Here is a 55,103-nt window from a genome sequence, read left to right as displayed (position 1 = left end):
GGTACTGCAGGGGGGACCCTGTGGGAGAGTAGGACGCCGCCGAACAAATATTGAGAAAACCCCCGTGCCCTTCGGCACGGGGGTTTTCTGCGTTTAGGGTCAGGAGTATGCGCTATGACCTGGTCCTCTTCGACAACGACGGCGTTCTCGTCGACAGTGAGCCGATCTCCAACCGGCTCCTGGCCGCCTATCTCACCGACCTCGGCCACCCGACCTCGTACGAGGACTCCATCCGTGACTACATGGGTTCCGCCATGCACCGCGTGCACGATCTCGTCGAGGAACGGACCGGTCAGCGGTTGCCGGCGGACTTCGACGACGTGTTCCACGCCCGGGTCTTCGCCGCGTTCGAGCGGGAGTTGAAGCCGGTGGTCGGCGCCATGGACGTACTCGAGAAGCTGACCGCCGACGGGGTGCCGTACTGCGTGGCCTCGTCCGGGAGCCATGAGCGGATCCGGGTGGGGCACCGCACGACGGGGCTCGACCGGTGGTTCGACGACGAGCGGATCTTCAGCTCGCAGGATGTCGGGCGGGGAAAGCCGGCACCGGATCTGTTCCTGTACGCGGCCGAGCGGATGGGCGTGGCGCCCGAGCGGTGTGTGGTCGTCGAGGACAGCCCGCTGGGCGTCCAGGCGGCGGTCGCGGCCGGGATGGACGTGTACGGGTTCACCGCGATGACGCCCGCCGGGAAGCTCTCCGGGGCCACAGGACTCTTCGAGGACATGCGGGAGTTGACCGCACTGCTCGACGGGGATCCGAGCCGAAACTGAGCACAACTCATCTTTGACCGGATCTACCCACCGGTACCCCCGAGCCCTACGCTCGCCGCCATGACTGATGTGCTGCGGCGCGGCAGGGCCTCGCTGGCGTTCGGCTTCCTCGTCCAGGGCGTCGCCTTCGCTCTGCTCGTGACGCGGATCCTGGCCATCCAGGACCGGTACGGGGTCTCCGACGCGCTGCTGCCGGTCTTCCTCGCCGCCGTACCCATCCTGGCCGGCGTCGGGAGTGTCACCACGGAGCGGCTGGTGGAGCGGGTGCCGCCGAGCCGGGTGCTGCGGTGGTCGCAGCCGGTGGTGCTGCTGGCGCTGCTGGGTGTCGGAGCGGGCGGGCACATGGCGGGGCTCGGCGTGGCGCTGGCCGCGTTCGGGCTGGCCGTGGGTGCGCTGGACGCGTCGATGAACATGCTCGGGGTGAGTCTGCAGCGGGCGTACGGGCGCAGCATCATGCTGAGCTTTCATGCCGCGTACAGCGCGGGCGGGATCGTCGGGGCGTCGCTCGCGTGGGCGGGGGCGCACTGGGATCTGGCGTTGTGGGTGTCGTATCTGCCGGTGGTGCTGGTGCTGCTGCCGGCCGCGCTGGTCGGGAGCCGGTGGTACGTCGACGGGGGTGGGGAGCAGGCGGCCCGGAGAACGCGAAGGGCGGGCACACGACCGGCGGCCTCAAGTGGCTGTTGCCGCTGTGCCTGGTGATGACGGTGGCGTACATCGGGGACTCGACGGTCTCCAACTGGAGTGCGAAGTACCTCCAGGACGTGCTGGGGAGTTCGGAGCAGCTCGCGACCGTTCCGTACAACGTCTACATGGTCACCACGCTGCTGGGGCGGGCGATCGGGGACGTCGGGGTGCGGCGGTTCGGGGCCGTGACGGTGGTGCGGGCGGGGGCGCTGGTGGCGGTGGCGGGGTTCGCCGTGGTGGCCGGGGCGCCCGGTGCGTGGGTGGGGATGCTGGGGTTCACGCTGCTGGGGCTCGGGTTGTGCGTGCTGGTGCCGCAGATCTTCGCGGCGGCGGGGCGGCGGGCTGCCGAGCGTGGTGGCCCCGGTGCTTCGGATGCGGCCGTCGCGCGGCTCAATGTCTTCAATTATGTGGGTTTCCTGGTCGGTTCGCCGTTGGTCGGGGCGCTCGGCGACGCCTGGAGCTACCGCGGGGCGATGCTTGTGCCGATGGTGTTGGTGCTGGTGACGCTCGTGTACGCCAGGTCGTTCGCCGCTGAACCGGACCGATACGGTGTCGGGCATGAGCGGGCGCGTACAGCTGATGTGGGACGAGGCAGTAACGGGCTATGACTTCGGCCGGGACCATCCGATGGACCCGGTCCGGCTGGCGCTGACCCGGAGTCTGGTCGGTGCCCTCGGGCTCGACCGTGAGGTGGAGGTGGTCGCCGCGAAGGCGGCCGGGGAGTCGACGCTGAGGCTCGTCCACCGGGAGGACTACATCGAGGCGGTGCGGGCCGCCTCGGCCGATCCTGCGGCGGCGGACCAGTCGTACGGGCTGGGGACGATGGACGATCCCGCGTTCGCCGGGATGCACGAGGTGTCGGCGCTGATCGCGGGGCAGTCGGTGGGCGCGGCGGAGGCGGTGTGGCGCGGGGACGCGCCGCACGCGGTGAACTTCGCGGGCGGGCTGCACCATGCCATGCCGGGCGCGGCCTCCGGTTTCTGCGTGTACAACGACGCCGCGCTGGCGATCGCCCGGCTGCTGGAGCTGGGCGCGGAGCGGGTCGCGTACGTCGACGTCGACGTGCATCACGGGGACGGGGTGCAGGCGGCGTTCTGGGAGGACCCGCGGGTGCTGACGATCTCGCTGCACGAGCATCCGCGGACGCTGTTCCCGCAGACCGGGTGGCCGGAGGAGACGGGGGCGGACAGTGCGGAGGGCAGCGCGGTCAACGTCGCGCTGCCGGCCGGGACCGGGGACGCTGGGTGGCTGCGGGCGTTCCACTCGGTCGTGCCGGAGCTGATCGCGGACTTCCGGCCGCAGGTGCTGGTGACGCAGCACGGGGCCGACACGCACTTCGAGGATCCGCTGGCGCATCTGGCGGTGTCGCTGGACGCGCAGCGGGCCGTGCAGGTGGCGTGCCACGAGCTGGCGCACGAGTATGCCGACGGGCGGTGGGTGGCGCTGGGCGGTGGCGGTTACGCGGTGGTGGAGGTCGTGCCGCGGTCCTGGACCCATCTGGTGGGCATCGCGGCCGAGCGGCCGGTGGAGCCCACGACGGTGATCCCCGAGGGCTGGCGGCAGGAGGTGTACGCCCGGACCCGGCAGCCGGCGCCGCGACGGATGACGGACGGGCGGTGGCCGGTCTCCTGGGCCGCGTGGGACGAGGGGTACGACCCGGCGGACCGTCTGGACCAGGCGATCCTGGCGGCGCGGCGCGCGGTGTTCCCGCTGCGGGGGCTGCTGGCCTGACGCCCGTACGGCCGTACGGGCGTTCCGTTACGCCGACCGTGCGGTGTTCCGCGGTTCCGCACGCACCCCACACGCGCATCCCGCACCATCGCTACCGTGCAGACCACCGCCGAGCTTCGCGCGCATCTCCTCGCTGCCCGGCTCGCCGGGGTCGTGGGCACCACGCGGGAGGAGAGCCTGCGGAGCTACCGGCTGTTCGCGGTCCGGGATCCACGTCTGCTGATCGGGTTGGACCCGGAATGGGTATGGGGTGAGCGGGAATTGCTCGCTCTGATGGCGGACCGGTGCGGGGTTTCGGCCGATCCCGCGCACACCTTCGGCCATGATGTGATCGACCCCGAGCGGACCCTGGACGCCCTGGACGCCTTCGCGGAGCGGCTGGCGGTCGCTGCGGAGCGTGGCGGGCCGGTGCTGCTCGGCACCGGTCATCCGCACCGGTTGCTCGGCTTCTACGCCGCTCTGGCAGACGCGTTGTCGGCGGCGGGATGTGCCGTCCTCACCCCGGCGAAGGGTCGCTGTGTCGACATAACGACCCGGTTCGGTCTACGCACGTGCAACCTCGACTACGTGCGAGGAGTCGGGCTCGTCCGGGGCGCGACCGCGGAACGCCCCGGTTGTGAGCCGGGCGCACACACGCACTCCCCCCTCCCGGTTCGGGCCGCGCTCGCTGCGGCGGCCGACGCCGGCGGGTCGCTTCCGGAGCTGGTGATCGGTGACCACGGATGGGTCTGCGGGGCAGGTCAGCTGGGGTTCGAGGCCGTCGGACCGGCCGATGTGAACGACCCCGCGCCGTTCGTCGGCGAGGCCGAGGGGACCGTGTCCCTCGTCGTTCCACTTGATGACGGCGTGCGGTCCGATCACTACCTGCCGCTGGCCCGCTACGTACTCAATCGAGCGTGTCTGTCACAGTAGGCCGCCGATGGGTGCACCTCTTCCCCACTCGCATCACCCGCCCCTACATTGGGGAGTGAGCACGCAGCGACGAAGAGTCACCGGAAGGGGAAGCCGGTGGCCGTCGAGTGCGGAAGGTGCAGGTGTGTCATGGCTGCAGCTGGCGAGAGGCCTCTGAACGAGGTTCAGTTCCTTACCGTGGCGGAAGTCGCCTCGGTGATGCGAGTGTCGAAGATGACCGTGTACCGACTGGTGCACAGCGGTCATCTGCCCGCGATCCGGGTGGGGCGGTCCTTCCGCGTCCCGGAGCAAGCGGTTCACGAGTACCTCCGCGAGAGCTACGTGGGGGTGGAAACCGCCTGACGGCGATCCGGGGAGGTCCGTACCGGGCACTCACGGGCCTCCCCGGTCACCTCGATTACGGTCTCAGCGCTCGGGCGGGTAGGCTAGCCCCTCGTAGGTCGTGTGGGCCCATGGCGCCCAAACACCGAGTGATGAGAAGTGAGCGAGGGTAGTCGTGGGCTCTGTTATCAAGAAGCGGCGCAAGCGGATGGCCAAGAAGAAGCACCGCAAGCTGCTCAAGCGCACGCGCGTTCAGCGTCGCAACAAGAAGTAAGCGACAGCGCGAGAGCGTGTCCAGTGGCCCCCCACCGCACTCCGGTGGGGGGCCACTGCCATTCGTACGTCCGGGGCTGTCGTCACTTCAGGCATCCGGTCGGCACCACAGAGCGACGGGGACCCGATAGGTTGGCCGTCGGGAGCAGGGCGAGAGGAAGGCGCTGATCTTGGGAAAGGTCGTGCTCGTGACCGGGGTGGCCCGTCAGCTGGGGGGCCGTTTCGTCCGGCGGATCCTGCGCGATCCGGAGGTGGACCGGGTCGTCGGCGTGGACGCGGTCCCGCCCGAGCACCACCTGGGCGGCGCCGACTTCGTCCAGACGGACATCCGCCAGCCCACCGTCGCGCGGGTGCTGGCCGAGTCGGGCGCCGACACGGTCGTCCACCTCGACGTGACCGGCACGCCGCTCGGCAGCGGCGGGCGGACCGCGCTGAAGGAGACCAACGTCATCGGCACCATGCAGTTGCTGGGTGCCTGCCAGAAGTCCCCGAACATCAAGCGGCTGGTCGTGAAGTCCAGTACGAACGTCTACGGTTCCGCGCCCCGCGATCCGGCGGTGTTCACCGAGTCGACCCCGCCCAAGTCGCTGCCCAGCGGCGGCTTCGCGAAGGACGCGGTCGAGGTCGAGGGGTACGTGCGCGGCTTCGCGCGGCGCCGTCCGGACGTCGCCGTGTGCGTGCTGCGGTTCGCCAACATCCTGGGCCCGGCCGCGGACAGCCCGCTCGCCTCGTACTTCTCGCTGCCGGTGCTGCCGACCGTGTTCGGCTACGACCCCCGGCTGCAGTTCGTGCACGAGGACGACGTCATCGAGGTGCTGCGGATCGGCTCGCACGAACCGAGGCGCTCCACGCTCAACAGCGGGACCTTCAACATCGCCGGCGACGGTGTGCTGCTGCTCTCGCAGTGCTCGCGGCGGCTGGGCCGGCCGACCGTGCCGCTGTTGCTCCCCGCGGTCACCTGGGCGGGCTCGCTGGTGCGTACGCTGGGGATGACGGACTTCTCGCCCGAGCAGATCCGGCTGCTCACACACGGTCGGGTGGTGGCGACGGACCAGATGCGGGAGACGCTGGGCTTCATCCCGAAGTACTCGACTGCCGAAACGTTTGCGGACTTCGTGCGCAGTCGCGGTCCCGGGCTGCTTCCGCCGGAGAGGCTCGCGAGGGCCGTCGACCGGATCGCCGCGCTGCCCCTGCCGGGCAGCGGTCACCCCCCGACGCAGAGCGCCAACTGAGGAGCGCAGCAACGATGGCGGACGCCAAGGTCATTCCGTTCGACGACGACCACCGCTCGCGTGGGGGTGCCGCGCAGCGCCCGTCGCGTCGCCGGGGCGCGGGCAGCCGGCGCCAGGGCGGGGCGCGGCCCGCCGCGGTCGGGGAGGTTCAGCCACTGCCGGGTGTGGCGTCCGTGCAGGATGATGATCCGGTGAGCGGTGAGGACGAGCAGCCCCAGGAGCCGGCCGCCGAGGGCGCCGGCGACGGCGACGGCGGCCTGGAGCGGCGGGTCGCGAGCGGGCTGGCGTTTCTGCGCCGTCGGCTCACGGGGGACTACGAGGTCGACGACTTCGGTTACGACGAGGAGCTCACCGACCAGGTCCTGATGTCCCTGCTGCGGCCGATGTACGAGAAGTACTTCCGGGTCGAGGTGAAGGGCATCGAGAACATTCCCCCGGAGGGCGGCGCGCTGATCGTCGCCAACCACTCGGGGACGGTGCCGGTGGACGCTCTGATGATGCAGGTCGCCGTCCACGACCACCATCCGGCCGGGCGTCATCTGCGGCTGCTCGCGGCGGACCTGGTGTTCATGCTGCCCGTGGTCAACGAGCTCGCCCGCAAGCTCGGGCACACCCTGGCGTGTGCGGAGGACGCCGAGCAGCTGCTCGGGCAGGGGGAGCTGGTGGGGGTGATGCCGGAGGGGTTCAAGGGCATCGGGAAGCCGTTCGGCGAGCGGTACAAGTTGCAGCGGTTCGGGCGTGGCGGGTTCGTCTCCACGGCGCTGCGGCAGGGCGCGCCGATCATTCCGTGCTCGATCGTCGGGGCGGAGGAGATCTACCCGATGATCGGCAACGCGAAGACGTTGGCGCGGGTGCTGGGCTTTCCGTACTTTCCGCTGACGCCGACGTTTCCGTGGCTGGGGCCGCTGGGGGCGATTCCGCTGCCGACGAAGTGGACGATTCAGTTCGGTGAGCCGATTCTGACGGACGGGTATCCGTTGGAGGCGGCGGATGATCCGATGCTGATGTTCAATCTGACCGATCAGGTCAGGGAGCAGATTCAGCACACGCTGTACAAGTTGCTGGTGCAGCGCAGGTCGGTGTTCTTCTGAAGGGGCCCCTTCGGGGTCCCGGGGCGCGGGGCGCGAGAGAGCTCGGTGCGGTGGGCTGTGGGGCGGGTGCGGGCCGGTTGTGGTTGTTCGCGCAGTTCCCCGCGCCCCTGGTTTGCGCAGTTCCCCGCGCCCCTGAAGGGGCGCGGGGAACTGCGCGTTCTGTTCTACTCGGCGTCCTCGCTGTCGATGCCCAGGCCAGGGAGGAGGCCGGGGAGGAGGGGTGGGAGGGTGATGTCGGGGGCGGGGGGTGGGGTGATGCTGCCTTCCGCCGGTGGTGAGGTGGAGACGGTGCCGCTTTCCTGGGGCGGGTCGAGCAGGCCACCGGTGTTGCCGCCGAGCAGGCCGTCGCTCTCGCGGCCGGTGTCGGCGGAACCGGAGGGGCCGGCGCTGCCGGTGCCGCTCTCGCCGGAGGTGCCGTCGCCGGTGTCGGGGGACTGTGAGGAGCCCGTGCCGGACGACGGGGTGCCGGGTGTCGACTCGGAGCCGCGCCGCTCCGCGCCGTCCTCGTCGGTCGAGGGCTGGGGGAGCAGTGACCGCAGCGGGGCGACGTCTTTCTCTATGGCGTCGAACACCGACGAGACCTGCTCACTCACGTCCCCCAGCTGTACGGGCAGCCGGTCGCGCAGGGTGCCCCAGCTCTGGCGGTGCGCCTGGGAGAAGGAGGAGAGCGCCTGCATGGGGCCCAGGGAGTCCGGGTCGCGCTGGTAGGCCTCGCGCAGCAGCCGGTGGCCCTCGGCTGCGTCGTGCCGCATGCCGGACAGGGCGCGGCGGACCTCGCCGAGGGACTCGTGGTCGAGGGTGCCGCCGCGGTCGCGCTCCATCAGCCGGCGGGCTTCGCCGAGGCGGGTGGAGGCGTGGTCGAGGTAGACCCGGCCACGCTCGTCGTTGCCGTCGGCGAGGCCGAGCTTGACGTCCTCGATGCCGCGCTTGACTCCGTAGAGGGAGTCACCGGGCAGGGCGTCGGAGCTGGCGACGGCGACTCCGCCCAGGGCGCCGGCGGCGACGCCGACGGTGAGTCCGCCCGCGGTGAGCCCTTTGGCCAGCCGCGAGCGTGGTCGCAGCTTGCCCAGCGGGGTCGCCCGGTGGGTGCCCCTGGCCCGGCGCGAGCGCTGTTCGGGTACGGCCTGACGCGTCGCCTCGCCCGCAGCGGTGCCCTCCTGGAGCATGGCCTCGAACGCGGCCACCAGCTGGGCCCGCTGGACGACCTTGACCTCGGGGTCCAGTTCCGGTTTGGGCAGCGCGCCGAGGCCGGAGGTCAGGGCGAGCAGCTGTGCCTGCTCGGTCTCCGCGGCGGCGGCCGGGGCCGGTGCCGATCCTTCGGACTGCTCGGCCGCCGTGCCCCGGTCGGACTGCTCCTCCAGGGCCTGGGCGAAGGCGTTCGCCCGCCGGTGCGCCGATACGTTCGCGATCACTGGCGGCACCTCCTCTCGTCATCACGGTCGACTCCCCAGGGGGTCCTGAGGGTTCCCGCCCCGACCAGGGCCACACGATCGAGTGATCGAAGTCGGTCAGGGGGTGACCACAGGGAGCCTGTATCCCGCACAACGAGTGGCGCGGCACTTGGGTTACGGACCCGGGGTGACCGAATGAGGAAGCCAACCGGGTTTCACTTACCGTGAGTTGGGTGTCGCGGATCGTGTTCCGGTCGGCGGGTGGACGGACGGGTCCGGGTCAGCGGGCGTCGTCCGGAAGGAGTCGGGCGAGGGTGCGGACGGCCCGGTACTGGAGGGTCTTGATGGCACCCTCGTTCTTGCCCATCACGCGGGCGGTCTCGGCGACGGACAGACCTTGGAGGAATCGGAGCGTGACGCACTCCTGCTGTTGGGGGTTGAGTCGTCGTACGGCATCGAGGAGGGCGGCGTTGGACAGGGACTCGAGAACGGAATCCTCGGGGGAGCGCTCGACCTCGTTGGCGTCGAGCATCTCCCCGGTGGTGACCTCGAGGCGGAAGCGGCTGGACTTGAAGTGGTCGGCGACGAGGTTGCGGGCGATGGTCACCAGCCAGGCGCCGAAGTCGCGGCCCTGCCAGGTGAAGGTGCCGATGCGACGCAGTGCGCGCAGGAAGGTCTCGCTGGTGAGGTCCTCGGCGGTCGCCTTGCCGCCGACGCGGTAGTAGATGTAGCGGTAGACGGTGTCGCTGTACTGGTCGTACAGCCGGCCGAAGGCCTCGGCCTCGCCGGCCTGGGCGCGCTCGACGAGGTCCATCATCCGGGCACTGTCGCTGTCGGCGGCGGGGCGGCGGGCGGCGGGGGTGCCGGTGGTCGTCCTGGCGGCGGCTCCCCTGGCCGCGCCCCTGGCCGCCGCGGCGGGGGGTGTGGAGGGTGCTGTGGAGCGGCACCCCCGTCCGCCGACCGCGGCGCTGCCGTCGGCGAGGGCGTAGCACGGGCCGGCGGCGGGGGCGGTGGCGAATGCGGGGACCGTGTGCGCGGCGGGGACGATGCCGCGCAGCAGGTCTCGGGCTGTCGCGACTGTCGCGCGCAGCTTAGCCAGGCCCGAGGCGTCAACCCCGACGTGTGGGTACACGGGACTCCCAGAGGCAGAGCTTCCATCACGTGCAGTGCGGGACCGTTCACCCGTCGTAGCTAGGTGGGGGTACCGAATTGCGTCTGAGGAGAATAACGCTTCGTGCAGGCTCTGCTACACCGAGTTGCTCAAATCATCGATTACGTCGTTTCCGTAACCGGTTGATGGGTGTTCGGGGGCGATGTGGTGATCGGTTGTTGACCGGAATGGCTCGTGTTTCGGGTGGGTGTGGGGCGGGTTGTGGCCGTGTGCAGCCAAGAGGACTGGGCAAGGGGGTTGTGGGGTAAGGCAGTTGGATTGGCCGGGTTCGGGGGCGGGGTGGCGGAAGCGGTCCCCGGTGGTCGGTCCGGTGGGGGGATGGGGGTTGACCGGGGGCGTGGTGCTGCGGCGGGGTTGACGGGGGTCCGGTGTCGGGGCGGGGGTGCTGGTGCGGCCCGGTGTGTGCCGGGTGCCGTCGCGTCCGCCTGTGCGGCGGGGTCGGCCGGGTGTCCGGTGCTGCGGTCGGGCGGGGGGTTGTCGCGCGGCCCGGTGTGTGCCGGATGCCGTCGCGTCCGCCTGTGCGGCGGGGTCGGCCGGGTGTCCGGTGCTGCGGTCGGGCGGGGGGTTGTCGCGCGGCCCGGCGTTTGCGGGGTGCCGTCGCGCCCACCCGTGCCGCCCCAGCGGCACGACTGCCCGCGGGGACGCGGGGGTGTGGTGTGGGTGTCTGCGGTCTTGTGCGGGTTGTGGGCGGTGGTCAGCGGCGTTTGCGGTGGAGGGCGATGGCGGCTGCCGTGCCGCCGGCCACCGCGCCGACGCCTGCCGCCGCCGGGATGCCGACCTTGGCCGCCTTGCGGCCGGTGCGGTAGTCGCGTAGGCGCCAGTCCATGCGGCGGGCGTGCTTGCGGAGCTTGGAGTCCGGGTTGATCGCGTAGGGGTGGCCGACCAGGGACAGCATCGGGATGTCGTTGTGCGAGTCGCTGTACGCCGCGCAGCGGCCGAGGTCCAGTTCCTCCGCCAGGGCGAGGGCGCGTACCGCCTCCGCCTTCGCGGGTCCGTGCAGCGGTTCACCCACCAGTTTGCCCGTGTACACGCCGTCGACCGACTCCGCCACCGTGCCGAGCGCGCCCGTCAGCCCCAGCCGGCGCGCGATCACCTGGGCGATCTCCACCGGTGCCGCCGTCACCAGCCACACCCGCTGCCCGGCGTCCAGGTGCGCCTGTGCCAGCGCCCGGGTGCCCGGCCAGATCCGCTCGGCCATGTACTCGTCGTAGATCTCCTCGCCGATGGACTGCAGCTCGGAGACGCGGTGGCCCTGGACGATGGAGAGCGCCGAGTCGCGGGCCTCCTGCATGTGCTCGGGGTCCTCGACCCCGGCCAGCCGGAACCACGCCTGCTGCCAGGCGAACCGGGCCAGGTCGCGCGTCTCGAAGAACTTCCGCTTGTACAGTCCCCGCCCGAAGTGGAACAGGGCGGCGCCCTGCATCACCGTGTTGTCCAGGTCGAAGAACGCGGCGGCCCGTTCGTCCCCGACGACCGGGAACTCCGGTTCGCGTTCGGAAATTTCCTGGGTGGACTTGCGTGCTGCCTCCGCCGAGGCCTCGCCTGCCAACACGCTGCGTGCCGTGGCGGAGCGCCTACGGGGAGTGAGCCATCCGAGAGCGGCCATGGCGTGAGCATAGCCAGTCGGCGCGGATGTTCCGGAGCCGAGAGGTTCGAGCGTCGTGAACTCTCCGGGTCCGAGGCGTTAAGGCGGGCGCCACAATGGCCCGTATGAGCCCACTCTTCCGCCGTAACACCCCGGCCGCCCCGCAGGACCGGCTCGTCACCCTCGTGCGCAAGCCCGGCTGCCATCTGTGCGACGACGCGCAGGTGGTGGTGGAGAAGGTGTGCGAGGAGCTCGGCGTCCCGTGGGAGCGCAAGGACATCACCCAGGACCAGGATCTGCACGACCGGTACTGGGAGCAGATCCCCGTCGTCCTCGTCGACGGCCGCCAGCACACCTTCTGGCGCGTGAACGAGGACCGTCTCCGTAGGGCCCTCACCGACTGACCGACCAGTCCAAACCGGCCGGAAAGTCGCTTAGGATCGATGGCGGTTTGGTCTCGGGGGCGGGATTCACAGAGGAGAGTGTGCGGTTTTGCCCCCAGAAGAAAAGGAACGGCGGCGCTCGTGCGCCGGTTCCCCGCGAGTGTGCCGAGGGCGCGTGACCCCGGTCACGTTGGCCGGGCAAATCGGACACAATCTTTGTGCACGCGTTCACAAAGACATAGCCTGCATTCGACGGGGCGGTCCGGGGACGTATGACCTGACGTATGACCGCCTGAAGCCCCGCTCTACCCGCAGGAGCACCGTGGCAACTGGCCGAACTCACCGACCGGCGACCCGTAGCCGAGGGATTCCCGAGGCCACCGTCGCCCGCCTTCCGCTGTACCTCCGCGCCCTCACCGCGCTCTCCGAGCGCTCGGTGCCCACGGTCTCCTCGGAGGAGCTGGCGGCCGCCGCGGGGGTCAACTCCGCGAAGCTGCGCAAGGACTTCTCCTACCTGGGCTCGTACGGGACCAGGGGCGTCGGCTACGACGTCGAGTATCTCGTGTACCAGATCTCCCGCGAACTCGGCCTGACCCAGGACTGGCCGGTCGTGATCGTGGGAATCGGCAACCTCGGGGCCGCCCTCGCCAACTACGGCGGGTTCGCCTCCCGCGGTTTCCGGGTCGCCGCGCTGATCGACGCCGACCCCGCGATGGCCGGGAAGCCCGTCGCCGGCATCCCGGTGCAGCACACCGACGAGCTCGAGACGATCATCACGGACAACGGCGTGTCGATCGGCGTGATCGCCACCCCCGCCGGCGCCGCCCAGCAGGTCTGCGACCGTCTCGTGGCCGCCGGCGTCACCTCCATCCTGAACTTCGCGCCGACCGTGCTGACCGTCCCGGACGGTGTCGACGTGCGCAAGGTGGATCTCTCCATCGAGCTGCAGATCCTCGCCTTCCACGAGCAGCGCAAGGCCGGCGAGGAGGCCACGGCCGAGCCCGTCGCCGCCCCGGCCGCCCCCCGCAAGCAGTCCGCCACCGGCCAGGGGCCCGACGGGGACGTACCCGCCGTGATGCCGGCATGAGTCTCCTCGTCGTCGGACTGAGCCACCGCAGCGCGCCGGTCAGCGTGCTGGAGCGGGCCTCGCTGGGCGTGGACGCGCGGATCAAGCTGCTGCAGGACACGGTCGCCGCGGAGCCCGCCGCCGAGGCCGCGGTCCTCGCCACCTGCAACCGCATCGAGCTCTACGCCGACGTGGACAAGTTCCACGCCGGTGTCGCCGAGCTGTCCACGCTGCTCGCCCAGCACAGCGGGGTCGGCCTGGAGGAGCTCACTCCTTATCTCTATGTGCACTACGAGGACCGGGCCGTCCACCACCTGTTCTCGGTGGCCTGCGGCCTTGACTCGATGGTCGTGGGCGAGGGCCAGATCCTCGGCCAGATCAAGGACGCGCTCGCCCGCGCGCAGGAACTGCACACCGCCGGACGGCTGCTGAACGACCTGTTCCAGCAGGCGCTGCGGGTCGGCAAGCGGGCCCACTCCGAGACCGGTATCGACCGCGCCGGGCAGTCCCTGGTCACCTTCGGCCTGGAGCAGCTCGCCGTCGGCGCGCCCGTCGAGACCTGGGCGCGGGACAAGAAGGCGCTGGTCATCGGCGCCGGTTCGATGTCCTCGCTGGCCGCGGCCACGCTCGCGCGGGCCGGTGTCGGCGAGATCGTGATCGCCAACCGCACGCCCGAGCGTGCCGAGCGTCTCGCACACCTGCTCGAAGAGCAGCACGGGCAGGGTCTCGCCGAGGGTGACGACACGGACGTGCTGGCCCGCGCGGTCCCGATGGGATCGGTGCCGTTCGAGCTGACACGTGCCGACGTCGTCGTCTCCTGCACCGGCGCGACGGGACTGGTCCTCACGGCCGACGCGATCGCCGGGGGCGTCGAGGGCCGGGTCGGCGAGCAGCCGGCCGTCGAGACCGCCCCGGTCGAGGAGGCACCGCTCCCGCCCACCTCCGTGGGCACGGAGGAGGGCTGCCCGCTGGACCTGTCCGCCGTACGGCCCGGCTTCTCCGTGATGGGCGAGGCCGCCGTCGCCGGCATGGACGCGGCGACGCTGGAGCAGCACGCCGCGTGGGCCGCGGGCACGACCGTCGACCGCCGTCGGACCGGCCGCAGCGGTCCGGAGGCCGACGCCGAGCTGATCGGCGCGCTCGCCGCGACCGCGTCCACCGTCGGCCGGATCCCCGAGCGGCGCCGCCCGGAGCCGGTGGCCGAGCCGCCGCGCCCCGAGCCCGTGCTGTTCCTGCTGGACCTGGCGATGCCGCGCGACATCGACGCGGCGGCGCACCGGCTGGCCGGCGTGCGCCTCGTCGACATCGAATCGCTCGCGGAAGCCTCCGCGGACGCTCCGATGGCTGCCGATGTGGACCAGGTGCGGCGTATCGTCTCCGACGAGGTCGCCGCGTTCGGGGCGGCACAGCGGGCGGCGCACATCACGCCGACCGTCGTCGCCCTGCGCACCATGGCGGCCGATGTGGTGGCCGGCGAGATCGCCCGCCTGGAGGGGCGGCTTCCCGGCCTGGACGACAAGCACCGCGCGGAGATCACCCAGACCGTGCGGCGGGTGGTCGACAAGCTGCTCCACGTGCCGACGGTACGGGTCAAGCAGCTCGCGGCCGAGCCCGGCGGCGCCGGGTACGCGGACGCGCTGCGCACCCTGTTCGACCTCGACCCCGAGACGGTGGCCTCCGTCTCCCGAGCCGAGGAAAGCACCGAGAAGAACGCAAGGAACCGAGGGCCGGCATGACTGAGAAGGCACTGAGGCTGGGGACCAGGCGGAGCAAGCTCGCCATGGCCCAGTCCGGGCAGGTGGCGGAAGCCGTGAGCCAGGTGACCGGACGGCCCGTCGAGCTCGTCGAGATCACCACGTACGGCGACGTCTCGCGCGAGCACCTCGCGCAGATCGGCGGCACGGGTGTGTTCGTCGCCGCGCTGCGCGAGGCACTGGTGCGGGGCGAGGTGGACTTCGCGGTGCACTCGCTGAAGGACCTGCCGACCACGCAGCCCGACGAACTGGTCGTGGCGGCCGTTCCGGTGCGCGAGGACCCGCGCGACGTGATGGTCACGCGCGACGCGCTGAAGCTCACCGACCTGCCGCGCGGCGCCCGCGTCGGCACGGGTTCGCCGCGCCGCATGGCGCAGCTGAACGCGTACGCGCGCAGCCACGGCATGGACATCGAGACGGTCCCGATCCGGGGCAACGTCGACACCCGCATCGGGTACGTCCTGAAGGGCGAACTGGATGCCGTGGTGCTGGCCGCCGCCGGAATGAACCGGATCGGACGCAGTGACGAGGTGACCGACTTCCTGTCGGTCGACACGGTGCTGCCCGCCCCCGGCCAGGGGGCACTGGCGATCGAATGCACCGCGGACAACGCGGAGCTGATCGCCGCGCTCGCCGAACTCGACGACCCGCTCACGCGGGCCGCCGTGACGGCCGAGCGTTCCCTGCTCGCCGCTCTGGAGGCCGGCTGCAGCGCACCCGTGGGGGCGCTGGCCGATCTCCTGACCGACGGGCAGTCTGTCAAGGAGATGCGCCTGCGCGGCGTCGTCGGTTCGACCGACGGCTCGACGCTGGTGCAGCTGTCCACCACCGGTCCCGTGCCCGAGACGCACGAGGCGGCGATGACGCTCGGTCGCGAACTCGCCGCCGAGATGCTCACGCAGGGCGCGGCCGGTCTGATGGGGGAGCGAGCACAGTGAGCCCCACCACCCTTCCCGCCCCTCCGGAACACGGGCACGTCACCTTCCTCGGTGCCGGACCCGGGGATCCGGGACTGCTGACCCTGCGCGCCGTGGAGGCGCTGGCGAACGCGGACGTCCTCGTCGCCGAGCACGAGGTGCTCGACGTCGTACGCACGCACGCGAGGCAGGGCGTCGCCGAAGTGCACACGGACTCCGACACGTCGGATCCGGGCACGGGCACGCCCCAGCTGACGGTCGTTGACGGCGCGTCAACAACCATCAGTGCCCCCGCGATGCGGGATGCGGCACATCTTGTCATGGAGGCCGCGCGGGGCGGCAGGCGGGTCGTGCGTGCGGTGTCCGGTGATCCCGGGCTCGACACGTACGCCGCCGAGGAGATGCTGGCGTGCGCCTCGGCCGGGGTGCCGTTCGAGGTCGTCCCCGGTGTCGCGGCGGCGGTCGGCGTACCCGCGTACGCCGGTGTGCCGCTGCGTGACGCCCAGGGCGCGGACGTCCGTTTCGTGGACGCGCGTACGGCCTCGGACCGTTGCTGGACGGAGGTCGGGGCGTCGGACGGCACGGTGGTCGTCTCCACCACGCTCGACTCCGTGGCCGCCGCGGCGGGCGAACTGGTGTCCGCCGGACGCAAGCCCGACACCCCGCTGACGGTGACCGTCGCCGGTACGACGACCCGGCAGCGCACCTGGACGGCGACGCTCGGCACGATCGCGCAGACGCTGAAGCAGGCGAAGGTGCTGCCCTCCCCGGAGGGCGGCCGGCCGGTGATAGCCGTGGTCGGTGAGCGCAGCGCCCCCGCCCGTCGCGACCAGCTGTCCTGGTTCGAGTCCAAGCCGCTGTTCGGCTGGAAGGTGCTCGTGCCGCGGACGAAGGAGCAGGCGGCGTCGCTCTCCGACCAGCTCCGCTCGTACGGCGCCGTGCCGCACGAGGTCCCGACGATCGCCGTGGAGCCCCCGCGCACCCCGCAGCAGATGGAGCGGGCGGTCAAGGGCCTGGTGACGGGCCGCTACGAGTGGATCGCGTTCACGTCGGTCAACGCGGTGAAGGCGGTCCGCGAGAAGTTCGAGGAGTACGGCCTCGACGCCCGTGCCTTCGCGGGCATCAAGGTCGCGGCGGTGGGCGAGCAGACGGCCAACGCGCTGATCGCCTTCGGCGTGAAGCCGGACCTGGTGCCGAGCGGTGAGCAGTCGGCGGCGGGCCTGCTGGAGGACTGGCCTCCGTACGACCCGGTCTTCGACCCGATCGACCGCGTCTTCCTGCCGCGCGCCGACATCGCCACGGAGACGCTGGTCGCGGGCCTGATCGAGCTGGGCTGGGAGGTCGACGACGTGACCGCCTACCGCACGGTCCGCGCGTCGCCGCCCCCGGCGGACACCCGTGAGGCGATCAAGGGCGGCGGTTTCGACGCGGTGCTGTTCACGTCGTCCTCGACGGTCCGGAACCTGGTCGGCATCGCGGGCAAGCCGCACAACGTCACGGTGATCGCCTGCATCGGCCCGGCGACGGCGAAGACGGCGGAGGAACACGGCCTGCGGGTCGACGTGATGGCTCCGGAGCCGTCGGTCCACAAGCTGGCGGAGGCCCTGGCCGACTTCGGCACGCGCCGCCGGCTGGCGGCGCTGGACGCCGGTGACCCGGTGACCCGGCCGAGCGAGCGGCGGCCGGGGGCGCGCAGGCGTCGGTCGACGACCTGATCCCGACGGGCGGCGGGGTGTGCCGTGACGGCGCGCCCCGCCGCTGTGCGTTGCGGCTCGGGTTGTGCGGTGGTGGGTCGACGATCGGAGCGGTTCTCCATCGGCCTGCCCGAAACCCGCAGGTGGCCGGCGCGCGGCTCTGGAGAAACGCTCCACTCGCAGGCCTTGCTTCTCTCGAATCCCTTGCCAGGCATACCTGTTCATGTCATCCTGCAAGGCTTTGATCATTGACACGGTGACCAGGGACCTGGGGGGAAGTACATGGTGACGGCGCTGGTCGGCGGTTCGTCGGGTGGGGACGACGAGCAGGTCGCACGGTTGGCTGCGGGCTCGTCCAACTTCGGTCACCTGCTCCGGCACGAGCCTTTACTGGTGACGCTGGGCTGCTCCGCCGAGTCGTACGTCCACACCGACCCGCACGCGGCCATGGTGAAGGCCCGCCTCTTCGGCGAGATCATGGCCCGGCACTTGGTCACGCTCCTCGGCGTCACCGTGCCGGGGCCCCGGCAGGTCGACCGGATCAACGCGCTCACCAGGGCCGACGTCCTCGTCCCGCAGGTACGTGCCTGGTTCGAGGCGATCCGTACGACGGGCAATCGGGCGGTGCACGAGTACTACGCCAACGTCCGCGAAGCGCTCCAGTCCGTGGAGCTGTGCTTCCGCCTCGGCGACTGGCTGCACCGCTCCCTGGACCAGTCCGACACTACGCACCGGGTGTTCCTGGCACCCGCACCGCCCTCCGCCGCGCCCGCGCCCGAGTCCGTCGCCGACCAGCGCGAGCTGGAGCAATTGCGTACCGAACTCGACGCATATCGCCGGAAGTTGGAGGAGGCCCGGCTCAGCTACGACGGCAAGCAGAGCCGCCTGGAGCGCGAGCGGGCCGCCCGCGAGCAGGCCGAGGCGGAGCTGGCCCGCGCGGATGCCGAGCGGGCCGCGCTGCACGACCTGATCGCCGAGCTGAGCGACAAGATCACCGAGCTGACGGCTCCGGCTATGGAGTCCCGCTCGGCCGCCCGCCCCCTGGACGGGGCCTCGCGGCGCGACGAGTTCATCGCGCAGGCGCAGAAGGCGGCCCGCCCGCCGATGAGCGAGGCGCAGGTCCGCGCCGAGCTGGACCGCGTCCTGGAGAAGGCGGGCTGGGTCGTTCAGGACGACGTCGCCAAGAACCTCTTCGCGGGCAGGGGCGTCGCCGTCCGGGAGGTCTCCACCGCCGTGGGACGCGCCGACTACCTCCTCTACGTCGAGCAGCGCCTGGTCGGCGTCATAGAGGCCAAGCGGGAGGGCGCCGACTTGGAGGCCGCCATGGAGCAGGCCTCTCGTTACGCCACCGGCCTCACCCGCAGCCAGCAGCTCAGCGCCTGGCGGGCCAGCCTGCCCTTCCGGTACGTCGCCGACGGCAACACCGTGCGCTTCCATAACGCGCTCGACCCGTCCCCGCGTACCCGTGATGTCTTCGCCGTGCACCGACCGGACACGATCGCCCGCTGGGTGGAGGAGGCCGAGGCCGACCACAGCGCGCCGACCCTGCGGGCCCGGATGCGCCGTCTGCCGGAGACCTTCCTCGACCCGGAGGACCTGCGCCCGGCCCAGGTTACGGCCATCAACGGCCTGGAGCGTTCCCTCGCCAAGGACGACCCGCGTGCCCTGATCCAGATGGCGACCGGTGCCGGCAAGACGTACACGGTGGTCAGCGAGAGCTACCGGCTGCTCAAGCACGCGGGCGCCAAGCGCATCCTGTTCCTGGTCGACCGCAACAACCTCGGTAGCCAGGCCGCCACCGAGTTCGAGAACTTCGACACCCCGGACGACGGCCGCAAGTTCACCGAGCTGTACGTCGTGCAGCGGCTCGCCGGGGACACCGTGCTGGGATCGGCGCACGTGGTGGTGTCCACGGTGCAGCGGCTGTGGCTGGCGCTGACGGGCCGCGAGGTGCCGAGCGCCGACCGCGAGGACGCGGCCCTGGACCGCTACGACCTGGTCGACGAGCCGGTGGAGGTCGGTTACAACCCGGACCTGCCGCCCGAGGCGTTCGACCTGATCGTCGTCGACGAGTGCCACCGCTCCATCTACGGCAAGTGGCGCGCGGTCCTGGAGTACTTCGACGCCCACCTGGTCGGCCTGACCGCCACCCCGGTCAAGCAGACCTTCGGCTTCTTCTTCCAGAACCTGGTCAGCGAGTACCCGTACGAGCAGGCCGTCGCCGACGGCGTCAACGTCGACTTCGACGTCTTCCGCATCCGTACGGAGCTGGGGGAGAACGGCGGGACGATCCCGGCGGAGACGGTCGTCCCGATGCGGGAGCGCAAGACGCGGCGCGAGCGGTACCAGGAGCTGGAGGAGGACCTGGAGTGGAAGGCGTCCCAGCTGGGGCGTCAGGTCATCAGCAAGGGGCAGTTGAAGCTCGTCGTCGAGACGTTCCGCAAGCACCTGTTCACGGAGATCTTCCCGCCGGTGGGGGAGGGGGAGGCGCAGCGGGCGCGCACGCACGTGCCCAAGACCCTGATCTTCGCCGTGGACGACAACCACGCCGACGAGATCGTCCAGATGGTGCGGCAGGTCTTCGGGGAGAGCGACGACTTCTGCCGGAAGATCACGCACGCGGCGAAGCGGCCGGCCGAGCTGATCAAGGCGTTCCGCAACAGCCCCGAGCTGCGCATCGCGGTGACCGTCGACATGATCGCCACGGGGACCGACATCCCGCCGCTGGAGTGTGTCTTCTTCCTGCGGGACGTGAAGAGCTGGGCCTACTTCGAGCAGATGAAGGGGCGCGGCTCGCGGACCATCGACCCGGCGGAGTTCCAGGCGGTCACGCCGGACGCGGAGGTCAAGGAGCGGTTCGTCATCGTCGACGCGGTGGGCGTCACGGACTCCCCGCGCGTGGACGCGCGCCCGCTGGTCCGGGTCTCCGAGCGGAAGATCCCGCTGGAGCGGCTGATGGCCAAGACGGCGGGCCTGGCGATGACCGAGGACGAGGTTGCCACGCTGGCCGGGCGCCTGGCACGGCTCGACCGGCAGCTCACGCCCGAGGAGCGGGAAGAGGTCGAGGAACTGGCCGGCCAGCCGTTGCGGGAGATCGTGGGCGGGCTGGTCCGGTCCGTCGACCCCGACCAGCAGGAGCGGGCCCGGCGGATCGGCGGGCAGGCGCAGGTACGGCAGGAGATGCTGGACGCGCTGAAGCCGATCGCCTCCAACCGCGAGCTGCGGGACCGGCTCATGTCCATGCGTCGCGCCCACGACATCGTCATAGACGAGGTGAGCGTGGACGAGGTGAAGGAGGCGCGCGGCGTCACGGCGGATGAGCTGGCGATGCGGCGGGTGACGTCCTGGAAGCAGTACCTCGACGACCACCGGGACGAGATCGCCGCGTTCAACATCGCGTTCAGCGAGCGGCGCGATCCGAAGGAGGTCTACCGGCGGCTGAAGGACCTCGCCCGGAAGATCGAGCGTCCCCCGTTCCAGTGGACTCCGGGGCGGCTGTACGACGCGTACGTGCAGCTGGGGAAGGCGGCCCGGCATCCGCGGGGGGCCGCGGGAGTGGTCGACCTGATCGGGCTGCTGCGGTTCGAGCTGGGACTGGAGGAGGAGGTACGGCTGTACCGGGCGCTGGTGGAGGAACGGTACGCGGCGTGGCGGGCCCGGCAGGAGCAGGCGGGGGCCTCCTTCACGGAGGGCCAGGTGTGGTGGCTGGACCGCATGGTCGACGTGATAGCGACGGATGCGGCGATCGAGCCCGAGCATTTGAAGGACGTACCCTTCATCGAGCGCGGGGGCGTGGACGGGTTCCTTCGGGAGTTCGGGGCGGATCGGGGGGCTGAGATTTTGGATGAGCTGGGACGGGAGTTGGGTGCGTGAGCGGTTTGCCTAGCGGCTGGGTACGAGTAAACCTCGACGAGATCGCCGAGGTTCAGGGAGGTATCCAGAAGCAGCAGAAGCGGCGTCCCGTTGAAAACAAGTTTCCCTTTCTCCGGGTCGCCAACGTCGGCAGTGGGACGCTCGACCTTGAAGATGTGCATGAGGTCGAGCTGTTCGAGGGTGAGCTGGAAAGGTTCGTTCTGCGTCCCGGCGATCTCCTGGTCGTGGAGGGGAACGGGAGTGTCTCTCAGCTTGGTAGGGCAGCTCGATGGAGTGGCGAGATTGAAAATTGTGTGCACCAGAATCACTTGATTCGGGTGCGTCCAGGTCCCGCTATCTCGGCTAAATTTCTCGAGCTTCTATGGAACTCGTCGACGGTTTCTGGGCAGCTTCGGCGTGTGGCAGCATCGACCAGTGGGTTGCATACTCTGAGTACAGCGAAGTTGAAACGCGTAAGCCTTGCGCTGCCACCCCTTGAGGAGCAGTGGCGTATCGTTGCTGCGCTCGAAGAGCAGTTGTCGCGACTTGACGCGGCAGTGGCGTCGGTGCATACAGCCAAGAGGGAGACCACAAGACTTCTACAGTCCATCTATGACGATGCTGCAAGCGGGCGGGTCGCTGATGGCTGGCGTGACGTCTCGGGTGGTACTAAGACTGAGGAGTTGAGGAACGGTTGGATGTGGCGGACGCCTTCCGACCTCACCGATGGGGCCAAAGAGAACATCGTGATTGGTCCCTTCGGGAGTAATCTCAAGGTGTCTGATTATGAAGATTCTGGTGTGCCGCTGGTGTTCGTGCGCAACATTCGATCGGGTAACTTCAAATCCACCAGATATGTTTCGCAGCGAAAAGCCGAAGAGCTGAAATCCCACTCCGCAGTGTTCGGTGATCTTCTCATTACTAAAATGGGAGAGCCTCCCGGGGATGCTGCTGCTTACCGAGAGGTGGAAGATGGAATTGTCACAGCCGACTGTATCCGATTGCGCCCCTCGGAATGTTGGAATGTTGATTACCTTGCAGTTGCGGTAAATTCGACACTAGTGCGCCGACAAATCGAAGCAGCAACTCGTGGTGTGGCGCAGCGCAAGGTAAGCCTGGCGCGTTTCCGCGACGAGGTCAGAATTCCGGTTCCGCCTGAAAACCTGCAAGTTCGAGTTATGGGGGAGGTGAGCGAGCGGGTATCCAAGGTGCGTCGCTTGCAAGAGGCCTTGACTCGGGCTGAGAAATGGGCGGAAGCCCTACGCCGCTCCCTCCTTGCTGAGGCTTTCGCAGGCCGTCTGGTTTCCCAGAACTCCGCCGACGAGCCTGCCGAAGCCCTGCTCACCCGCATCCGCGCGGAGCGGGAAGCGGCCGGAGCCACCAAGCCCCGGCGCCGGAGCCCTCGCCGGGCGCCTGCTCAGCGGAAGCAAGCGCCGGACACCGCACCCGCGCCGGACGCACCTCCGCAGCCCAGGGCTGACGCCCCCGCCCTCGCCACCGCCACTCAGCCCACCCTTGACCTGGAGATCCCCTCGTGACCACGACCGAGGCCCGTCGGCTCGTCGACAAGCTCTGGAGTTACTGCCACGTCCTGCGGGACGACGGTGTCTCCACCATCGACTACGTCGAGCAGTTGACTCTCCTCGTCTTCCTCAAGATGGCGCACGAGGCGCAGTCCCGCCCGCCGATGTTCCGCGAGCAGATCATGCCTGAGGGGACCGTCTGGGAGGGCCGTGGTTGGCCGGAGCTGCTGAACAACGACGGTGCCGAGCTCGAAGCCGCCTACACGCAGCTCCTCGAAGACCTCGGGGCTCAGCGCAAGGGCACGACCTTCCACCTGATCTTCAACGGGGCCCGTAACCGCATCCACGACCCCGCCAAGCTCAAGCGCCTGGTCAAGGACCTGATCGACAAGGAGAGCTGGTCCGGTCAGAAGACCGACATCAAGGGCGACGCCTACGAGGAACTGCTCTCCCGCGGCGCGGAGGACATCAAGTCGGGCGCGGGTCAGTACTTCACCCCGCGTCCCCTGATCCAGGCCATCATCGACTGCGTCCGCCCCACCCCTGACGACACGATCACCGACCCCGCCAGCGGAACCGGTGGCTTCCTGCTCGCCGCTGCCGAGTACATCCTCAACGAGTACGGCAACCGCCTCACCCCCGAGCAGCGCAAGCACCTCAGTAGCGGCGGCATCTGGGGCACCGAGCTGGTCAGGAACACCGCCCGTCTCGCTGCGATGAACCTCTTCCTGCACGGCATCGGTCAGCCCACCGGGCCCACCCTCATCCACGACCGGGACGCCCTCATCGCCCCGCCCACCAAGCGCGCGAGCCTGGTCCTGGCGAACCCACCCTTCGGCAAGAAGTCGTCGATCACCGTCTACGGCGACGACGGCTCCGCCGCCCGCGAGGCGATCGCCTACGAGCGCCGCGACTTCTGGGTCACCACGACCAACAAGCAGCTCAACTTCGTCCAGCACATCGCCTCACTGCTGGAGATCCACGGCCGGGCTGCGGTCGTCGTCCCGGACAACGTCCTCTTCGAAGGCGGCGCGGGTGAGACCATCCGTCGGCGCCTGCTGAAGGAGTACGACGTCCACACGCTGCTGCGCCTGCCCACCGGCATCTTCTACGCGGGCGGCGTCAAGGCCAACGTGCTGTTCTTCGAACGCAAGCCGGCCCGCCCCGAGAAGGCGTGGACCGAGAAGCTGTGGGTCTACGACTTCCGTACCGCCCAGCACTTCACCCTCAAGCAGAACCCGCTCACCCGGGCCCACCTCGAAGACTTCGTGCAGTGCTACCGCCCCGACGAGGACCGCTCCAAGCGCGTCGAGACGGAACGCTTCAAGGCGTACACCTACGAGGAACTGATCGCCCGCGACAAGGCCAACCTCGACATCACCTGGCTCCGCGACCCCAGTCTCGACGACGCGGACAACCTGCCCGCGCCCGAGGTACTGGCCGCCGAGATCGTCGAGGACCTCCAGGCCGCGCTGGAGGAGTTCGCCGCGATCGCGGAGACCTTGCAGCAGGCTCGGGGAGAAGGGCTGGCGACGGAGGCGGCTCCGGTCGCCGACTGACACACAAACGGGGACCGCACCCACGAACTAGGGTGTGGTCCCCATGTTGTCGCTGCGTCAGTTTCCGGAGGCGTACGGCAGGAAGGCCGACCAAGCGGCTGAGGTGAGATCGAGGCGAGGGCCTGCGGGGTTCTTGGAGTCGCGGACGAAGACGTGACTCTCGTCCGGGGTGGCCACCTCAACACAGTCTGGACCGCTGGACGTGCTGTAGCTGCTCTTTATCCACTCCAGCTTCATGTCTCTCCAAGCACTTTCTCGATGAGGGCCATCGACTCCCGTGGGCTGAGAGCCTGTGCCCGGATGATTCCATACTGGATGTCCAGGAGTTGCACCTCTTTCGGCTCCGCGATCACGCGACTGATGTGCGCCACCTCGACATGACCGACCGTGGTGCCGTCCCTGAGCCTGAGCAACCTGAACGAGCCGTCGAGCCCTGAGTTCTCCTCGCGGTTCAGAGGCAGTACCTGAAGGTCGACGTTGCGGAACGCGCAGACCTCCAACAGACGTTCGAGTTGCCCACGCATCACCATCTTGCCGCCGATGGGCCGACGAAGCGTCGACTCGCATTGGACAAAACTGAAGACGGCCTGGGCTGTCGTGTCGCCGACGATCTCCTGTCGCGCCACGCGGGCCGACACCTGCTGTTCCAACTGGTCGGCGGTGAAGGGCGGACGGCGGGCGCTGAGCACTGCCCGTGCATACTCCTCGGTCTGCAGCAGTCCATGGACGACAGAGTTGTTATAGGCGCACAGTTCTGTGGCCTCCGCCTCCAGGTTCTTCAAGTCCCGCACCTTCTTCGGGTACCGGATCTCCGCCACGTCCTTCTTCATCGCGGCGATCTTCCCGCCCGCCCCCAGCACCTCGTCCGCCGCGTCCAAGTACTCCGGCCGGGGAATCCGCCGCCCCCGTTCCACACAGGAGACCATCTCCTCCCCGTACTTGATCGCCGCCCCGAACTCGGCCTGGGTGAGGCCGGCCGCCTCCCGCCACAGCTTCAACTGCCGGGTGACCGTCCGCATCACGGCCCCGGCCTCTTCGTCGTCCAGCCCCGCTTCCCACCCGCTCATGTTCGCCGCCTCCCGTCGCGCGCCCTTCCCCGGACCAACTCCGGCCGCCCGCGCCCGGTCACCCCGGGCAGGGCGGACAGAAACCGGGCAGCCGGCGTACAGCCGTCGGCCGTACGAGCTGCCTGTATGCACAGTGTGCACACGCGCGAGCACACTGAGTGGCGAGAATCTGGAACTCCGCATCGCGGACAGAGAAGGGACCCCCATGACGACACTCGCCCCCGAGGCCCCCTGGGCGCTGCGCCTGGTCACCGACCGGCTGCCGGTCGGGCCGCCGCCGTACGCGACCGTGACGCTCGACCCCGTCACGCAGACCGCTTGCTACGCCGACACCGCCGGGTGGCCGGTCGAGATGGGCAAGCACGGGACGTCGAGGACGACCGGTACCGCCTCCGTGTCCGGGGGCGGTGACGGGAACGGTCCGCAGCCCCAGACGCAGGACGACAGCACCACCGACTACGAATCGGACTGACCGATGGCTTCCACCGTCCTGGTCGTCACCGCGCTGGAGGACGTCACGGCGGACGCGGTCGTCGCCGCGCTGAACGTGCGCGGGGTGCCCGTCGTCCGCGTCGACCCCGCAGACATCGGGCCGGACCTGACGTTCGGCTTCCGCCTCGACGCGGACCGTCCGGCGTGGAGCGGCCGGCTGCGTACGGCGAGCCGGGAGGTGGAGCCGGGGGAGGTGACGGCGGTGTACTACCGCCGTCCCACTCCGTACGGCACCCGGTTCGCACATCTGCCCCGGCAGCAGCGGGACTTCGCCGCCACCGAGGCACGGCACGGGCTCGGCGGCGTCCTGAACGCCCTGTCCGGCGCCCGGTACGTCAACCACCCGGCCGCGGTGGCCCGTGCGGAGTCCAAGCCCGCCCAGCTCCGGAGGTTCGCCCGGCTCGGGATGGAGATTCCTCCGACGCTGATCACCAACGACCCGGAGGCGGCGCGGGAGTTCGCCGCCGAGCACGGACCCGTCGTCTGCAAGACGTTCCGTGGTCTGCCGGCCGGCGCCGACGGGCGCACCGGAGCGATCTGGACCCAGCGGGTCGACCCGGAGACCTTCGACGACACGCTCGGCGTGACCGCCCACCTGTTCCAAACCGAGATCCCCAAGACCGGTGACGTACGCGTCACCGTGGTCGGCCGTCGTGTCTTCGCCCAGCAGGTCGCCGCGCCCGACGGCGCGCTGGACTGGCGCCGGGGCGACTGGGGCGCCCTGCTCCACGCCCCGATCACCGTGCCGCCGCCCGTCGAGGCGGCGCTGCACTCCTACCTGGCCTCGTTCGGTCTGCTCTTCGGCTGCTTCGACTTCGCGCTCACCGGGGACGGGGACGACCCGGAACACTGGACGGCGATCGAGTGCAACCCGAACGGACAGTGGGGCTGGCTTCCCGACGCCGAGGACATCACCGAGGCGTTCGCCGACCTCCTCACCGTGGAAAGGAAGGGCCGTTCATGATGACGTCGCCCGTTGACCTCGAAACCGATGCCGCGCGGCTGCGCGCCGTCATGACGGAGGACCTCGCCGTACGCGGGGCGCTGGACGATCCGGCCTGGCAGGCGGCCGTCGAGGCGGTGCCCCGGCACCGGTTCGTGCCCGGGTTCTACCTGCCCGGCGAGGAGCGTGACGGGCAGGGGCTGACCGTGTGGCAGCCGGTCACCGCCGCGCTCGACCACGGCCGCTGGCTGGCCGCCGCGTACTCCGACACCACGCTCATCACGCAGTTCGACGGTGACGAACCCGACTGGGAGCACCCGGCCGAGCGGCACGGAGGGGTGCCGACCTCGTCCTCCACCCTGCCGTCGCTCGTGGTGCGGATGTGGGCCGACGCCGACGTGCGGGAGGGGCACGCGGTGCTGGAGATCGGCACGGGGACGGGGTACTCGACCGCGCTCGCCTGCGAACGCCTCGGTTCCGGCGGGGTCACGAGCGTCGAGGTGGATCCGCACCGGCTGGAGCGGGCCGCGAGCGCGCTGCACGGCTGCGGTTACGCGCCCACCCTCGCGGTCGCGGACGGGCTGTACGGGTACTGGCCCGAGGCCCCGTTCGACCGGATCGTCGCCGCCTGTTCCTTCCGCGCCGTGCCCCCGGCCCTGGTCGCCCAGACCCGGCCGGGCGGGAAGATCCTGCTGACGCTCTCCGGCCGGCTCCACGGGTACGCCCGCGTCCTGCTCACGGTCGCCGGGGACGGCACCGCCGAGGGGCGCCTGCTGGGCGGCACGGTCTCCTTCATGCCGGCCCGTACGCACGCGGCGCCGGCCTTCGGCAACCCCGCCCACTGGGCGGCAGGGTTGCCGGGCAGGGCACGGGATGCCCGGCACGGGCCCGAGCGGATCACCGCCGCGACCGAGGAGGCCTTCCACCTGCGCTTCCTCGTGCAGAGCGCGGTGCCCGACGTGCAACTGACCACCGTCGGCGACATCGTGCACCTGGTCGACGTGGTCAGCGGGTCGGCCGCCACGCTGACCCCCGACGGCGACGGCGACGGCGACGGCGGTTGGTGGGTGCGGGAGGGCGGACCGGTCAGGCTGTGGGAGAGCGTCGAGCGGGTCGTCGACGTCCACGACGCGGCAGGGCGGCCGGGACCGGAGACCTTCACCCTGTGCGTCCACGACGGCGGGCAGCACCTGCGGCACCCCCGGATGCCCTGCCTGCCGCTGCCGACGCCCTGAGGGGAGGCCTGCCGCACCGGGCAGCCCGGACGGGACCGGGCACCTCACGGACAGCCGTCGGTCGCACGGGCTTCCCGTCTTCACGGCAAGTGGTTCTACGGCCACCCTGGGTGATGTGAATCAGGAAACCGTCGCACCGCGCACCCCGCTCCACCAGTACTCCGTGCCGCTCTCCGCCACCCGCCGGGGCGCACGGCTCGCCCGTCTGCTGGCCGCCGAGCGACTGGAGGCCTGGGGAGTGCCGTTGGACCCGGCCCGGGGGGTCGTCGCGGAACTCGCGGCCAACGCCGTGCTGCACGGGCGGGTGGCAGGGCGCGGCTTCCGGCTCGGTCTCACCGTCACGGCGCCCGGCACCCTTCGCATCGAGGTCACCGACCCCCGGGGTGATCAACTGCCGCCGCAGGAGCGGGCGGTCGGCGGGGCGGAGCCCGGCGAATCCGGATACGGCCTGCTCCTGGTCGGGGAGCTGGCCGACCGCTGGGGCGTGCGAACGGGTCCGGTGCCGTGCAAGACCGTGTGGGCGGAGTTTGACCTCGGCCGGTGAGTTCGGTCTCAGTGGGGCGATCGCTTGAGGCGGAGCGTCCCTTTCGGGGGCGCTCCGCCTCGTCGTTCCTCGCGGACGGATCCGTGCCTCGGGGCCGCGTCCTACTTGGACTTCGACTTGGGCGTGAAGACCAGCAGACGGTCCAGGAGGAGCGAGGAGAGAGCGGGGTGGGTGAGGGTCTCGGGCTGCATGTAGGCGCGTGCCACCGCCTGCATGCGGCTCATGTCGACGGGCCGGTCGGCGCCGTACTGGGCGCAGAAGTCGGCGCCGGCGGACGGCAGCTCGGTGACGTGGGGTCCGGTCGGCCCGGTGTCGCCGGCGCGGCTGAAGGTCCAGGCGTAGAGCTTGTCCGCGTCCGGGCTGTCGGGGAGGTAGTCACGGGCGGTGCCCCGCAGGTCCCGGTGGTTCTTGGCGGCCACCGAGACGGCGGCCTCCTCGTCGGCGTAGAGCGAGATGCTGGAGTAGCTCGCCTGCCGGGTGGCCACGTGGTTGGTGCCGTAGGCGACGACGAAGGAGCCGTCCGGGAGGCTGAAGCTCGGGCTCAGCGGGTCGTCGGCGTCGTTGGACAGGGCGCCGATGCCCGGCGTGGGCGGATCGATCACCTTGTTGGACTGCAGCCCCGGGTACGACTGCTCGAACCCGCGCTCCATCGCCACGTCGCGTGCCTCGAACCCCGGGTGGGCGGCGATGATGCGCTGCCGCAGCTTCTGCAGGCTGGGGTTGAGGTCGAGTTCGGTGGCCCCGGTCCCGGCGGTGCGCAGCCGGGGGACGGGAAGCGGGGCGGGGGCGTACACCGGTTTCGTCTGGTCGGCGGAGGTGCCCTTCGGCCGGACCCGCAGGATCTGGAGCGGGGGCGCGTCGCGGTAGGCGTCGAGTGCCTTCTCGAAGCCGGGCTCGGGCGCGGCCGTGCGGATGCCGAGCAGGAACTGGTCGGCGTCCTCGCCGAGGCCCAGGCGGAACATGGCCGGGGGAACGGTCGCGTCGTTGATCGCGCCGCCGAGCCCGGAGGCGGCCAGCATCTCGTGCACCTCGGCCCGCGTGCGCTCGTGCCCCGTCATCACGAGGGCGAACGGCTGCCCGAAGGGGGTGGGGCCGGCCGTCTTCACGGTTCCCCTGTTGACCGGGTCGCCGACCGCGGGCCACAGGACCGGGCCGGTGTGCAGTGACCCCCTCACCATGGTGAGGTCGAAGGAGAAGTAGGCCTCCGGCGGCGGGGTCGTCCCGATCAGGACCACGGCCTCGTCCTCGCGCAGGCGCCAGGTCACCGGTGGGTTGGTGTTGGCCGTCTGCCCCGGTACCTCGGGCAGGTTGGTGACGATGTAGGGCGACTGGGGGTTGGGCCACATGCCGCTGAACAGGGTGCCCTCGCAGTACCTGCGGTTCAGGTCGAACACGGCCTCGGAGCCCGATTGGGACACGTACCCCGACTGTGCCACCTGGCGCTGGAACCGCGCGACGTGCGGGTCGGCCCGGTCCGGGGTGGCGGCGCCCGCCCGTGGGGAGGCGGGGGTGCGGATGGCCGTTCCGGCGAAGATGCGGTGCCCGTCGTCGTCCGACGGGAAGCCGTGGGCCCGCGCGGCCTTCTCGATGCCGTCCCGGCTGGCGCGGTAGAGGTCGGGCCACTTGGCTCCGGATCCGTAGATCTCCTCCGCCATGGACCAGAGGGTGTCGCCGTCGGTGACGGTGCGGACGTTCTCGCCGCCGTTCGCCGCGTCCTTCGCCGGGAGCGGCGGTGGGGCGGTCAGTGCGGTGGGCGCCGGGGCGGCCGTCATGGGCCGGGCGAGAGCCGTGGGCGCGGGACAGAGAACCGTGCAGCCGGCCGCTATGCCGCTGACGGCCGTCACGGCCATGCGGTGCCGGCGGGGCGCCTTCGAGCGTCGTATCGGGAGTTTCTGCACACAGGGCTCCGGGGAGTGCGAGTGCGGAGGGTTGCCGTCCCTCACGCTATGAGTCGACTCCGGGGTTCGCATGTGTCGTTCGCCCGTATGGGGGAGGGGTCTGCCGGGCGGGCCACGGGCGCCGACGGACGCGCGGATGTGGCCCACACCCGTGAACTCGGGGGCGAGCCCCGGGTGCTCGCCGCGTCGGCGCCCGGGGGGCGTACGACGTGGTGCCGGCGGGGCGGGTCAGCCGCCCTGGCCGGCGCTGCCGATCGGGCCGACCTTCACCGGGGTGCCGGAGCCGTCCGTGACGGGCAGCGAGGCGGCGCCCGGCCAGTCGAGGGTGACCGACTTCGTCTCGTTCGGCGGGGTCACCACGAGCCCGGTGACGCGGACGCCGGAGCCGCCCGTGTCGTTGGCCGGGTAGGAGATGAAGAAGGAGACCGACTTGCCGTCCTTCAGGACGGTCGCGGGGGCCGGCTCACCCGTGCGCTCCGCGGACACCGTCCCCGCGTCGGTCTTCAGGTCGACACCGGCGAAGCCCGCGATCGAGCAGTCCCGGCCGCCGCCGTTCGTGAACGTCACCGCGACGGTGTTGTCCTCGTCGCCGCCGATGGTGTTGTCCTGCGCCGTGACCTCCAGCTCGTCGGTGCGGCACTTTCCGATCGTGCCGTTCTCGTTGGAGCCCGTCCCGGCGACCGTGCCCTGCCCCTCGTCCGCGGCGCCGTTCCCGGCGGAGTCCTTCGCGGCGCCCTGGGCCGAGCCGCCGGAGGTCGAGCCGCCCTTCGACGAGGAGGAGGACGCGTTGTTCCGGTCCGTGGCGGCGGCGTCGTCGTTCTGGCAGGCGGTGAGCGAGAGACCCGCGACGACGGCCAGGGCTGCGATGGTGACCTTGTTGACGCGCATGGTGTGTCTTCCTCGGTGTCGGTCGGAGTGCCGGCCCGTCGGTACGGGCGAGCGTTTCTGCACACCAAGAGCCGTCCGGTCCGTCCGCAGTTTCGACCGACTGCCGCCTAATACATCCCTGTTACAGACGGAGACGAACACGGCGCACCACCACCGGGCGCGCCCTGGCCGGAACGGCGGTTCCCGCGCCGTTCCGCGCCCGTGCGCGGTCGTCGCCCGCCGGCACGGATCCGTGACCCGGCGGTCCTTGACCGCGGACGGTGGCACGTTCTTCCGGGCCTTCGGCATCCGGCACCGGAACCGGGTGGGTTGCGCGTCGGTGGGCTCAGCCGCCGGTCTCTTCGAGGCGGACGGCGCGGGTGCGGGTTACGAAGGGGCGGGAGAGGACCGTGACGGTGACGGAGACCGCGGCGAGCGCGGTGATCGTCGTGGCGGGGGTGAGGTGCTGGGCGATGCCGCCCGCCAGCGCGGCGCCGATGCCCTGCCACGTCATGCGGCCGGCCGACTCGACGCCCTGGACCTGGCCGCGGACCGGGTCGGGGGTCAGCTCCAGGAGCCGTTCCTGGAGGGGGAGGGTGGCGGCGAAACCGGCACTGGCCACGAACACGGCGGCCGCCGCCACCGGCAGGGGAGGGTGGAGGGCGAACAGCAGGTAGGGGGCGGCGAGCAGCAGGCGCAGGGGGAACGCGCAGCGGTCCCGGAGGGCGGCGGTGAGGAGCCGTCCGACGGTCAGGTCGCCGAGGAGCATGCCCGCGGATCCGGCGGCCAGGAGGACGCCGGCGTGGTCGGGGGCGTAGGAAATGAACAGGGCCTCGCAGCCGACGATCAGTCCGTTGGGGACCCACAGGTTCAGCAGCAGCGCACGCGGGCCGGAGCGGGAGAGGAGCGCGGTGTTCGCCGTCCAGGTCTGCCGCAGACCGGGGCGTCGGGGCGGGCGGATCGAGCGTTCCCGGACGGTCGTCGCCACCACGACCAGTCCGGCGCCGGTCAGGGCCGTCGCGGCGACGAAGACGTCCTGCGGGCTCAGGTACCGCAGCAGTACGGCGCCGAGCGCGTAGCCGAGGACGGCCGTGCCGCCCGAGGTGATGTTCATCAGGGAACGCGCCGGGACGTACGCGGAGGCCGGCACCACCTCGGCGAGCAGCCCCATCCGGGTGCCGGTCCCCAGGGACTGGAAGAAGCCCAGCACCAGGAGGAGGGAGAAGCGGACGGCCAGTGGCAGTCCGGGGACCGCCTGCGCGGCCACGCCCAGCAGCGAGACGCACTGGAGCGTGACGAGGGTGCGGCGGGGGCGGTTCCCGTCCGCGACCGACATCAGCGTCATCGCGCCGAGCACGGTCGCGAAGGTGGCGCCGTACATGCTCACGGCCGTCAGGAACGGGGAGCCGGTCCGCCGGTCGACCAGCGTGGCGAGCGCGAAGCCCGACAGCGTGCTCGCGGCGACCGTGAGGGTGAAGCTCGCGTACAGGCCGGCGAACTCGCGGTTGCCGAGCAACGCGCGGTACGTGGTGGTGGGTTCGGAGGTGTCGGAAGGCATGAAAAAAGCCTTCGAACGCTCCCGCGGGGGCGTCGAAAGCCAACACGCACACTCTAGCGCCCCGCGGCCTCAGCCGAGACGGCGGATCGGGGTGCCGGACAGGTAGGCCTCGATGTCCTCGACCGCCTGGCCGTAGTACGTGCGGTAGTTGAGCTCGGAGACGTAGCCGAGGTGCGGGGTGGCCAGGAGGCGGGGGGCGGTGCGCACCGGGTGGTCGGCGGGGAGGGGCTCCGTGTCGAAGACGTCGACGGCCGCGCCCGCGATCCGGCCCTCGTGCAGCGCGGTGAGCAGGGCGTCCTGGTCGACGAGTGCCGAGCGGGAGGTGTTGATCAGGTGGGCGGTCGGCTTCATCAGGGCCAGTTCGGGGGCGCCCAGGATGCCCCGGGTGGTGTCGCCCAGGACGAGGTGGAGCGAGACGAAGTCGCCGGTGCGGAGCAACTCCTCCTTCGAGGAGGCCAGTTCGACGCCCACCTCGTCCGTGCGCTCCTTGGTGAGGTGCGGGCTCCAGGCCGTGACCTCCATGCCGAAGGCGAGTCCCACCCGCGCCACCCGGCTGCCGATCCTGCCCAGTCCGAGCAGGCCGAGGCGGCGGCCGTACAGGTCCGCGCCGACCGTCGACTGCCAGGGGCCGCCCGCGCGCAGGGCGTTGTTCTCCGTGACGATGCCGCGGGCCAGTCCGAGCAGCAGGGCCCAGGTCAGCTCCACCGGCGGGGTGGGGGAGCTCTGGGTGCCGCAGACCGTGACGCCGTTGCGTTCGGCGGCGGCGTGGTCGATGACCGAGTTGCGCATGCCGGACGCGACGATCAGCTTCAGCCGGGGGAGCCGGTCGAGCAGGGAGGCGCGGAACGGGACGCGTTCCCGCAGCGTCACCGCGATGTCGAAGTCCGCGAGTGCCGCGGCCAGTTCGTCCTCCGTGGCGAAGTGCTCGGTGAAGGAAGTCACCTCCACGCGGTCGTGGAGGGGGCTCCAGTCGGCGATCGTGGTGGCGATGTCCTGGAAGTCGTCGAGCACGGCACAGCGAAGCCGCATGACAGTCCTTTCCTACGAGACCTACGAGACCTACGAGACCCAGGGACTTACGAGGTCTTCTGGGCCTACGGGGCCAGTGCCTCCGCCACGGCTCGGGCGAACGCCTCCGGATTGTCCAGCATGACGTTGTGGCCGCAGTCGGGGACCGGGATCACCGAAACACCCGCGGCCGTCAGCCCGTCCGTGCCGGGGAACGGGGCGTCGGCCTCGGGGAACAGGAACGTGCGGGGGACCGGCAGGGCGAGCAGCAGCTCGCGCATCGTCGGGTCGGTGCCGTCGACCAGGTGGGACGCGCTGCGGTGCAGGGCCTCCAGGCCCGCCAGCCGCATCGTCGACCACCAGTGCGCACCCGCGCGGTCACGGACCTCGCGCCAGCCGCCGGCCACGAACTCCTCCTCCGGGTACGCCGCGATGCCGCTGCTGCCGAGGGCGCCGGGCACCCGGGGCAACGGGTCGAGGTTGGCGTCGACCAGGACCAGCCGCGACACCAGCTCCGGGTGGCGGGCGGCGAGGACGACGGCGACGGAACCGCCCATGCTGTGGGCGACCACGTCGGCCCCCGTGACGTCGGCGGCGCGCAGGGCGGCGGCGAGCGCGTCGGCGTGGTCCTCCAGGGTGTAGGCGAAGGAGGTGGGGCGGTCGCTGTGGCCGTGGCCGAGCAGGTCCACCAGGAGCGAGCGGTGACCCGCGAGGAGCGGGTGGACCGCGCTCGCGGTGAAGTACGCGGGGGAGGTGGCGCCCAGTCCGTGCACGTAGACGCGGGCCGGGTCCCGGCCGGGCAGCTCGACCCAGCGGATGCGGTCGCCCTCGGCCGTTACGGCGGCGCTGTGCACGGTCGGGTCCCCCTCGGGTGGCGTGATGACGGGCGACGAGCACCGTATCCCGTCGGTGACCGGCCCCGGAGCTCCGGGCCGACTCCGCGTCGGTAAAGGCACGGGAGGGGCGGGCGTAGCGTAGGTGGTATGACGACGTACGGATCCTTCCCCGGCACGCGGCCGCGGCGTCTGCGTACCACCCCCGCCATGCGGCGCATGGTCGCCGAGACCCGGCTGCACCCCGCCGACCTCATCCTCCCGGCCTTCGTGCGCGAGGGCGCGGACGAACCCGTGCCGATCGCGGCGATGCCCGGTGTCGTGCAGCACACGCGGGACAGCCTGAAGAAGGCGGCGGCGGAGGCCGTGGCGGCCGGGATCTCCGGGATCATGCTGTTCGGCGTGCCGGAGGAGTCCAAGAAGGACGCGGTCGGGACGCCCGGCACCGACCCGGACGGGATCCTCCAGGTGGCCCTGCGGGACGTGCGGGCCGAGGTCGGGGACGACCTGCTCGTCATGTCCGACCTGTGCCTCGACGAGACGACCGACCACGGGCACTGCGGGGTCGTCGACGAGCAGGGACGCGTCGACAACGACGCCACGCTCGAACGGTACGCGGAGATGGCCCAGGTGCAGGCCGACGCGGGCGCCCACATCGTCGGGCCGAGCGGGATGATGGACGGGCAGATCGGCGTCATCCGCGACGCCCTCGACCAGATCGGCCGGGAGGACGTGGCGATCCTCGCGTACACCGCCAAGTACGCCTCCGCCTTCTACGGGCCGTTCCGGGAGGCCGTCGGCTCCTCGCTCAAGGGCGACCGCAAGACGTACCAGCAGGACCCGGCGAACGTCCGCGAGTCGATGCGTGAGCTGGCGCTCGACCTGGAGGAGGGCGCCGACATGGTGATGGTGAAGCCGGCGGGCCCGTACCTGGACATCCTCGCCCGGGTCGCGGACTCGGTGGACGTGCCGGTGGCGGCGTACCAGATCTCCGGTGAGTACTCGATGATCGAGGCCGCCGCCGAGAAGGGCTGGATCGACCGTGACCGGGCGATCCTGGAGGCGCTGACCGGCATCAAGCGGGCCGGTGCGCGCAACATCCTCACCTACTGGGCCACCGAGGTGGCCCAGAAGCTGGGTGCCGTCCAGTAGGTCCAGCGGGTTCAGTAGGTGAGGGCGTCGTCCATCGACTGCTGCCAGTACGTCACCGCCATGCTGCTGTCGTAGTACACGCCGTCCGCGGGCAGGGCCGGGACGGCCGACGGGCCGCCGTCGCTGTCCGGGGTGTTGCCCTGGAAGGCGACGGTGAGCTTGTGGGCGGTGGTGCCGCCGTCCCCGCTGCCGTCGGCGGCCGACAGGAGCACGCCCGCGTACGCCGTCTCACCCGGGGCGAGGGTGACCACGGCCTGCGGCTTCGACGCCTCGACGGGCTGCGGCACCCACTGCATCTCGTCGAAGCGGAGCACCGGGTAGTAGGTGAGGTTGCAGTTCTGCGAACCCGAGTTCTTGACCGTGATCAGCATGTGGTTGACGGGGCGGGACACCGGCTGGGCGTCGACGGTGGTGTTGGAGCCGTTGCAGGAGAGCCGGGTGACCCCGGGGTCATCGGAATCGCCGGAGTCCCCGCCGGTGTTGGCGGACGTCCCCTTGCCGCCGGTCTTGTCGCCGGCCTTGTCCTGCTCCGCGGTGCCGCCGCCGGTGCTCCGGCCCTTGTCCGCCTGGGAGCCGCCCGAGGGGGTCTCGGCGTTCTCCGTCGCCCCTGCGGGCTGGGAGGCGCCCTCGTCCTGTGTGCCCGTGCCGTCCTCGCAGGCGGTGAGGGCGAGGGCGGCGAGGACGGCTCCGGCGGCGGCGACGAGGCGGATGCGAGAGGTGCGCATGGTGAATTCCTTTACGTGGTTCAGGGGTTCGGCGTGGCCACTCGACCGGGAGCCGGGAGCGGCGTGCTTGGATGACCAGAGCTTGTCCGCCGATCCGTCCCGGTCGCCACACCTGGCGGGGGATCCGGGACGCTGGAACGCGCGGAACGCTGTGACCTGGGGAAACGACCGTCCCCTGGAACGGCGGAATGGAACACGGGGGCGGGAGGAACAGTGTCGGAGAACACGGCCGCGGCGGATTTCGCCGCACAGTTGAGGATCTTGAAGGAGCGGTCCGGGCTGAGCTACGGGGTGCTCGCCAAACGGCTCCACATGAGTACGTCGACCCTGCACCGGTACTGCAACGGGGACGCGGTGCCGACGGAGTACGCGCCGGTCGAACGGCTGGCCCGGTTGTGCAAGGCGCGCCCCGAGGAACTGGTCGAGCTGCACCGGAAGTGGGTGCTGGCGGATGTGACCCGGGGGCGGAAGGGGGCGCCGTCGCAGGGAGCGGCGTCCGCGGGGGGAACGGCGCCCGCCGGGGGAGCGGCGTCCGCGGGCGCACCGGCACCTGCCGGTGAACCGGCGGAGGACGCGGCGGTCCGGGCCCGGGCAGCAGACGGCCGTCCGGTGGCCGGGCAGCCGACAGTCGGGCAGCCCGAGGCCGGGGGCCCGGAAGCGGGGGCCCCGGGAACGGGGTCCCTGGAGGCGGGGGCTCCGGGAGCAGGAGCCCCGGGAACGGGGTCCCTGGAGGCGGGGGCTCCGGGAGCAGGAGCCCCGGAAGCGGGGTCCCTGGAGGCGGGGGCTCCGGGAGCAGGAGCCCCGGGAACGGGGTCCCTGGAGGCGGGGGCCCCGGGAGCAGGAGCCCCGGAAGCGGGAACCCCGGGAGCAGAGCGCCTGGAGGCGAGGGCTCCGGAAGCGGGAACCCCGGAAGCAGGGCCCCAGGAGGCCGAGATCCCGGTGGTCACCGGTCCCGGCGAGGTCCGTGTCCGACCCCGCCGCCGTACCCGTACCGCCGTCCTCGCGGGGATCGCCGTGGCCGCCGTGCTCGGTGGGGTCACGTTCGCCCTGGGCATGCCGGACGGCGACGACGGGGGCGGGAGCGACCGGAAGGGCCCGGTGGGATCCGCGACCGTCGGGGCGGGCAAGAACGAGGACGTCACCGCGTCGCCCTCCGCCTCCGTCTCTTCCTCCCCCTCTTCCTCCGCGTCCCCGTCCCCCTCCGCGAAGGAGGAGAAGGAGGCACCCCGCACCCCGGCCACCGCCTCCACCGCCCCGGTGGACGACGGCGCCGCGAACGTCGTACCGCTGACCGTGCGGACCGAACCGTACGCATGGGAGAGCCCCTGCTCGCAGCGGTACCTGGTCAACAGGCCGGCGAGCGGGGTGAAGCCGCCGCCGACGGAGCAGGACGCGACGGCGTGGGTCAGCTCGTTCGGGGCCGTCTCGTCGGAGAAGCAGTACGTGCGGCTCACCGTGCAGGGGACCGGGGACGAGACGGTGGTCGTCGAAGAGCTCAACGTGCGGGTGGCGGGCAAGCGTTCGCCGCTGGCCTGGAACGACTTCGCGATGGGCTACCCCGGCGTGGGCTGCGGCGCCGGCGTGCCCACGCGTTCCTTCACGGTCGCCCTCGACGCCGCCCGCCCGGTCGTGACCCCGGAGTCCGGGCAGCGGGACTTCCCGTTCTCGGTGAGCGAGTCGGACCCCGAGGTCTACTACGTCACCGCCGACGCCTCCGCCTACGACGTGAGCTGGTACCTGGAGCTGAAGTGGTCCAGCGGCTCCCGCAGCGGCACGCTCACCGTGGACGACAAGGGCCGCCCCTTCCGCACCAGCGGCAACAACGGGCGCCCGGCGTACGAGTTCCCGCTGGGCGGCGAGGAGTGGGTCCCGGAGGGCACGACGGACATCGGTTAGAACCGACCGGGCACCATCGAATCGCCGCGCGTGTGGGGCGGTTGAACGCCGGCCGATGTCCGAGTCCCCAGGGAGACGCCCATGACCGGTGACGCGCCCGGTCAGGGCCCCGCCGAGCCGCAGCGGCGGACCGACAGCGGCAAGGCACATCCGGGAGGGGCGTACGGACCGCGTCGACGCGGACCTGAAGGACCCGGCCGCCGTCCCCGAACGGCCGGAGGCTTCCTGCCCGGAGGTCCTCGACCCCGTCGAGCGGGTCCGCCACGAGGACATCGACGACGTGGCGGACGCCGACATCAACGTCTACGGGGCCGTCGCCACGAAGGGCCGGGACGGGCCCGGCTGTCCGGATCGCGGAAAGCCGCGTGTAGAGGGCACGCAGTTTCCTAGGCTGCGGGCACGCGTCGTCACCGCAGACCGAGGAGCCGCGCCATGACCGTCACCGAGCCCGCCACCTCCGCCCTCGCCCCCACGCCGCCGTTCGCGGCACGGGCCCGCACGGTCGGCGGCTCGCCCGTACGGGACATCCTGGCCGTCACCGCCCGCCCCGAGGTGATCAACTTCGCGGGCGGGCTCCCGGCCCCCGAACTGTTCGACACCGACGGCATCGCGGCGGCCTACCGCGCGGTACTCGCCGAGACACCCGCGCGGGCCCTGCAGTACTCCACGACGGAGGGCGAGCCCGCGCTGCGGACGGCCCTCGCCGCCCGCACGGCCGCCCGCTCCCTGCCCACCACCCCCGACGACCTGATCGTCACCACCGGATCCCAGCAGGCCCTCTCCCTCCTCGCCACCGTGCTGCTCGAACCCGGCGACACGGTCCTCGTCGAAAGCCCCTGCTACCTCGCGGCACTTCAGGCCTTCTCCCTCGCCGGGGCACGCGTGGTGGCCGTCCCCGGCGACGAGCACGGCCTCGACCCGGACGCGCTGGACGAACTGGTGGCGCGCGAACGCCCCAAACTCCTCTACACCGTGCCCACCTTCCAGAACCCCACCGGCCGCACCCTGCCCGCCGCCCGCCGCGCCGCCGTCGCGGAGGTCGCCGCCCGGCGCGGACTGTGGATCGTCGAGGACGACCCGTACGGCGAACTGCGCTACGAGGGCGAACGCGTCCCGTGGATCGCCGCCCACCCCGGCGCCGAGGACCGCACCGTGCTGCTCGGCAGCTTCTCCAAGGTGATGGCCCCCGGCCTGCGCCTGGGCTGGCTGCGCGCCCCCGCCGGCCTGCGCCGCGCCTGCGCCGTCGCCAAGCAGGCCGCCGACCTGCACACCCCCACCGTCAACCAGCTCGCCGCGGCCCGCTACCTCGCCGACAACGACCTCGACGCCCACGTCGCACGGGTCGCCGCGGCCTACGGCGCCCGCCGGGACGCGATGCTCGCGGGCCTGCCCGCCGCCCTCCCGGCCGGCTCGGCCTGGACCCGCCCCGAGGGCGGCATGTTCCTCTGGGCCCGCCTCCCGGAGCCGTACGACACCACCGCCCTGCTCCCCGACGTGGTCCGGCACGACGTGGCGTACGTCCCCGGCGCGCCCTTCCACGCGGGTGAGCCGGACCGGGCCACGCTGCGGCTCTGCTTCGTCACCCAGACACCGGACGAGATCGCGGAGGGGCTGCGCAGGCTGGCCCGGGGCTTCGGGGTGGCGTAGGCCGGCCGCTCAGTCCCACCGGAAGGACCAGGTACGGGCGCCGATCAGCGTCTCGGCGTAGGCGCCCACGGTGCGGCTGTGGGCGAGGTTGTCCGGGCAGAAGGCGAGATGCTCCGCAGCCAGGGCCTCGGCGTCGGCCGCGGTGACGGGCGGGGCCGCGACGGACACGGCGAGGGTGTCGAAACCGAGCGCGACGACCCGTATGCCGAAGCGGTCCTCCCAGGAACGCAGGACCGCGCAGAGCCGCGCCACGTCGTCGTCGTGGTCGAGCGGACCGCACCAGCCGACCACGGCGGGTACGTCGGCGGAGCGGCGGGCCGGCACGAGGGCCAGGTGCGGTGCACGGGGCCAGTCGCCCGGACCGTCGGACAGCGCGTCGGCGAGCCGGGCGGCACAGGTGCCGGGATCCATGGTGAGCGGGCCCGCGGGGGCGAGACCGGGCCAGTCCGGGCCGAACGGCGCGAGGAGCGCCGGCGGCCCGCCGCCCGCCTCCCCGTCCTCGTCGTCCTGGTGGTCGTCCCAGTGCTCCGCGAGCACGTCCTCCGCGTCGTGGTCGCCCGGGTAGGACGCGTTCCCCGGCGACAGCTCCCACTTCTCCGGGCCGCCCTGGCCGTCGCCCAGGTCGACGAGGACCGGCAGCAGCCCCACCCGGGCCGCCGGCCCGCCGAACGCGGCCCACTGGCCGGGCCCGGCGGGTTTCTCGGCGTGCCACAGGAACGGCTCGGGCCACGGCCCGTCCTCCGTCACGTCGACGAGCCTGCCGGGCGGCAGCCGCAGCCCGAGGGAACGCCCGCTGGGGTCGGCCGCCAGCCGGGGCAGCGGATTGGGGAGAGTCGCCATGCCGGTGACTGTAGGTCCCGGCACTGACAACGCCCCCCCGCTCCGCCGCCGCGTCAGAGCCGCTCGGGCGTCCGGATGCCCAGCAGGGCCATGCCCTGGTGGAGCGTGCGGGCCGTGAGGTCGCACAGGAACAGGCGGTTGGCCACCTGCTCCGGCAACTCGGCCTTCAGCACCGGGCACTTGTCGTAGAACGACGTGTACAGCGACGCCAACTGGTACAGGTACGCGGCCAGCTTGTGCGGGGCGTACTCCGCGGCGGCCTCGAAGACCGTGTCCCCGAACGCGTCCAGGTGCAGGCCCAGCGCGCGCTCCGCCCCGTGCAGCTCCAGCTCCGGGTGGGCGGCCGGGCGGACCTCGCCGGCCTTGCGGAGGATGGACTGGATACGGGCGTAGGCGTACTGGAGGTACACGCTGGTGTCGCCGTTGAGCGAGACCATCTGGTCCAGGTCGAACTTGTAGTCGCGGCTCGGCGACGTCGACAGGTCCGCGTACTTCACGGCCCCGATGCCGACCTGCGCGGCCCGCTCCTGGATCTCCTCCTCGGTGAGGTCCCGCGCCTTCTCCCGTACGACCTCCGCCGCCCGCTGCACCGCCTCGTCCAGCAGGTCCTCGAGCCGCACGGTCTCGCCCGCACGCGTCTTGAAGGGCTTGCCGTCCGCGCCGAGCACCGTGCCGTAGCCCATGTTGTGCGCGGTGACGTCGTCGCCGAGCCAGCCGGCCCGGCGGGCCGTCTCGAAGACCATCTTGAAGTGCAGCGACTGGCGCACGTCGACGACGTACAGCAGCGTGGTCGCGTGCAGGTCGACGACGCGGTCGCGGATCGCGGTCAGGTCGGACGCCGCGTAGCCGAAGCCGCCGTCGGCCTTCTGCACGATCAGCGGGACCCGCTGGTCGTCCTTGCCGCGGATCTCGTCGAAGAACACCACGAGCGCGCCCTCGGAGCGCTCCGCCACACCCATCTCCTCCAGGAGGCGGGCGGTCTCGGGCATGCCCTCGTTGTACGCGGACTCGCCGACGATCTCCTCGTCACGGATCTCCATGTCGAGCTTCTCGAAGACGGAGTAGAAGTAGACCTTCGACTCGTCCACGAACTGCTGCCACAGCTCCAGCGTCTCCTTGTCACCGGACTGCAGGGCGACCACCCGCTTGCGGGCCCGCTCCTTGAACTCCTCGTCCGCGTCGAAGAGCGCCCGCGACGCCTTGTACACCCGGTTCAGGTTCGACATGGCCTGCTCGCCGTCGACGTCCTCGGCCGGGGCCAGCTCGCCGGGGTGCTCGAACAGGTACTGGATCAGCATGCCGAACTGGGTGCCCCAGTCGCCGATGTGGTGCCGGCCGATCGTCTTCTCGCCGGTGAAGTCGAGCATGCCGCGCAGGGCGTCTCCGATGACCGCCGACCGCAGGTGGCCGACGTGCATCTCCTTCGCCACGTTCGGCTGGGCGTAGTCGACGACCGTGACGCCCGCGTCCTCCTTCAGCGGCACGCCGAGGCGCTCGCCGTCCGCGTGCCGCGCGGCGAGGTTCTCGGTGATCGCCCGGTCGGCGAGGGTGATGTTGAGGAAGCCGGGGCCGGAGACCTCGACGTCCTTGATCAGGTCGCCGGTGGCGATGCGTGCGACGACCTCGGTCGCCAGCTCCCGCGGGTTCGCCTTCGCCTTCTTGGCCAGCGCGAGGATGCCGTTGGCCTGGAAGTCCGCCCGGTCGCTTCGTCGCAGCAGCGGGTCCGCATCCGGCCCGGTGGCCGAGAGGGCGGACGTGAGCTGCCGGTTGACGAGATCGGTGAGCGATGTGACCGGGGCCATAGGAGTGGGTGCCGTTCTCCTCGTGGGTTCAGATAGACACGGTCAGTATCCCACGGGGGGTGAAGCGGTTTTCTCGGCCGCGGGGCCGCGGGGGCCGGCCGCGCCCGCGCGGCGGAGCCGCGCGTCGACACGGCCCGCGCCCCTCGGGACGCCGGTGAAAAGGCGTTTTCGCCGTTGCCGTCGTTGCTGGGAGAATGGAGCGGTCAGCCGTGCGACCGTACCGGCTGCCCGAGCAGAAAGAAGGACGTGCCGATCGTGGCTCAGAGCACCGAGACCACCGACTGGGTCTCCCGTTTCGCGGATGAGGTCATCGAGGAGTCGGAGCGTCGGGCCCCGGGCAAACCTGTGGTCGTCGCGTCCGGGCTGTCGCCCTCCGGCCCGATCCACCTGGGCAACCTCCGCGAGGTCATGACCCCCCACCTCGTCGCCGACGAGATCCGCCGCCGCGGCCACCAGGTCCGGCACCTGATCTCCTGGGACGACTACGACCGCTACCGCAAGGTCCCGGCCGGCATCACCGGCGTCGACGAGTCGTGGTCCGAGCACATCGGCAAGCCGCTGACCTCCGTCCCCGCCCCCAAGGGCTCCGCGCACCCGAACTGGGCCGAGCACTTCAAGGCCGCGATGACCGCGTCGCTGGCCGAGCTGGGCGTGGAGTTCGACGGGATCAGCCAGACCGAGCAGTACACCTCCGGTGTCTACCGCGAGCAGATCCTGCACGCCATCAGGCACCGCGCCGACATCGACGCGATCCTCGCCCAGTACCGCACCAAGAAGGCCCCGGCGAAGAAGCAGCAGCAGAAGCCGGTCGACGAGGCCGAACTGGAGGCCGCCGAGGGCTCCGGCGCCGCAGCCGAGGACGACGGCAGCTCCGGCGCCGCCGGCTACTTCCCGTACAAGCCGTACTGCGGCAACTGCGAGAAGGACCTGACGACGGTCACCGCGTACGACGACGACTCCACCGAGCTGACCTACGCCTGCACGGAGTGCGGCTTCTCGGAGACCGTCCGGCTGAACGAGTTCAACCGCGGCAAGCTGGTCTGGAAGGTCGACTGGCCCATGCGGTGGGCGTACGAAGGCGTGATCTTCGAGCCGAGCGGGGTCGACCACTCGTCCCCCGGGTCGTCGTTCCAGGTCGGCGGGCAGATCGTCGGGATCTTCGACGGCGAGCAGCCGATCGGGCCGATGTACGCGTTCGTCGGCATCAGCGGCATGGCGAAGATGTCGTCGTCGCGGGGCGGGGTGCCCACGCCCGCCGACGCGCTGAAGATCATGGAACCGCAGCTGCTGCGCTGGCTCTACGCCCGCCGCAGGCCCAACCAGTCCTTCAAGATCGCCTTCGACCAGGAGATCCAGCGCCTCTACGACGAGTGGGACCGCCTCGACGCCAAGGTCGCCGACGGCTCCGCCCTGCCCGCCGACGCCGCCGCGCACTCCCGCGCGGTGCGCACGGCGAGCGGTGAGCTGCCGCGGACGACCAGGCCGCTGCCGTACCGCACGCTCGCCTCGGTGGCCGACATCACCGCCGGGCACGAGGACCAGGCGCTGCGGATCCTGAGCGAGCTCGACCCGTCCGACCCGCTGGGCTCCCTGGACGAGGCCCGCCCGCGCTACGACAAGGCCGAGGCGTGGATCAACACCCACGTCCCCGCCGACCAGCGCACCATCGTCCGCGCGGAACCCGACGCCGAGCTGCTGAAGTCGCTCGACGAGCAGGGCCGGCAGTCGCTGCGGCTGCTGCTCGACGGACTCGCCGACAACTGGTCGCTGGACGGACTCACCCACCTCGTCTACGGCGTGCCCAAGGTCCAGGCGGGCTTCTCCGCCGACGCCACGCCCAAGGAACTGCCGGCGGAGATCAAGACCGCCCAGCGGTCGTTCTTCGCGCTGCTGTACCACCTGCTGGTCGGGCGGGACACGGGGCCGCGGCTGCCCACGCTGCTGCTGGCGGTGGGCCAGGAGCGGGTGCGGGTGCTGCTCGGGGAGTAGTTCCCACCTGTACGCCTGTACGCCTGTACGCCTGTACGCCTGTACGACGACAGGGGGCGCCCGGTGTAGGCCGGGCGCCCCCTGTCGTCGTGTTCGCGCCTTACGCGATGTGGTCCTCTTCCAGCTCCGCCGTGTGGCGCTGCTGGAAACGTTCGGCGAGGGTCTTCAGCTCGCTCGGGTTCAGCGTCGTGCCGTAGGTCGCCTGGATGTTGTCACCGAGGACGCGGGGCGTGGGGTAGCTGCCGTCTATCGACTGGCGGAACACCTGGTAGTACGCCTCCTCGTCCGGGTCCGTGACGGGGGTGCCGCCACCGTCGCCCAGCTCACGGGTGCGGCCGCCGGGGACCACCGGGATGGGGAAGCTGCCGGTCTCCTCCGGAGAGGGTTCCTGGGGGAGTGGCTCTTCCTGGTACTGGTCCTCGTACTGCTCGGCCTGCTGCTGTTCCGCGTACCAGCGGGCGTACTCCTCGTCGGGGTCGTAGGTGGGGTCGTAGCCGCCGTGGTACTCGACGGTGCGGGGGTCCCGGGCGTGGAGCCACTGGTTCTGGTCCGGGTCCGTGTCTTCCTGCGGCCCGGGGTTCTGCTTGCCCTCGAGTTCCAGGCGCTGCTCGCTGTGAGGTGCCGCCGCGCCCACCCGTGCCGCCCCAGCGGCACGACTGCCCGCGGCTGCGTCGGCGTAGCTGCCCGCGGCCGCGTCCGCGGACGCCTCGAGCGCCGGCGCCGGGGGTATCAGGGCCGGTTCTATGCCCGCCGCCGCCAGACCCGACGGGGCCGTTTCGGCCAGGGGGACGCCGTACTTGGCGAGGCGCAGGGGCATCAGGGACTCGACCGGGGCCTTGCGGCGCCAGGCGCGGCCGAAGCGGGAGCGGAGACGGGCCTGGTAGACCAGGCGCTCCTGCTCCAGCTTGATCACCTGCTCGTAGGAGCGCAGCTCCCACAGCTTCATCCGGCGCCACAGCAGGAACGTCGGCACCGGCGACAGCATCCAGCGGGTGAGCCGGACGCCCTCCATGTGCTTGTCGGCGGTGATGTCGGCGATCCGGCCGACCGCGTGCCGGGCGGCCTCCACCGAGACCACGAACAGGATCGGGATCACCCCGTGCATGCCCACACCCAACGGGTCGGGCCACGCCGCCGCGCCGTTGAACGCGATCGTCGCCGCCGTCAGCAGCCACGCCGTCTGCCGCAGCAGCGGGAACGGGATACGGATCCAGGTCAGCAGCAGGTCCAGGGCCAGCAGGACGCAGATACCGGCGTCGATGCCGATCGGGAAGACGTAACTGAAGTTCCCGAAGCCCTTCTGCAGGGCGAGCTCACGGACGGCCGCGTACGAACCCGCGAAGCCGATTCCGGCGATGATCACGGCACCGAAGACGACCACGCCGATGAGAACCCGGTGCATCCGTGTCAGCTGCAGTGGCGCGGCCACCCGTACTCCCCTCCCAGTGCGTGTTGTTGCGCGCAACAGAGTGGCACATGTGTGCGGGGGACGGGTGGCCGGTTCCCGTTCAGGGCCGGGTCAGCTCTTGCTCGACGCCTTCGAAGCGGACTTCGAGGCAGACGTGGAAGGAGACTTCGAGGCCGACTTCGACGCCGACTCCGAAGGGGAAGCGGACGCCGACCCGGACGGCGCGGCGCCCGTGCCGTTCGCCTTCGTCACCGAGGCCACCACCTCCTTGGCCGCCTTCTGCGCGTCCTTCATCAGGTCGTCCGCGTCCGGCGTCTTGTCACCGGCGAGACCGGCACCGTTGTAGTCGAGGGTGACGACCACGTTCTCCACGCGTGCCACGACCGTCTGCTGCTTGAAGGTGCCTTCCTTCTTCTTCAGGTCGTAACGCACCGCGGTCGCCTCGTCACCGGCCCCGCCGACCGGCTCCGACTTGGTGCTCTTCGCACCCTCGGACGACTGCGCCTCCCGCACCTGCTTGTCGTAGTACTCCTGGGCGAGCTCGTCACCCGCACCACGGGTGGTGTCCGACTCGAAGCGCAGCAGCGACACGTTCAGCCAGCGGAACTGCGAACCCTTCACACCGTTGTTGTCCAGGCTGCTCCAGGAGCAGCTGCCCCGGGTGGAGACGTCGTCCGAAGAGCCCTCCTTGCCCGACTTCGCCTTCGGCGCCAGGTCGTCCAGGGTCTTCTCGGACAGCACCGAGCACGGCTCCGGAAGCGTCTTGTACACCGCCGCCCGCACCGTCGGGGACGGGCTCGCGGACTGCGAGGCGGAGGCGGAGGCGCCCTTGTCCTTGCCGTCGTCGGAGCCGGAGTCCGAGGAGCAGCCGGCGACGACCAAGGGGACGGCGACCGCGCAGACAAGGACGCGGGCAAGGCGCTTCGCTCGCGGTGATCGCGGGTCTCGCTGTACTCGTCGCTGCATGGTTCCTTCACTCATGACGCTCGTGTTCCCTGCGGTCGGAACGGGGTCCGAGGGGTCACGGTACGCGGTGAGCCACCCGTGCGGCCGCCCTTCGCGTGCTTCGCGCAGGAGGGCGAAGGGACCCCGGACAGTGCTCAACCGCTCAGCGAATCGGCCAGCTCCAAGGCCAGTTTCCGTGCCCTGTCCTGCAGTTCCTTGCTGTCCGGGACGACCCCGACGGTCACCGGCTGCTCCGCGTACTCGACGGTCACGATCACATTGGACGTGCGGAACGCCACAGTCACCGTGCGCTGCTCGGCGGTCGAACCGGAGCTGTTCAGCTCGTCGTCGAGGAACGCCTCCTCACCCAGGTCCTCCAGCAGACGGGGCTGGAGGTCGGAAGGAGCGGCGGACGGCGAGGCGGCGGCGGACGACCCGGACGAGGGGGACGAACTCGGGCTCGTGGAAGGGCCGATGGACGAAGTGGCGGACTCCGTGGCCGTCACCGTCGGCTCCGGGAGCTGCGCCGCCTCCCGCTTCTCCGCGAAGAGTTCCTCGGCCTGGGTGTCGTCGCTGACGGCGTTGTCGTAGGAGACGGACCGCTCGAAGTCGACCAGCAGATGGTCGGTCGCCTCCGTCGACTCCACCTTCCAGCGGCAACCCACCTTGCGGTCGGTGTCGTACGTGAGGGTCGCCTCGCCCGCGTACGCCTTCTCGCGCTGCGCCTCGTCGGTCATCTCCCGGATGCCGGGCAGGAGTTGGTCGAGCGTCGCGTCCTCGACCACACCGCAGGGCTCGGGGAGCGTGGCGTACCTGCCGGGCTGGGCGGCCTGGGTGGCCGTACCGGCGCTTCCCGGGTTGGAGTTGTCCGACTGGCCGCCGTCGTCCGGGCTGCCGGTGCAGCCGGCCAGGACGGCCACCAGGAGCGCGGCGACGCCGGGTACGTACGCCTTCCGCTGCACGTTCGGGATCCTCTCGACGGTGGGTGCGGGCCGGTGCCCGCCGGGTCTCCCCAGTGTCCCCGCTGGTTAATCGTTTGCCGCACGGGGGCGCCCCCTGCAGACAATGTGTATCGCACGCACTGCCGTGGACGCCGGTCCGTCATCCCTTTTCACCGACCTTGGCGCCGGTTTTGCGATTCAGGACTTCTGTTGGCCTTGTGGGGGAATGGGACGCTATGTCGTACGTGGAACTGCCGGGTGCGAAGGTGCCGATCCGGATGTGGACGGATCCGGCGACGGTGGAGGAGGGCGCGCTCCAGCAACTGCGGAACGTGGCGACCCTGCCGTGGATCAAGGGCCTGGCGGTCATGCCGGACGTGCACTACGGGAAGGGCGCGACGGTCGGATCGGTCATCGCGATGCGGGGCGCGGTGTGCCCGGCGGCGGTGGGCGTCGACATCGGCTGCGGCATGTCCGCGGTGAAGACGTCCCTGACGGCGAACGACCTGCCGGGCGACCTGTCCCGCCTCCGCTCGAAGATCGAGCAGGCGATTCCGGTGGGCCGGGGCATGCACCGCGAGGAGGTCGATCCGACGCGGCTGTACCAGTTCCCGACGGGGGGCTGGGACGACTTCTGGTCACGGTTCGACGGGGTGGCGGATGCGGTGAAATTCCGGCGGAGCCGGGCTGTTCTGCAGATGGGAACACTGGGCTCGGGTAATCATTTTGCAGAGGTATGCATAGATATGCAGGATGTGGTGTGGCTGATGCTGCACTCCGGGTCCCGCAACATCGGCAAGGAACTGGCCGAGCACCACATCGGCATCGCTCGGAAACTCCCGCACAACCAGGGCCTGGTCGACCGCGACCTCGCCGTCTTCATCGCGGACACCCCGCAGATGGCGGCGTACCGCAACGACCTCTTCTGGGCGCAGGAGTATGCGAAGTACAACCGCGCGATCATGATGGCGCTCTTCCAGGAGGTCGTCCGCAAGGAGTTCCGGAAGGCGAAGGTGACCTTCGAGCCGGTGATCTCCTGTCACCACAACTACGTGGCGGAGGAGCGGTACGAGGGGATGGACCTGCTCGTGACCCGTAAGGGCGCGATCCGGGCCGGCTCCGGGGAGTTCGGGATCATTCCCGGTTCGATGGGCACCGGTTCGTACATCGTGAAGGGCCTCGGGAACGCGGCCTCGTTCAACTCGGCCTCGCACGGCGCCGGCCGGCGGATGAGCCGCAACGCGGCGAAGCGGCGCTTCTCGACGAAGGACTTGGAGGAGCAGACGCGGGGCGTGGAGTGCCGTAAGGACTCCGGCGTCGTGGACGAGATCCCGGGCGCCTACAAGCCGATCGAGCAGGTCATCGACCAGCAGCGGGACCTCGTGGAGGTCGTCGCGAAGCTGAAGCAGGTCGTCTGCGTGAAGGGCTGACGCGACGAGGTGACAAGGAGAGCGGGCCCCGTCCGGGGCCCGCTACTTCGCGTGGGTCACCGCGTAGATCATGACGAAGGCCACGATGTGGATGCCGAAGAGGAAGTAGCCGAGGTAGTACCAGACGTAGCGTTCGCGCTTCTTCTCCAGGGCCAGGCGGCGCTGTTCGGTGTCGTCGGGCATCAGGGCTCCCGGTGGACCTTGGTGTTGGAGGCCTGGGCGCGGGGGCGGACGACCAGCAGGTCGATGTTGACGTGGGGCGGGCGGGTGACCGCCCAGGCGATGGTGTCGGCGACGTCGTCCGCGGTGAGGGGCTGGGCGACGCCCTGGTAGACCTTGGCGGCCTTCTCCGTGTCGCCGTCGAAGCGGGTGAGGGCGAACTCGTCGGTCCTGACCATGCCGGGCGCGATCTCGATGACGCGCACCGGGCGGCCGACGATCTCCAGGCGGAGGGTCTCGGCGAGGACGTGGGCGCCGTGCTTGGCGGCGACGTAGCCCGCGCCGCCCTCGTAGGTGGCGTGGCCGGCGGTGGAGGAGACGACGACGACCGTGCCGTCGCCGCTGGCGTCCAGTTTGGGGAGCAGGGCCTGGGTGAGGTTGAGGGTGCCGAGGACGTTCGTCTCGTACATCGTGCGCCACTGGTCCGGGTCGCCGGTGGCGACGGGGTCGGCGCCGAGTGCGCCGCCGGCGTTGTTGACGAGGACGCCGACGGTCTTGAAGGCGGTGGCGAACTCGTCGACGGCGGCGCGGTCGGTGACGTCGAGCGGGTAGGCCGTGGCCGCGTGGCCGGCGGCGGTGATCTCCTCGGCGAGGGCCTCGATGCGGTCCTTGCGGCGGGCGGTGAGGACGACGCGGTAGCCGGCCTCGGCGAGGCGGCGGGCCGTGGCGGCGCCGATTCCGCTGCTCGCACCCGTGACGACGGCGATACGGGACGCGGCGGGCGGTACGGCGGTGGCCATGGGCTGCTCCTCGGGCGGGCTGGTGCGTGGCGGGACCTGTGCGGCCAGCATAGGCGGGGGCGGGCGGCGGCTCCGGAGGCGGGAGGCCGTCAGCCGTTGCGCGGGGCCCACATGATCACGGCCATGCCGGCGAGGCAGACCAGTGCGCCGGTGATGTCCCAGCGGTCCGGGCGGTAGCCGTCGGCGACCACGCCCCACAGGATCGAGCCGGCGACGAAGATCCCGCCGTAGGCGGCGAGGACGCGGCCGAAGTGGGCGTCGGGCTGGAAGGTGGCGACGAAGCCGTAGGCGCCGAGGGCGAGGACGCCGCCGGCCGCCCACATCCAGCCGCGGTGTTCGCGCACGCCCTGCCAGACCAGCCAGGCGCCGCCGATCTCCAGTACGGCGGCGAGGACGAACAGGGCGGCGGAGCGGAGGATCGGCATGCGGGCAGCCTCGCACGCGGGGGGTCGCCTGGTGGACGGTGCCTGGTGCGGGGCGGGCTGCCGGCGGGGCCGGTGCGGCTGGGGGACGAGGAGATGCTCACGCTCCGGGGCGGGGAGGCGTATCCGGCGGCCGAGGCGGTGAAGGCGCACACGCGGCCGGCGGAGGGCGGAGGGCGGAGGGCGGAAGGCGGGGTGCGGGATGCGGGGCGGCCGGCGCTGGTGGCGGGGGAGGGGAATAGGAGAGGGGCGGGGGCCGCTCCAGGGGCATAGTTAAACCGTCAACAACCTGGAGGGTGGGCGGCCATGCAGTTCGGGATCTTCAGCGTCGGGGATGTCACGCCCGACCCGACCACGGGGCGTACGCCGACCGAGCGCGAGCGGATCAAGGCCATGGTCGCCATCGCGCTGAAGGCCGAGTAGGTGAGCCTGGACGTCTTCGCGACCAGGGAGCATCGCCCCCGTTCGTGCCGTCCTCGCCGATCACCATGCTCGGCTGCATCGCGGCCCGCACCGAGAAGTTGGTCCTGTCCACCTCCACCACCCTGATCACCACCAACGCCCCGGTGGAAATCGCCGAGGACTTCGCGATGCTCCAGCACCTGGCCGACGGCCGGGTGGGCCTGATGGTGGGGCGCGGGAACCCCGGGCCGGTCTATCCCTGGTTCGGCGAGGGTGTTCGGCGCGATGGACGTTACGTAATGAAGTGATGTGGTAACACATGGTCATGATATTGTTTCGGTGCTCCAGTCAGGAGCGTCGCGGCAGGGCCTGCCGGAGGGGTGACGTCGCGTCAGCGGTCGAGCGCTCGTGAACCCCAGCCCCTGGGCTGAAATCCGTCCGCTTCGGCGAGCGGAGGAGGTCAAAACAACATCTTCTGGCCCCTGGCGGGGAGTGTGCCCAAGGACCGAGTTGTATCGGATCTTTTCGGCGCAATCGAGGACGGGCACGTTGAGGCAGACGCTTGTTTGCCATGACGTGCCCGTCCTCGTGCACTGCGTCCGTGTAACGCGGTGCGCGAGTTCCGGCCGTACTTCGACGTCGCGCCGGTCTACGGGCACGGGCCCTCGCTGGAGGAGTTCACCGAGCAGACCCCGCTGACGGTGGGCTCCCCGCAGCAGGTCATCGAGAAGACGCTGTCCTTCCGCGAGTACGCCGGTGACTACCAGCGCCAGCTCTTCCTGATGGACCACGCGGGTCTGCCGCTGAAGACCGTCCTCGAGCAGCTCGACCTGCTGGGCGAGGAGGTCGTGCCGGTGCTCCGGAAGGAGTTCGCCAAGGACCGCCCGGCCGACGTGCCGGACGCGCCCACCCACGGTTCGCTGCCGGCCGGTGCGAAGGACGAGGAAGGAGCGCGGGCATGAAGCTCGTCGTCGTCTCGGCGGGGCTGGGCGTCCCGTCCTCCACCCGGCTGCTGGGCGACCGGCCGGCCGCCGCGACCGCCGCGCAGGCCCCGGTCGACGTCCAGGTGGTCGAGCTGCGCGACCTCGCCGTGGAGATCGCGCACAACTTCACCAACGGCTTCCCGGGCCGGGCGCTGGCCGGCGCGTTCGACGCGGTGGCCGGGGCCGACGGGCTGATCGTGGTCACGCCGGTCGTGCCGGAGGCGCGCCTCGATGCCGTCTCGGCGTCGTACAGCGGGCTGTTCAAGTCGTTCTTCGACGCGCTGAGCGTCAGTGACCCCGAGGCGCTCGCCGGGAAGCCGGTGCTGATCGCGGCGACCGGCGGTACGGCGCGGCACTCGCTGGTGCTGGACCACACTCCCCCACGCTCGACTTCGCTCGCGCGGGGGGACCCCCATCGTCCGCTCTTCTCCCACCTCAAGGCGGTCGTCGTCCCGACCGGCGTCTACGCCGCCTCCGAGGACTGGGGCGCCGAGGGGCTGGACGGGCGTGTCGAGCGGGCGGCCGGGGAGCTGGTGGCGCTGACGGCCGGGCCGGCCACCGCCCGCCCGCTGCCCCGGCGGGACTCCTTCGAGGAGGTCACCCCGTTCGAGGAGCGGCTCGCGGCGCTGCGGCCCACCGGGTGAGAGCGGGGTAAGAAGCGGGCCCCGGTGCCGTCCACCGGGGCCGCGGGACGGTGGCGGTTGGCAGACTGGGCGTGTGCCGCACACCCTTCTGCTCGCCGAAGACGACCGCGCCATCCGCAACGCCCTGGAGCGCGCCCTCACCCTGGAGGGCTACCGGGTCACGGCCGTCGCCGACGGCGTCGAGGCCCTCGCGCAGGCCCACCGCAGCCGGCCCGACGTGCTGGTCCTGGACGTGATGATGCCCGGCATCGACGGGCTCCAGGTGTGCCGGGTGCTGCGCGCCGAGGGCGACCGCACGCCGGTGCTGATGCTGACCGCGCTGGTGGAGACCGCCGACCGGATCGCGGGCCTTGACGCGGGCGCCGACGACTACGTCGTCAAGCCGTTCGACGTCGAGGAGGTCTTCGCCCGGCTGCGCGCGCTGCTGCGCAGGGTGGCACCGGCCCCGGACCCGGTGCCCGAGCCCGTCGTGGAGACGAGGCCGGAGCCCCCCGGCCGGTTCCTGGAGGCGGCCGGGCTGCGCATGGACCCGCAGGCGCGCCGGGCCTGGCGGGGCGGGCGGGAGCTGGAGCTGACCCGCACCGAGTTCGAGCTGCTGGAGCTGCTGATCCGCCACGCGGGCATCGTCCTGGACCACTCCACCATCTACGACCGCATCTGGGGCTACGACTTCGGCCCCGGTTCCAAGAACCTCGCCGTCTACGTCGGCTATCTGCGCCGCAAGCTCGACGAGCCCGGCGCGCCGCAGCTGATCCACACCGTGCGCGGGGTGGGTTACGTGCTGCGGGAGGGCTGAGTGTCGTACGGGCGGCCGGTCTCCCCGAGGCGGCTGCGGCTGCTGTCGCTGGGGACCACGTTCGCGGTGGCGTTCGCCGCGGTGACCGCCACCGTCACCGTGCTGGTCGGGATCCTGTCGTACAACGCGGCCGCCCGGCTGGTGCGGGTGGACCAGCAGTCCGTGTTCGACGAGGTCGTGCAGGACCTGCGGGACGAGGTCCGGGAGAACCGGATGTCGCCGCTCGACTTCTCCTCCGCCGCGCCCGGCCACGATCTCGTACGGCCCGCGCGGACCGACGTGCAGGTGCTCGGCCCCGACGGCAGTGTCTTCGACCCCGGCGACCCCGGCCTGCCGGTGGTCGACGCCGACCGGCGGGTCGCGGGGGACGCGACCGCGGGGCGGGTGGTCGTGCACGCGGGCGTCGACGTCGGCGACGACGTCTACCGGGTGGCGACCGTCGCGCTGGGCGACGAGCGGGGCGCGGTGCAGGTCGCGCAGGAGTTCAGCGACACCGAGGACCTGCTGCGGGCGCTTCAGCGGCGCACGCTGATCCTGATGGCGGCGGTGGTGGTCGGGGCGGGGCTGTTCGGCTGGTGGGTGGCCCGGCGGATCACCCGGCGCCTGGTCGTCCTCACCAACACCGCCGAGGCCGTCGCCCGTACGCGGCGGCTGGGCATCCAGGTGCCGGTGGCCGGTTACGACGAGGTGGGGCGGCTCGGCCGTGCCTTCGACCGGATGCTGGGGCGGCTCGCCCAGTCCGAGGAGGACCAGCGGCGGCTGGTCCAGGACGCCGGGCACGAGCTGCGTACGCCGCTCACCTCGCTGCGCACCAACATCTCCCTGCTGCGCCGCATCGACGAGCTGCCGCCCGGCACCCGTGAGGAGCTCGTCGCCGACCTCACGCAGGAGGCCCGTGAGCTGACCGACCTCGTCAACGAACTCGTCGACCTCGCGGCCGGGCAGTCCGACACCGAGCCGCCGCGGCGGGTCGACCTCGCGGATGTCGCCGAGGAGGTGGCGGGTCTTGCGCGGCGCCGTACCGGGCGGGAGATCGTGGTCGAGGCGAGTGGTGACACCACGACCGACGGGCGGCCGGGGATGCTGACGCGGGCGCTGTCGAATCTCGTCGAGAACGCGGTGAAGTTCGACCGGGGGGGTCGTGCTCCCGTGGAGATCCGTGTCGCGGGGCCGGCGCGGGCGGGGGCGGTGCGGGTGGAGGTGCGGGACCGGGGGCCGGGGATCGCCGATGACGATCTGGTCCGGGTGTTCGACCGGTTCTACCGGGCCGCTGATGCGCGGTCCCTGCCGGGGTCGGGGCTCGGGCTGTCCATCGTGCGGGAGGTGGCGCTCGCGCATGGTGGGGCGCCGTACGCCTTCCGGCGGGAGGGCGGGGGGACGGTGACCGGGTTCACGGTGGGGGGTGTGGCCGGGCAGCCGTCGGGCGGGTGAGCGGTGTTTCCGGTGCCGGGTGTCGTGGTGCGGCGGGGGCGGGTCGCGCTGCCCGGAGAGGGACGTCCACCTGGCCGGCGTGAAGTCCTGCGGCCGCGCGCCCGCCTTCCTCGCGGTGACCGGCTGCGAGCAGGTCCGTTCCGTCACCGCCGCACTCGCCGGCGCCCGCGAGTCCGCCGAAGGAGCGGGGGAACGCCGGTCAGCGCACGAGGAGGTCGATCACGCCCGTCAGGTCTTCCTCGCCGCTGCCCTCGGACAGGCGGCGGCGCATCAACGCGAAGTAGGGGGAGAGCAGTTCGGGGCTGACGCCCTGCTGCTCGGCGGTGCTCAGGAAGGT

General features: G+C 71.3%; 47 protein-coding genes and 5 pseudogenes. 32 read left to right on the top strand and 20 right to left on the bottom strand.

From position 1 onward, the window contains the following. Nucleotides 1-107 precede the first annotated feature (107 nt). The 8 genes and pseudogenes from ACIA6T_RS33450 to ACIA6T_RS33415 all read left to right on the top strand — a co-directional run bounded on the left by ACIA6T_RS33450 (nucleotide 108) and on the right by ACIA6T_RS33415 (nucleotide 7,014). Nucleotides 108-770 (top strand): HAD family hydrolase, encoded by a 663-nt coding sequence (locus ACIA6T_RS33450; protein WP_399450277.1) that lies wholly within the window; start codon nucleotides 108-110, stop codon nucleotides 768-770. Between the two features lie 60 nt (nucleotides 771-830). After that, nucleotides 831-2,062 (top strand): annotated as a pseudogene (locus tag ACIA6T_RS33445) (MFS transporter). Continuing rightward, nucleotides 2,013-3,185, top strand: coding sequence for an acetoin utilization protein AcuC (locus ACIA6T_RS33440; protein ID WP_399450276.1), 1,173 nt, complete (start codon nucleotides 2,013-2,015; stop codon nucleotides 3,183-3,185). Before ACIA6T_RS33445 ends, ACIA6T_RS33440 begins: the two are co-directional and overlap by 50 nt. 96 nt (nucleotides 3,186-3,281) lie before the next feature. Next, nucleotides 3,282-4,097: a phosphatase gene (locus ACIA6T_RS33435; protein WP_399450275.1), complete on the top strand. Its 816-nt coding sequence runs from the start codon at nucleotides 3,282-3,284 to the stop codon at nucleotides 4,095-4,097. A 129-nt stretch (nucleotides 4,098-4,226) separates the two neighbouring features. Next, nucleotides 4,227-4,439 (top strand): helix-turn-helix domain-containing protein, encoded by a 213-nt coding sequence (locus ACIA6T_RS33430; RefSeq protein ID WP_004984898.1) that lies wholly within the window; start codon nucleotides 4,227-4,229, stop codon nucleotides 4,437-4,439. A 154-nt stretch (nucleotides 4,440-4,593) separates the two neighbouring features. After that, nucleotides 4,594-4,692: a 30S ribosomal protein bS22 gene (locus ACIA6T_RS33425; RefSeq protein WP_003948845.1), complete on the top strand. Its 99-nt coding sequence runs from the start codon at nucleotides 4,594-4,596 to the stop codon at nucleotides 4,690-4,692. Nucleotides 4,693-4,861: 169 nt separating this feature from the next. Then, nucleotides 4,862-5,923 (top strand): NAD-dependent epimerase/dehydratase family protein, encoded by a 1,062-nt coding sequence (locus ACIA6T_RS33420; protein ID WP_399450274.1) that lies wholly within the window; start codon nucleotides 4,862-4,864, stop codon nucleotides 5,921-5,923. A 14-nt stretch (nucleotides 5,924-5,937) separates the two neighbouring features. Continuing rightward, nucleotides 5,938-7,014 carry a lysophospholipid acyltransferase family protein gene (locus ACIA6T_RS33415; protein ID WP_399450273.1) on the top strand — a complete coding sequence of 359 codons (1,077 nt, stop codon included), beginning with the start codon at nucleotides 5,938-5,940 and terminating at the stop codon, nucleotides 7,012-7,014. A gap of 164 nt (nucleotides 7,015-7,178) precedes the next feature. Here ACIA6T_RS33415 and ACIA6T_RS33410 read toward each other — a convergent pair whose 3' ends face one another. The 3 genes from ACIA6T_RS33410 to ACIA6T_RS33400 form a co-directional block, all read right to left on the bottom strand. Further along, nucleotides 7,179-8,426, bottom strand: coding sequence for a DUF5667 domain-containing protein (locus ACIA6T_RS33410; RefSeq protein WP_399450272.1), 1,248 nt, complete (start codon nucleotides 8,424-8,426; stop codon nucleotides 7,179-7,181). A 259-nt stretch (nucleotides 8,427-8,685) separates the two neighbouring features. Continuing rightward, the gene (locus ACIA6T_RS33405; RefSeq protein WP_399450271.1) at nucleotides 8,686-9,537 is read right to left on the bottom strand and encodes an ECF subfamily RNA polymerase sigma factor, BldN family; all 852 of its coding nucleotides are present in this window, start codon (nucleotides 9,535-9,537) and stop codon (nucleotides 8,686-8,688) included. Between the two features lie 733 nt (nucleotides 9,538-10,270). Then, a complete protein-coding gene (locus ACIA6T_RS33400; protein WP_399450270.1) occupies nucleotides 10,271-11,182 on the bottom strand; it encodes an HAD family hydrolase in 912 nt (303 codons plus the stop codon). 104 nt (nucleotides 11,183-11,286) lie between these two features. Here ACIA6T_RS33400 and ACIA6T_RS33395 point away from each other — a divergent pair, with 104 nt between their 5' ends. The 8 genes from ACIA6T_RS33395 (at nucleotide 11,287) to ACIA6T_RS33360 (ending at nucleotide 23,909) form a co-directional block, all read left to right on the top strand. Next, nucleotides 11,287-11,565 carry a glutaredoxin family protein gene (locus tag ACIA6T_RS33395; RefSeq protein WP_399450269.1) on the top strand — a complete coding sequence of 93 codons (279 nt, stop codon included), beginning with the start codon at nucleotides 11,287-11,289 and terminating at the stop codon, nucleotides 11,563-11,565. Between the two features lie 301 nt (nucleotides 11,566-11,866). After that, nucleotides 11,867-12,631, top strand: a complete 765-nt coding sequence (locus ACIA6T_RS33390) for a redox-sensing transcriptional repressor Rex (protein WP_399450268.1) — start codon at nucleotides 11,867-11,869, stop codon at nucleotides 12,629-12,631. Continuing rightward, nucleotides 12,628-14,346, top strand: coding sequence for a glutamyl-tRNA reductase (locus ACIA6T_RS33385; protein ID WP_399450267.1), 1,719 nt, complete (start codon nucleotides 12,628-12,630; stop codon nucleotides 14,344-14,346). Before ACIA6T_RS33390 ends, ACIA6T_RS33385 begins: the two co-directional genes overlap by 4 nt. Next, a complete protein-coding gene (gene hemC / locus ACIA6T_RS33380) occupies nucleotides 14,343-15,302 on the top strand; it encodes a hydroxymethylbilane synthase (RefSeq protein ID WP_399450266.1) in 960 nt (319 codons plus the stop codon). The genes ACIA6T_RS33385 and hemC overlap by 4 nt, the downstream gene beginning before the upstream one ends. Further along, nucleotides 15,299-16,996, top strand: a complete 1,698-nt coding sequence (locus tag ACIA6T_RS33375; protein ID WP_399450264.1) for a uroporphyrinogen-III synthase — start codon at nucleotides 15,299-15,301, stop codon at nucleotides 16,994-16,996. Before hemC ends, ACIA6T_RS33375 begins: the two co-directional genes overlap by 4 nt. 261 nt (nucleotides 16,997-17,257) lie before the next feature. Further along, complete coding sequence (locus tag ACIA6T_RS33370) at nucleotides 17,258-20,848, top strand: DEAD/DEAH box helicase family protein (RefSeq protein ID WP_399450263.1); 3,591 nt, start codon at nucleotides 17,258-17,260, stop codon at nucleotides 20,846-20,848. Then, nucleotides 20,845-22,365, top strand: coding sequence for a restriction endonuclease subunit S (locus ACIA6T_RS33365; protein ID WP_399450262.1), 1,521 nt, complete (start codon nucleotides 20,845-20,847; stop codon nucleotides 22,363-22,365). The genes ACIA6T_RS33370 and ACIA6T_RS33365 overlap by 4 nt, the downstream gene beginning before the upstream one ends. Beyond that, nucleotides 22,362-23,909: an N-6 DNA methylase gene (locus tag ACIA6T_RS33360; RefSeq protein WP_399450261.1), complete on the top strand. Its 1,548-nt coding sequence runs from the start codon at nucleotides 22,362-22,364 to the stop codon at nucleotides 23,907-23,909. Before ACIA6T_RS33365 ends, ACIA6T_RS33360 begins: the two co-directional genes overlap by 4 nt. Before the next feature lie 57 nt (nucleotides 23,910-23,966). Here the strand turns inward: ACIA6T_RS33360 and ACIA6T_RS33355 are convergent, their stop codons facing one another. Further along, the gene (locus ACIA6T_RS33355; RefSeq protein ID WP_077801058.1) at nucleotides 23,967-24,146 is read right to left on the bottom strand and encodes a DUF397 domain-containing protein; all 180 of its coding nucleotides are present in this window, start codon (nucleotides 24,144-24,146) and stop codon (nucleotides 23,967-23,969) included. Then, the gene (locus tag ACIA6T_RS33350) at nucleotides 24,143-24,976 is read right to left on the bottom strand and encodes a helix-turn-helix domain-containing protein (RefSeq protein ID WP_399450260.1); all 834 of its coding nucleotides are present in this window, start codon (nucleotides 24,974-24,976) and stop codon (nucleotides 24,143-24,145) included. The genes ACIA6T_RS33355 and ACIA6T_RS33350 overlap by 4 nt, the downstream gene beginning before the upstream one ends. Nucleotides 24,977-25,181: 205 nt before the next feature. On the opposite strand from ACIA6T_RS33350, the gene ACIA6T_RS33345 reads away from it, so the two are divergent. The 4 genes from ACIA6T_RS33345 (at nucleotide 25,182) to ACIA6T_RS33330 (ending at nucleotide 28,190) form a co-directional block, all read left to right on the top strand. Next, nucleotides 25,182-25,448, top strand: coding sequence for a putative ATP-grasp-modified RiPP (locus ACIA6T_RS33345; protein ID WP_399450259.1), 267 nt, complete (start codon nucleotides 25,182-25,184; stop codon nucleotides 25,446-25,448). A 3-nt stretch (nucleotides 25,449-25,451) separates the two neighbouring features. After that, on the top strand, nucleotides 25,452-26,432 hold the full coding sequence (tgmB, locus tag ACIA6T_RS33340; protein ID WP_399450258.1) for an ATP-grasp ribosomal peptide maturase: 981 nt from the start codon (nucleotides 25,452-25,454) through the stop codon (nucleotides 26,430-26,432). Continuing rightward, nucleotides 26,432-27,646 carry an ATP-grasp peptide maturase system methyltransferase gene (gene tgmC / locus ACIA6T_RS33335; protein WP_399450257.1) on the top strand — a complete coding sequence of 405 codons (1,215 nt, stop codon included), beginning with the start codon at nucleotides 26,432-26,434 and terminating at the stop codon, nucleotides 27,644-27,646. Before tgmB ends, tgmC begins: the two co-directional genes overlap by 1 nt. 115 nt (nucleotides 27,647-27,761) lie before the next feature. Further along, complete coding sequence (locus tag ACIA6T_RS33330; protein WP_399450256.1) at nucleotides 27,762-28,190, top strand: ATP-binding protein; 429 nt, start codon at nucleotides 27,762-27,764, stop codon at nucleotides 28,188-28,190. Between the two features lie 101 nt (nucleotides 28,191-28,291). Here ACIA6T_RS33330 and ACIA6T_RS33325 read toward each other — a convergent pair whose 3' ends face one another. The 5 genes from ACIA6T_RS33325 to ACIA6T_RS33305 all read right to left on the bottom strand — a co-directional run bounded on the left by ACIA6T_RS33325 (nucleotide 28,292) and on the right by ACIA6T_RS33305 (nucleotide 34,375). Continuing rightward, a complete protein-coding gene (locus tag ACIA6T_RS33325; RefSeq protein ID WP_399450255.1) occupies nucleotides 28,292-30,133 on the bottom strand; it encodes a LysM peptidoglycan-binding domain-containing protein in 1,842 nt (613 codons plus the stop codon). Between the two features lie 183 nt (nucleotides 30,134-30,316). Next, entirely contained in the window at nucleotides 30,317-30,976 is a 660-nt protein-coding gene (locus ACIA6T_RS33320) for a DUF4232 domain-containing protein (RefSeq protein WP_399450254.1), read from the bottom strand. A 325-nt stretch (nucleotides 30,977-31,301) separates the two neighbouring features. After that, entirely contained in the window at nucleotides 31,302-32,513 is a 1,212-nt protein-coding gene (locus ACIA6T_RS33315; RefSeq protein WP_399450253.1) for a hypothetical protein, read from the bottom strand. Between the two features lie 69 nt (nucleotides 32,514-32,582). Then, on the bottom strand, nucleotides 32,583-33,542 hold the full coding sequence (locus ACIA6T_RS33310; RefSeq protein WP_399450252.1) for a D-2-hydroxyacid dehydrogenase family protein: 960 nt from the start codon (nucleotides 33,540-33,542) through the stop codon (nucleotides 32,583-32,585). 65 nt (nucleotides 33,543-33,607) lie between these two features. Beyond that, complete coding sequence (locus ACIA6T_RS33305; protein ID WP_399450251.1) at nucleotides 33,608-34,375, bottom strand: alpha/beta fold hydrolase; 768 nt, start codon at nucleotides 34,373-34,375, stop codon at nucleotides 33,608-33,610. A gap of 129 nt (nucleotides 34,376-34,504) precedes the next feature. Between ACIA6T_RS33305 and hemB the strand changes: the two genes are divergently transcribed. Next, entirely contained in the window at nucleotides 34,505-35,506 is a 1,002-nt protein-coding gene (gene hemB, locus ACIA6T_RS33300; protein WP_399450250.1) for a porphobilinogen synthase, read from the top strand. Nucleotides 35,507-35,517: 11 nt separating this feature from the next. On the opposite strand, the gene ACIA6T_RS33295 is transcribed toward hemB, so the two are convergent. Next, the gene (locus ACIA6T_RS33295) at nucleotides 35,518-36,231 is read right to left on the bottom strand and encodes a DUF4232 domain-containing protein (RefSeq protein WP_399450249.1); all 714 of its coding nucleotides are present in this window, start codon (nucleotides 36,229-36,231) and stop codon (nucleotides 35,518-35,520) included. A gap of 213 nt (nucleotides 36,232-36,444) precedes the next feature. Between ACIA6T_RS33295 and ACIA6T_RS33290 the strand changes: the two are divergent. The 4 genes and pseudogenes from ACIA6T_RS33290 to ACIA6T_RS33275 all read left to right on the top strand — a co-directional run. After that, nucleotides 36,445-36,600, top strand: a pseudogene (locus ACIA6T_RS33290) (helix-turn-helix domain-containing protein); the annotation flags it as partial. Between the two features lie 570 nt (nucleotides 36,601-37,170). Further along, nucleotides 37,171-38,127 carry a hypothetical protein gene (locus tag ACIA6T_RS33285; protein ID WP_399450278.1) on the top strand — a complete coding sequence of 319 codons (957 nt, stop codon included), beginning with the start codon at nucleotides 37,171-37,173 and terminating at the stop codon, nucleotides 38,125-38,127. 88 nt (nucleotides 38,128-38,215) lie between these two features. Further along, entirely contained in the window at nucleotides 38,216-38,563 is a 348-nt protein-coding gene (locus ACIA6T_RS33280; RefSeq protein WP_399450248.1) for a hypothetical protein, read from the top strand. Continuing rightward, nucleotides 38,560-39,774, top strand: coding sequence for a PLP-dependent aminotransferase family protein (locus tag ACIA6T_RS33275; RefSeq protein ID WP_399450247.1), 1,215 nt, complete (start codon nucleotides 38,560-38,562; stop codon nucleotides 39,772-39,774). Before ACIA6T_RS33280 ends, ACIA6T_RS33275 begins: the two co-directional genes overlap by 4 nt. 9 nt (nucleotides 39,775-39,783) lie before the next feature. Here ACIA6T_RS33275 and ACIA6T_RS33270 read toward each other — a convergent pair whose 3' ends face one another. Both ACIA6T_RS33270 and argS read right to left on the bottom strand, forming a co-directional pair. Continuing rightward, nucleotides 39,784-40,614, bottom strand: coding sequence for a DUF4253 domain-containing protein (locus ACIA6T_RS33270; protein WP_399450246.1), 831 nt, complete (start codon nucleotides 40,612-40,614; stop codon nucleotides 39,784-39,786). Nucleotides 40,615-40,667: 53 nt separating this feature from the next. After that, a complete protein-coding gene (gene argS / locus ACIA6T_RS33265) occupies nucleotides 40,668-42,416 on the bottom strand; it encodes an arginine--tRNA ligase (protein ID WP_399450245.1) in 1,749 nt (582 codons plus the stop codon). 246 nt (nucleotides 42,417-42,662) lie between these two features. Here argS and lysS point away from each other — a divergent pair, with 246 nt between their 5' ends. Next, on the top strand, nucleotides 42,663-44,405 hold the full coding sequence (gene lysS, locus ACIA6T_RS33260) for a lysine--tRNA ligase (protein ID WP_399450244.1): 1,743 nt from the start codon (nucleotides 42,663-42,665) through the stop codon (nucleotides 44,403-44,405). Nucleotides 44,406-44,505: 100 nt separating this feature from the next. On the opposite strand, the gene ACIA6T_RS33255 is transcribed toward lysS, so the two are convergent. From ACIA6T_RS33255 to ACIA6T_RS33245, 3 genes are all read right to left on the bottom strand, one after another. Further along, nucleotides 44,506-45,834 (bottom strand): DUF2637 domain-containing protein, encoded by a 1,329-nt coding sequence (locus ACIA6T_RS33255; protein WP_399450243.1) that lies wholly within the window; start codon nucleotides 45,832-45,834, stop codon nucleotides 44,506-44,508. Nucleotides 45,835-45,924: 90 nt separating this feature from the next. Continuing rightward, nucleotides 45,925-46,779, bottom strand: coding sequence for a DUF3558 family protein (locus ACIA6T_RS33250; RefSeq protein WP_399450242.1), 855 nt, complete (start codon nucleotides 46,777-46,779; stop codon nucleotides 45,925-45,927). Nucleotides 46,780-46,913: 134 nt separating this feature from the next. After that, entirely contained in the window at nucleotides 46,914-47,720 is an 807-nt protein-coding gene (locus ACIA6T_RS33245) for a DUF3558 domain-containing protein (protein ID WP_399450241.1), read from the bottom strand. Nucleotides 47,721-47,935: 215 nt separating this feature from the next. On the opposite strand from ACIA6T_RS33245, the gene ACIA6T_RS33240 reads away from it, so the two are divergent. After that, the gene (locus ACIA6T_RS33240) at nucleotides 47,936-49,129 is read left to right on the top strand and encodes an RtcB family protein (protein WP_399450240.1); all 1,194 of its coding nucleotides are present in this window, start codon (nucleotides 47,936-47,938) and stop codon (nucleotides 49,127-49,129) included. 42 nt (nucleotides 49,130-49,171) lie between these two features. On the opposite strand, the gene ACIA6T_RS33235 is transcribed toward ACIA6T_RS33240, so the two are convergent. From ACIA6T_RS33235 to ACIA6T_RS33225, 3 genes are all read right to left on the bottom strand, one after another. Then, the gene (locus ACIA6T_RS33235; protein ID WP_179167260.1) at nucleotides 49,172-49,312 is read right to left on the bottom strand and encodes a hypothetical protein; all 141 of its coding nucleotides are present in this window, start codon (nucleotides 49,310-49,312) and stop codon (nucleotides 49,172-49,174) included. Next, entirely contained in the window at nucleotides 49,312-50,088 is a 777-nt protein-coding gene (locus ACIA6T_RS33230; RefSeq protein ID WP_399450239.1) for an SDR family NAD(P)-dependent oxidoreductase, read from the bottom strand. Before ACIA6T_RS33230 ends, ACIA6T_RS33235 begins: the two co-directional genes overlap by 1 nt. A gap of 89 nt (nucleotides 50,089-50,177) precedes the next feature. Further along, nucleotides 50,178-50,513: a YnfA family protein gene (locus ACIA6T_RS33225; RefSeq protein ID WP_399450238.1), complete on the bottom strand. Its 336-nt coding sequence runs from the start codon at nucleotides 50,511-50,513 to the stop codon at nucleotides 50,178-50,180. Between the two features lie 303 nt (nucleotides 50,514-50,816). Between ACIA6T_RS33225 and ACIA6T_RS33220 the strand changes: the two are divergent. The 5 genes and pseudogenes from ACIA6T_RS33220 to ACIA6T_RS33200 all read left to right on the top strand — a co-directional run. Beyond that, nucleotides 50,817-51,188 (top strand): annotated as a pseudogene (locus tag ACIA6T_RS33220) (LLM class flavin-dependent oxidoreductase); the annotation flags it as partial. A 329-nt stretch (nucleotides 51,189-51,517) separates the two neighbouring features. Next, nucleotides 51,518-51,874: pseudogene (locus tag ACIA6T_RS33215) on the top strand (5,10-methylene tetrahydromethanopterin reductase); the annotation flags it as partial. Next, complete coding sequence (locus ACIA6T_RS33210) at nucleotides 51,871-52,539, top strand: CE1759 family FMN reductase (protein ID WP_399450237.1); 669 nt, start codon at nucleotides 51,871-51,873, stop codon at nucleotides 52,537-52,539. The pseudogene ACIA6T_RS33215 and the gene ACIA6T_RS33210, both read left to right, overlap by 4 nt. Before the next feature lie 73 nt (nucleotides 52,540-52,612). Further along, complete coding sequence (locus tag ACIA6T_RS33205; protein WP_399450236.1) at nucleotides 52,613-53,335, top strand: response regulator transcription factor; 723 nt, start codon at nucleotides 52,613-52,615, stop codon at nucleotides 53,333-53,335. Next, entirely contained in the window at nucleotides 53,336-54,766 is a 1,431-nt protein-coding gene (locus ACIA6T_RS33200; RefSeq protein ID WP_399450235.1) for an ATP-binding protein, read from the top strand. A 199-nt stretch (nucleotides 54,767-54,965) separates the two neighbouring features. Here the strand turns inward: ACIA6T_RS33200 and ACIA6T_RS33195 are convergent. Beyond that, nucleotides 54,966-55,103: pseudogene (locus ACIA6T_RS33195) on the bottom strand (NAD(P)-dependent oxidoreductase); the annotation flags it as partial.

Origin of the sequence: Streptomyces sp. NPDC051740, from assembly GCF_044453165.1 — a bacterium.
Taxonomy (GTDB): Bacteria; Actinomycetota; Actinomycetes; order Streptomycetales; family Streptomycetaceae; genus Streptomyces; species Streptomyces atrovirens.
The sequence above is the reverse complement of the archived record's forward strand: the minus strand, read 5'-3'. Positions and strand labels throughout refer to the sequence as shown.

Bases quoted from the DNA above. Each gene is read 5' to 3' on its own strand.
- ACIA6T_RS33450 (WP_399450277.1), top strand. From the start codon at position 108: ATGCGCTATGACCTGGTCCTCTTCGACAACGACGGCGTTCTCGTCGAC.
- ACIA6T_RS33440 (WP_399450276.1), top strand. From the start codon at position 2,013: ATGAGCGGGCGCGTACAGCTGATGTGGGACGAGGCAGTAACGGGCTAT.
- ACIA6T_RS33430 (WP_004984898.1), top strand. From the start codon at position 4,227: ATGGCTGCAGCTGGCGAGAGGCCTCTGAACGAGGTTCAGTTCCTTACC.
- ACIA6T_RS33415 (WP_399450273.1), top strand. From the start codon at position 5,938: ATGGCGGACGCCAAGGTCATTCCGTTCGACGACGACCACCGCTCGCGT.
- ACIA6T_RS33400 (WP_399450270.1), bottom strand. From the start codon at position 11,182: ATGGCCGCTCTCGGATGGCTCACTCCCCGTAGGCGCTCCGCCACGGCA.
- ACIA6T_RS33395 (WP_399450269.1), top strand. From the start codon at position 11,287: ATGAGCCCACTCTTCCGCCGTAACACCCCGGCCGCCCCGCAGGACCGG.
- ACIA6T_RS33385 (WP_399450267.1), top strand. From the start codon at position 12,628: ATGAGTCTCCTCGTCGTCGGACTGAGCCACCGCAGCGCGCCGGTCAGC.
- hemC (WP_399450266.1), top strand. From the start codon at position 14,343: ATGACTGAGAAGGCACTGAGGCTGGGGACCAGGCGGAGCAAGCTCGCC.
- ACIA6T_RS33370 (WP_399450263.1), top strand. From the start codon at position 17,258: ATGGTGACGGCGCTGGTCGGCGGTTCGTCGGGTGGGGACGACGAGCAG.
- ACIA6T_RS33355 (WP_077801058.1), bottom strand. From the start codon at position 24,146: ATGAAGCTGGAGTGGATAAAGAGCAGCTACAGCACGTCCAGCGGTCCA.
- ACIA6T_RS33350 (WP_399450260.1), bottom strand. From the start codon at position 24,976: ATGAGCGGGTGGGAAGCGGGGCTGGACGACGAAGAGGCCGGGGCCGTG.
- ACIA6T_RS33345 (WP_399450259.1), top strand. From the start codon at position 25,182: ATGACGACACTCGCCCCCGAGGCCCCCTGGGCGCTGCGCCTGGTCACC.
- tgmB (WP_399450258.1), top strand. From the start codon at position 25,452: ATGGCTTCCACCGTCCTGGTCGTCACCGCGCTGGAGGACGTCACGGCG.
- tgmC (WP_399450257.1), top strand. From the start codon at position 26,432: ATGACGTCGCCCGTTGACCTCGAAACCGATGCCGCGCGGCTGCGCGCC.
- ACIA6T_RS33320 (WP_399450254.1), bottom strand. From the start codon at position 30,976: ATGCGCGTCAACAAGGTCACCATCGCAGCCCTGGCCGTCGTCGCGGGT.
- ACIA6T_RS33315 (WP_399450253.1), bottom strand. From the start codon at position 32,513: ATGCCTTCCGACACCTCCGAACCCACCACCACGTACCGCGCGTTGCTC.
- ACIA6T_RS33310 (WP_399450252.1), bottom strand. From the start codon at position 33,542: ATGCGGCTTCGCTGTGCCGTGCTCGACGACTTCCAGGACATCGCCACC.
- hemB (WP_399450250.1), top strand. From the start codon at position 34,505: ATGACGACGTACGGATCCTTCCCCGGCACGCGGCCGCGGCGTCTGCGT.
- ACIA6T_RS33295 (WP_399450249.1), bottom strand. From the start codon at position 36,231: ATGCGCACCTCTCGCATCCGCCTCGTCGCCGCCGCCGGAGCCGTCCTC.
- ACIA6T_RS33275 (WP_399450247.1), top strand. From the start codon at position 38,560: ATGACCGTCACCGAGCCCGCCACCTCCGCCCTCGCCCCCACGCCGCCG.
- ACIA6T_RS33270 (WP_399450246.1), bottom strand. From the start codon at position 40,614: ATGGCGACTCTCCCCAATCCGCTGCCCCGGCTGGCGGCCGACCCCAGC.
- argS (WP_399450245.1), bottom strand. From the start codon at position 42,416: ATGGCCCCGGTCACATCGCTCACCGATCTCGTCAACCGGCAGCTCACG.
- ACIA6T_RS33250 (WP_399450242.1), bottom strand. From the start codon at position 46,779: ATGCAGCGACGAGTACAGCGAGACCCGCGATCACCGCGAGCGAAGCGC.
- ACIA6T_RS33240 (WP_399450240.1), top strand. From the start codon at position 47,936: ATGTCGTACGTGGAACTGCCGGGTGCGAAGGTGCCGATCCGGATGTGG.
- ACIA6T_RS33235 (WP_179167260.1), bottom strand. From the start codon at position 49,312: ATGCCCGACGACACCGAACAGCGCCGCCTGGCCCTGGAGAAGAAGCGC.
- ACIA6T_RS33230 (WP_399450239.1), bottom strand. From the start codon at position 50,088: ATGGCCACCGCCGTACCGCCCGCCGCGTCCCGTATCGCCGTCGTCACG.
- ACIA6T_RS33225 (WP_399450238.1), bottom strand. From the start codon at position 50,513: ATGCCGATCCTCCGCTCCGCCGCCCTGTTCGTCCTCGCCGCCGTACTG.
- ACIA6T_RS33210 (WP_399450237.1), top strand. From the start codon at position 51,871: ATGAAGCTCGTCGTCGTCTCGGCGGGGCTGGGCGTCCCGTCCTCCACC.